The 57,671-nt window shown below is 48.9% G+C and carries 52 protein-coding genes (2 of these 52 cut by a window edge); 48 read left to right on the top strand and 4 right to left on the bottom strand.

Features of this window, described 5'->3' with window-relative positions; translation table 11 throughout:
- From DXD92_RS04930 to DXD92_RS04970, 9 genes are all read left to right on the top strand, one after another.
- On the top strand, positions 1-1,306 hold the 3' portion of the coding sequence (locus DXD92_RS04930) for an ATP-binding protein (protein ID WP_118640215.1). Its footprint begins 134 nt before the window's first position; only the last 1,306 of its 1,440 coding nucleotides appear in the window; its start codon lies beyond the left edge, outside the window; it ends in the stop codon at positions 1,304-1,306.
- Positions 1,307-1,335: 29 nt separating this feature from the next.
- Positions 1,336-2,073 (top strand): tRNA pseudouridine(38-40) synthase TruA, encoded by a 738-nt coding sequence (truA, locus tag DXD92_RS04935; RefSeq protein ID WP_118640262.1) that lies wholly within the window; start codon positions 1,336-1,338, stop codon positions 2,071-2,073.
- Positions 2,074-2,179: 106 nt separating this feature from the next.
- A complete protein-coding gene (gene rsxC, locus DXD92_RS04940) occupies positions 2,180-3,508 on the top strand; it encodes an electron transport complex subunit RsxC (RefSeq protein WP_118640216.1) in 1,329 nt (442 codons plus the stop codon).
- A 13-nt stretch (positions 3,509-3,521) separates the two neighbouring features.
- Positions 3,522-4,478 carry an RnfABCDGE type electron transport complex subunit D gene (locus DXD92_RS04945; protein ID WP_117804362.1) on the top strand — a complete coding sequence of 319 codons (957 nt, stop codon included), beginning with the start codon at positions 3,522-3,524 and terminating at the stop codon, positions 4,476-4,478.
- On the top strand, positions 4,475-5,113 hold the full coding sequence (locus DXD92_RS04950; RefSeq protein ID WP_118640217.1) for an FMN-binding protein: 639 nt from the start codon (positions 4,475-4,477) through the stop codon (positions 5,111-5,113). Before DXD92_RS04945 ends, DXD92_RS04950 begins: the two co-directional genes overlap by 4 nt.
- Entirely contained in the window at positions 5,110-5,814 is a 705-nt protein-coding gene (gene rsxE / locus DXD92_RS04955; RefSeq protein ID WP_022461369.1) for an electron transport complex subunit RsxE, read from the top strand. Before DXD92_RS04950 ends, rsxE begins: the two co-directional genes overlap by 4 nt.
- Positions 5,811-6,386, top strand: a complete 576-nt coding sequence (rsxA, locus tag DXD92_RS04960; protein ID WP_022461368.1) for an electron transport complex subunit RsxA — start codon at positions 5,811-5,813, stop codon at positions 6,384-6,386. The genes rsxE and rsxA overlap by 4 nt, the downstream gene beginning before the upstream one ends.
- A gap of 13 nt (positions 6,387-6,399) precedes the next feature.
- Positions 6,400-7,194, top strand: coding sequence for an RnfABCDGE type electron transport complex subunit B (locus DXD92_RS04965; RefSeq protein WP_118640218.1), 795 nt, complete (start codon positions 6,400-6,402; stop codon positions 7,192-7,194).
- Between the two features lie 191 nt (positions 7,195-7,385).
- Positions 7,386-7,886: a heme-degrading domain-containing protein gene (locus DXD92_RS04970; protein ID WP_022461366.1), complete on the top strand. Its 501-nt coding sequence runs from the start codon at positions 7,386-7,388 to the stop codon at positions 7,884-7,886.
- Between the two features lie 113 nt (positions 7,887-7,999).
- Here DXD92_RS04970 and DXD92_RS04975 read toward each other — a convergent pair whose 3' ends face one another.
- A complete protein-coding gene (locus DXD92_RS04975) occupies positions 8,000-8,890 on the bottom strand; it encodes an RluA family pseudouridine synthase (protein WP_117760801.1) in 891 nt (296 codons plus the stop codon).
- 257 nt (positions 8,891-9,147) lie between these two features.
- On the opposite strand from DXD92_RS04975, the gene ftsH reads away from it, so the two are divergent.
- From ftsH to tsf, 26 genes are all read left to right on the top strand, one after another.
- Positions 9,148-11,007, top strand: coding sequence for an ATP-dependent zinc metalloprotease FtsH (gene ftsH, locus DXD92_RS04980; RefSeq protein ID WP_117509257.1), 1,860 nt, complete (start codon positions 9,148-9,150; stop codon positions 11,005-11,007).
- A 152-nt stretch (positions 11,008-11,159) separates the two neighbouring features.
- Positions 11,160-12,857 (top strand): hypothetical protein, encoded by a 1,698-nt coding sequence (locus tag DXD92_RS18495; protein ID WP_158565830.1) that lies wholly within the window; start codon positions 11,160-11,162, stop codon positions 12,855-12,857.
- A gap of 61 nt (positions 12,858-12,918) precedes the next feature.
- Complete coding sequence (locus tag DXD92_RS18500) at positions 12,919-13,311, top strand: TIGR04086 family membrane protein (protein WP_022461130.1); 393 nt, start codon at positions 12,919-12,921, stop codon at positions 13,309-13,311.
- Between the two features lie 133 nt (positions 13,312-13,444).
- Positions 13,445-13,585, top strand: coding sequence for a six-cysteine ranthipeptide SCIFF (scfA, locus tag DXD92_RS04990; protein ID WP_022461131.1), 141 nt, complete (start codon positions 13,445-13,447; stop codon positions 13,583-13,585).
- A gap of 116 nt (positions 13,586-13,701) precedes the next feature.
- Positions 13,702-15,060, top strand: a complete 1,359-nt coding sequence (gene scfB / locus DXD92_RS04995; RefSeq protein WP_117509255.1) for a thioether cross-link-forming SCIFF peptide maturase — start codon at positions 13,702-13,704, stop codon at positions 15,058-15,060.
- 24 nt (positions 15,061-15,084) lie between these two features.
- Positions 15,085-17,364 carry a protein translocase subunit SecD gene (secD, locus tag DXD92_RS05000; RefSeq protein ID WP_118640263.1) on the top strand — a complete coding sequence of 760 codons (2,280 nt, stop codon included), beginning with the start codon at positions 15,085-15,087 and terminating at the stop codon, positions 17,362-17,364.
- Positions 17,365-17,443: 79 nt separating this feature from the next.
- Complete coding sequence (gene recJ / locus DXD92_RS05005; RefSeq protein WP_117509254.1) at positions 17,444-19,168, top strand: single-stranded-DNA-specific exonuclease RecJ; 1,725 nt, start codon at positions 17,444-17,446, stop codon at positions 19,166-19,168.
- Between the two features lie 131 nt (positions 19,169-19,299).
- Positions 19,300-19,824: an adenine phosphoribosyltransferase gene (locus DXD92_RS05010; RefSeq protein WP_117509253.1), complete on the top strand. Its 525-nt coding sequence runs from the start codon at positions 19,300-19,302 to the stop codon at positions 19,822-19,824.
- Positions 19,825-19,871: 47 nt separating this feature from the next.
- A complete protein-coding gene (locus DXD92_RS05015) occupies positions 19,872-22,169 on the top strand; it encodes a RelA/SpoT family protein (protein ID WP_118640220.1) in 2,298 nt (765 codons plus the stop codon).
- A 15-nt stretch (positions 22,170-22,184) separates the two neighbouring features.
- Positions 22,185-22,808, top strand: a complete 624-nt coding sequence (locus DXD92_RS05020) for an MBL fold metallo-hydrolase (protein WP_055227612.1) — start codon at positions 22,185-22,187, stop codon at positions 22,806-22,808.
- Entirely contained in the window at positions 22,780-24,279 is a 1,500-nt protein-coding gene (hemZ, locus tag DXD92_RS05025) for a coproporphyrinogen dehydrogenase HemZ (RefSeq protein WP_055227610.1), read from the top strand. Before DXD92_RS05020 ends, hemZ begins: the two co-directional genes overlap by 29 nt.
- Positions 24,276-24,956 carry an HD-GYP domain-containing protein gene (locus tag DXD92_RS05030; RefSeq protein WP_070103204.1) on the top strand — a complete coding sequence of 227 codons (681 nt, stop codon included), beginning with the start codon at positions 24,276-24,278 and terminating at the stop codon, positions 24,954-24,956. The genes hemZ and DXD92_RS05030 overlap by 4 nt, the downstream gene beginning before the upstream one ends.
- On the top strand, positions 24,889-26,145 hold the full coding sequence (gene hisS / locus DXD92_RS05035; RefSeq protein WP_055227609.1) for a histidine--tRNA ligase: 1,257 nt from the start codon (positions 24,889-24,891) through the stop codon (positions 26,143-26,145). The genes DXD92_RS05030 and hisS overlap by 68 nt, the downstream gene beginning before the upstream one ends.
- A 92-nt stretch (positions 26,146-26,237) precedes the next feature.
- Positions 26,238-28,046 carry an aspartate--tRNA ligase gene (aspS, locus tag DXD92_RS05040; protein WP_118640221.1) on the top strand — a complete coding sequence of 603 codons (1,809 nt, stop codon included), beginning with the start codon at positions 26,238-26,240 and terminating at the stop codon, positions 28,044-28,046.
- A 223-nt stretch (positions 28,047-28,269) separates the two neighbouring features.
- Positions 28,270-28,533 (top strand): hypothetical protein, encoded by a 264-nt coding sequence (locus DXD92_RS05045; protein ID WP_022461142.1) that lies wholly within the window; start codon positions 28,270-28,272, stop codon positions 28,531-28,533.
- Between the two features lie 222 nt (positions 28,534-28,755).
- Positions 28,756-30,201: an efflux RND transporter periplasmic adaptor subunit gene (locus DXD92_RS05050; RefSeq protein ID WP_118640222.1), complete on the top strand. Its 1,446-nt coding sequence runs from the start codon at positions 28,756-28,758 to the stop codon at positions 30,199-30,201.
- Positions 30,198-30,881, top strand: coding sequence for an ABC transporter ATP-binding protein (locus tag DXD92_RS05055; RefSeq protein ID WP_117801729.1), 684 nt, complete (start codon positions 30,198-30,200; stop codon positions 30,879-30,881). The genes DXD92_RS05050 and DXD92_RS05055 overlap by 4 nt, the downstream gene beginning before the upstream one ends.
- Positions 30,878-33,274 carry an efflux RND transporter periplasmic adaptor subunit gene (locus DXD92_RS05060; RefSeq protein ID WP_118640223.1) on the top strand — a complete coding sequence of 799 codons (2,397 nt, stop codon included), beginning with the start codon at positions 30,878-30,880 and terminating at the stop codon, positions 33,272-33,274. The genes DXD92_RS05055 and DXD92_RS05060 overlap by 4 nt, the downstream gene beginning before the upstream one ends.
- Before the next feature lie 11 nt (positions 33,275-33,285).
- Positions 33,286-34,536, top strand: a complete 1,251-nt coding sequence (locus DXD92_RS05065) for an ABC transporter permease (protein WP_055219448.1) — start codon at positions 33,286-33,288, stop codon at positions 34,534-34,536.
- Between the two features lie 275 nt (positions 34,537-34,811).
- Complete coding sequence (locus DXD92_RS05070) at positions 34,812-35,279, top strand: CBS domain-containing protein (RefSeq protein ID WP_022461147.1); 468 nt, start codon at positions 34,812-34,814, stop codon at positions 35,277-35,279.
- A 22-nt stretch (positions 35,280-35,301) separates the two neighbouring features.
- Positions 35,302-37,068 (top strand): arginine--tRNA ligase, encoded by a 1,767-nt coding sequence (gene argS / locus DXD92_RS05075; RefSeq protein ID WP_117509243.1) that lies wholly within the window; start codon positions 35,302-35,304, stop codon positions 37,066-37,068.
- A gap of 292 nt (positions 37,069-37,360) precedes the next feature.
- A complete protein-coding gene (locus DXD92_RS05080) occupies positions 37,361-38,818 on the top strand; it encodes a serine/threonine-protein kinase (protein WP_243856003.1) in 1,458 nt (485 codons plus the stop codon).
- The gene (locus DXD92_RS05085; protein ID WP_022461150.1) at positions 38,815-40,260 is read left to right on the top strand and encodes a hypothetical protein; all 1,446 of its coding nucleotides are present in this window, start codon (positions 38,815-38,817) and stop codon (positions 40,258-40,260) included. The genes DXD92_RS05080 and DXD92_RS05085 overlap by 4 nt, the downstream gene beginning before the upstream one ends.
- 90 nt (positions 40,261-40,350) lie before the next feature.
- Complete coding sequence (locus tag DXD92_RS19290) at positions 40,351-41,970, top strand: HAD hydrolase-like protein (protein WP_117801725.1); 1,620 nt, start codon at positions 40,351-40,353, stop codon at positions 41,968-41,970.
- Positions 41,971-42,148: 178 nt separating this feature from the next.
- Positions 42,149-42,880, top strand: a complete 732-nt coding sequence (rpsB, locus tag DXD92_RS05095; protein ID WP_022461152.1) for a 30S ribosomal protein S2 — start codon at positions 42,149-42,151, stop codon at positions 42,878-42,880.
- A gap of 120 nt (positions 42,881-43,000) precedes the next feature.
- Entirely contained in the window at positions 43,001-43,939 is a 939-nt protein-coding gene (gene tsf / locus DXD92_RS05100) for a translation elongation factor Ts (protein WP_118640224.1), read from the top strand.
- 74 nt (positions 43,940-44,013) lie between these two features.
- On the opposite strand, the gene DXD92_RS19635 is transcribed toward tsf, so the two are convergent.
- Entirely contained in the window at positions 44,014-44,178 is a 165-nt protein-coding gene (locus DXD92_RS19635) for a group II intron maturase-specific domain-containing protein (RefSeq protein WP_154253351.1), read from the bottom strand.
- Between the two features lie 92 nt (positions 44,179-44,270).
- Here DXD92_RS19635 and DXD92_RS05110 point away from each other — a divergent pair, with 92 nt between their 5' ends.
- The gene (locus DXD92_RS05110; protein WP_015554185.1) at positions 44,271-44,741 is read left to right on the top strand and encodes a GNAT family N-acetyltransferase; all 471 of its coding nucleotides are present in this window, start codon (positions 44,271-44,273) and stop codon (positions 44,739-44,741) included.
- Positions 44,742-44,790: 49 nt separating this feature from the next.
- On the top strand, positions 44,791-45,042 hold the full coding sequence (locus tag DXD92_RS05115) for a hypothetical protein (RefSeq protein WP_005335687.1): 252 nt from the start codon (positions 44,791-44,793) through the stop codon (positions 45,040-45,042).
- A gap of 50 nt (positions 45,043-45,092) precedes the next feature.
- Here the strand turns inward: DXD92_RS05115 and DXD92_RS05120 are convergent, their stop codons facing one another.
- Positions 45,093-45,401 (bottom strand): hypothetical protein, encoded by a 309-nt coding sequence (locus tag DXD92_RS05120; RefSeq protein ID WP_006426016.1) that lies wholly within the window; start codon positions 45,399-45,401, stop codon positions 45,093-45,095.
- Between the two features lie 113 nt (positions 45,402-45,514).
- On the opposite strand from DXD92_RS05120, the gene DXD92_RS05125 reads away from it, so the two are divergent.
- Complete coding sequence (locus DXD92_RS05125) at positions 45,515-45,730, top strand: helix-turn-helix domain-containing protein (RefSeq protein ID WP_005335690.1); 216 nt, start codon at positions 45,515-45,517, stop codon at positions 45,728-45,730.
- Between the two features lie 192 nt (positions 45,731-45,922).
- On the opposite strand, the gene DXD92_RS05130 is transcribed toward DXD92_RS05125, so the two are convergent.
- On the bottom strand, positions 45,923-46,606 hold the full coding sequence (locus tag DXD92_RS05130) for a helix-turn-helix domain-containing protein (protein ID WP_015554186.1): 684 nt from the start codon (positions 46,604-46,606) through the stop codon (positions 45,923-45,925).
- Between the two features lie 249 nt (positions 46,607-46,855).
- Between DXD92_RS05130 and DXD92_RS05135 the strand changes: the two genes are divergently transcribed.
- The 10 genes from DXD92_RS05135 to DXD92_RS05190 all read left to right on the top strand — a co-directional run.
- Positions 46,856-47,185 (top strand): hypothetical protein, encoded by a 330-nt coding sequence (locus tag DXD92_RS05135; protein ID WP_005335695.1) that lies wholly within the window; start codon positions 46,856-46,858, stop codon positions 47,183-47,185.
- 58 nt (positions 47,186-47,243) lie between these two features.
- Positions 47,244-48,353 (top strand): replication initiation factor domain-containing protein, encoded by a 1,110-nt coding sequence (locus DXD92_RS05140; RefSeq protein WP_006857463.1) that lies wholly within the window; start codon positions 47,244-47,246, stop codon positions 48,351-48,353.
- A 4-nt stretch (positions 48,354-48,357) separates the two neighbouring features.
- The gene (locus DXD92_RS19480; RefSeq protein ID WP_080543107.1) at positions 48,358-48,537 is read left to right on the top strand and encodes an excisionase; all 180 of its coding nucleotides are present in this window, start codon (positions 48,358-48,360) and stop codon (positions 48,535-48,537) included.
- A gap of 105 nt (positions 48,538-48,642) precedes the next feature.
- The gene (locus DXD92_RS05150) at positions 48,643-49,881 is read left to right on the top strand and encodes a tyrosine-type recombinase/integrase (RefSeq protein WP_005330087.1); all 1,239 of its coding nucleotides are present in this window, start codon (positions 48,643-48,645) and stop codon (positions 49,879-49,881) included.
- 432 nt (positions 49,882-50,313) lie between these two features.
- Positions 50,314-51,993 carry an FMN-binding protein gene (locus tag DXD92_RS05160; protein WP_022461155.1) on the top strand — a complete coding sequence of 560 codons (1,680 nt, stop codon included), beginning with the start codon at positions 50,314-50,316 and terminating at the stop codon, positions 51,991-51,993.
- A 175-nt stretch (positions 51,994-52,168) separates the two neighbouring features.
- Positions 52,169-52,576, top strand: a complete 408-nt coding sequence (locus DXD92_RS18945) for a hypothetical protein (RefSeq protein ID WP_226906371.1) — start codon at positions 52,169-52,171, stop codon at positions 52,574-52,576.
- Positions 52,577-52,733: 157 nt separating this feature from the next.
- On the top strand, positions 52,734-55,472 hold the full coding sequence (locus DXD92_RS05175; protein WP_118640225.1) for a translation factor GTPase family protein: 2,739 nt from the start codon (positions 52,734-52,736) through the stop codon (positions 55,470-55,472).
- Between the two features lies 1 nt (position 55,473).
- Positions 55,474-56,178, top strand: coding sequence for an IspD/TarI family cytidylyltransferase (locus tag DXD92_RS05180; protein ID WP_118640226.1), 705 nt, complete (start codon positions 55,474-55,476; stop codon positions 56,176-56,178).
- Positions 56,175-57,188 (top strand): galactitol-1-phosphate 5-dehydrogenase, encoded by a 1,014-nt coding sequence (locus DXD92_RS05185; RefSeq protein WP_118595170.1) that lies wholly within the window; start codon positions 56,175-56,177, stop codon positions 57,186-57,188. The genes DXD92_RS05180 and DXD92_RS05185 overlap by 4 nt, the downstream gene beginning before the upstream one ends.
- A gap of 6 nt (positions 57,189-57,194) precedes the next feature.
- Positions 57,195-57,671, top strand: the 5' portion of a protein-coding gene (locus DXD92_RS05190) for a ribulose-phosphate 3-epimerase (protein ID WP_118595171.1). The gene runs 195 nt beyond the window's last position; the window shows 477 of its 672 coding nt (coding positions 1-477); the start codon lies at positions 57,195-57,197; its stop codon lies off the right edge, out of view.

Here is a 57,671-nt window from a genome sequence, read left to right on the forward strand (position 1 = left end):
AAAAACGGCAATTATGGAGCAGATCGCAGAAGAGTGCGGTGTGGGGCTTGTCGCCTACACGATGACACACCATACGCGTCAGAGTGCCATGGGCCTTCCGGAGATCTGCAAACGTGAAATCGAAGGGAAAACGGTACATACAACGGAATACACGATGAGCGAGATCATCGCCTCGATCTATGACTGCATGGAGCAGACCGGAAAGAAGCGGGGTATCCTCTTTCTCGATGAAATTAACTGCGTCTCCGAGACCCTCGCTCCGGTAATGCTGCAGCTTTTGCAGGACAAAAAATTCGGCAATCAGCACATCCCGGATGACTGGCTGATTGTGGCCGCCGGAAATCCGCCGGAATATAATAAATCTGTGCGGGAATTTGATGTGGCAACGCTTGACCGTGTGCGGAAGATCGAGGTGCTTCCCGAGCTTTCCGTGTGGCTTTCCTATGCAGAGAAAAATCAGATCCACAGCGCCGTGACAACGTACCTTATGGCACACAGTGACCATTTTTATTCTGTTTCGCAGGAAGCGGATGAGAAGCGTTTTGTGACAGCACGCGGCTGGGAGGATTTGTCGGCAGTGCTGAAAAGTTATGAAATCCTGCATTTTCCGGTCGACGAAGCACTGATCGGACAATATTTGCAGGAAGAAAAGACGACGGAGGAATTCAGCTCGTACTACAGGATTTACGAAAAATATGGACAGGATTACGGTGTAGAGGAGATTCTGACCGGTGCATTTTCCGGAAAAATCATGGCAGAAAAACAGAAGATGGCGGCAAATGGTTCCGCAGAAGAGCGATCTGTACTGCTGTCTTTGTTTCATGCGGCACTTCAGAAAGAGGCATCCGGCTGCCAGAAGCAGGAGCACACGGCAAAGGAGCTCTCCGAGTGCTTTCGCCAGTTTACCGGGCTTTGCAGGCAGAAAAAAGATGAGACATACGCATCCTGGCTACAACAGAAAGAGCAGGGATTTGCAGTGTGCAAACAGCAGGGACTGCTGAAAAAGGGCGAGGAAGAAACGAATGCGCGGGTCTTGAAAAAGTTAAAAAAACTCGAGGAGACCGCTAAAAAATGTCGCAAAACCGATTCAGATCAGATGAAAGAGCTTTTTGAAACGGTATGTGAACTGGAACAGGAAAAAGTGGAGAAGGAAGTAAAGGATGTGAAACTGCAGATCCGCCGTGCCGCTGAATTTTTACAGAACAGCTTTCCGGGCGGGGCAGAAGTGGTGCTGTTTGAAGCAAATCTGGCGCGAAGTCCAGCGTTACGGAGCTTTTTGATTGAGAAAAGCATGGATGCCGAATGATAAGCGGCCACTTTGGAAAGGAGAAAAAGATGAATTATAAAATGATCCTGCAGTACGATGGCACGCGCTATAACGGCTGGCAGAAGCAGGGAAATACGGACAACACGATTCAGGGCAAGCTCGAAACGCTGTTGTCCAGGATCGCAGGAGAGCCGGTGGAGATCCACGGCGCGGGCAGAACCGATGCCGGCGTCCATGCGGCGGGACAGGTCGCAAATGCAAAGTTCCATACGGATCTATCCGATGAAGAACTTCTGCAGACAATCAACCATTATCTGCCGGAAGACATCGAAGTTACCAGCCTCGCGCGGATGCCGGAGCGCTTCCACAGCCGTCTGAATGCGGTGGACAAAACATACGAATACCGTATCGTGATCGATGGCAGAAAGCATGTTTTCGAGCGGAAATACGTGTATTTTCCGGAAGCACCGCTCGATGTGGAAAAAATGAAAGAAGCATCGAAAGCGTTTATCGGAACGTATGATTTCAGAAGCTTATGTGCCAACAAACGTATGAAAAAATCGACAGTACGGACGATTACCGGAATTGATTTCTGCGAGAAAGACGGGATTCTTATCATTTCCTATACCGGAACCGGTTTTCTGTACCACATGGTGCGGATCCTGACCGGAACACTTGTGGAGGCCGGGATGGGAAAACGGGATATCGCATCAATGACGGAGCTTCTCAAAGCAAAAAACCGCGAAAGTGCGGGTTTTCTTGCACCGGCATGCGGACTCCTGTTAAAAGAAGTCCGATATGAATAACCGAAATAATCAGGGCAATGCACCAGCCTTTTTTGCATAAAAAACCGAAAAAAGGCTGTGAATTGATAAATGCAGCATAGAAAAGAGAAAGGATGAGGTGAAAAGCATGTTTCAGAAGAAAAGAAATACTTTTCATGGCGGCGTTCACCCGTACGAGGGAAAAGAGCTCTCCAAGGACAAACCGATTGTCAAAGCGCAGCCGGGCAACTTATTGTATTACGCAGTGTCACAGCACATCGGAGCGCCTGCTGTGCCGATCGTACAAAAAGGCGACTATGTAAAAGCGGGACAGAAAATCGCAGAAGCGGGAGGATTTGTTTCGGCTCCTGTTTACGCATCGGTTTCCGGCACGGTAAAAGGAATTGAGAAAAAAGTTTCCGCAGCCGGTTCCCCGGTAGACTGTATCGTTGTGGAGAACGACGGGCTGTATGAAAAAGAAGCATTTGAGGAGTGCCCTCATTGGGAAAAACTCGACGCAGATACGATCCGGAACAAGATCAAAGAGGCCGGAATCGTGGGAATGGGAGGTGCAGGCTTCCCGACACACGTCAAAGTATCCCCGAAAGATCCGTCAGCGATTGACCACATTCTCGTCAATGGAGCAGAGTGTGAGCCGTATCTGACGAGCGACTATCGCAGAATGCTCGAAGAGCCGGAAAAGGTGATCGGAGGCTTAAAAATCATGCTGCATATGTTCCCGAAAGCAAAGGGAATCATCTGCATTGAGGACAACAAACCGGACTGTATCACAAAATTCCGTGAGCTGGTACTTCCGGAGGACAACATTGAGGTTCTGGAGCTCAAAACGAAATACCCGCAGGGTGCCGAGCGTATGCTGATCTATGCAGCAACAGGACGAAAGGTAAATTCTTCCATGCTGCCGGCGGACGCGGGCTGTATCGTGGATAACATCGATACCGTGACTGCTATTTACCAGGCAGTCCGCTTCGGCGAACCGCTGATGAGCCGTATCGTTACCGTGACGGGAGATGCTGTACAGAATCCGTGCAACTTTGAAGTGCCGGTCGGCATGCTCTTGTCCGAACTTTTAGAGCAGGCAGGCGGTCTGAAAAACGAGGCGGTTAAGATCATCTGCGGCGGCCCGATGATGGGAAGAGCCATGTTTACAATGGATGTTCCTGTTACTAAGACAACATCTGCACTGACCTGCCTTACGGAGGATGAAGTATCTGCGCTGGCACCATCTGCCTGCATCAACTGCGGACGCTGTGTTTCCGTCTGTCCGGGTCAGATTCTTCCGGCCCGCCTTTCTGTTTTTGCGGAGCACGGTGAGGAAGAGAAGTTCCTGAAATATGGCGGAATGGAGTGCTGTGAATGTGGCTGTTGTTCCTTTATCTGCCCGGCAAGACGTCCGCTGACGCAGGAAATCAGCTCGATGCGTAAAGTGCTTCTGGCAAAGAGAAAGAAGAAATAGGGGGATCTTACATATGAATGGATTATTACACGTATCATCTTCCCCACACGCGCGGTCCAAGGTGACGACAGACAAAATCATGTTTGCCGTCCTGCTTGCCCTTGCCCCGGCAGCCTGCGTGGGAATCTGGAATTTCGGCCTTCGGGCACTGCTTTTGATTGTGATTTCGATGGCAGTCTGTCCCCTGACGGAATATCTGTATGAAAAAGGAATGAAGAAACCGGTGACGATTGCCGACGGCAGTGCACTGGTAACTGGTCTTCTGCTGGCCATGAACATGCCGGTGCAGGCACCTCTTTGGATGCCGGTGATCGGTGGTGTGTTTGCAATTCTCGTTGTAAAACAGCTTTTCGGCGGTCTTGGCCAGAACATCATGAACCCGGCGCTTGCAGGAAGATGTTTCCTTTTGATTTCCTTCCCGGGTCATATGACAAACTTCGCTGCCCCGGCAGCCGCACACCTCGTGGATACTGTATCCGGTGCGACACCGCTCGCCGCAGCAAAAGCAGGAGAGCAGGTGAATCTGCTGTCCATGTTCCTTGGGAATACGGCCGGAACGATCGGTGAGACTTCCGCACTGGCCCTTCTGATTGGCGGCATTTTCCTTGTCTGCATTCATGTGATTGACCTCAATATTCCGCTCATCTACATCGGAACAGAGCTTTTATTTGCCCTGATTTTCGGCGGCCACGGTTTTGATATCAACTTCCTTGGCGCGCATCTTTTTGGCGGTGGTCTGATGCTCGGCGCATGGTTCATGGCAACCGATTACGTTACCCGCCCGATCACAAAGAAGGGACAGTATATCTACGCGGTCATTTTAGGACTTCTGACTGGCGTATTCCGTATCTTTGGAAATTCGGCAGAGGGCGTTTCCTATGCCATCATCTTTACCAACCTTCTGGTTCCGCTCATTGAGCGCGTGACCGTGCCGGTTGGATTCGGAAGAGGAGGCAAGAAAAAAGCATGAACAAAATTATAAAAAACGCACTGATTCTTGCGGCGATTACGCTGATTGCCGGCCTGCTTCTCGGTGCGGCCCACCAGGTAACCTTAGAGCCGATCCAGAAACAGCAGGAAAAAGAAAAACAGGAATCCTGTCAGAACGTATTCCCGGAGGCAGCTTCCTTTGAAGAAGTAACAATGAGCGATGCACAACAGGCAGAGCTTACGGCAGCACTGATCGGCCACGGTTTTGAAGCACAGACGATTGACGAACTGCTGCTTGCAAAAGACGCATCCGGCGCGACGATCGGCCTGGTTGAGATCATCTCCACAACCGAAGGCTATGGCGGCGGCATGCAGTTCTCGATGGGAATTGCATCGGACGGAACGACAAAAGGAATCTCTTTCCTGTCACTTTCCGAGACGGCCGGCCTTGGTATGCGTGCCGACACAGACGATTTCAAGAATCAGTTCAAGGATAAAAACGTAGAAGCATTCTCCTACACAAAATCCGGCGCATCCGCGGATGATGAAATCGATGCGCTGAGCGGAGCAACTCTGACAACGAACGCTGTAACAAACGGTGTCAATGCAGGAATCTGCTGTTTTAACTACTGCAACGAATCCGGTCTGCTTTCCGGAGAGGGAGGGAACTCATGAGAAAAGATACGCCGCTGGAACGGCTTTATAATGGTATCATAAAAGAAAACCCGACCTTCGTCATGATGCTGGGTATGTGTCCGACGCTTGCGGTTACCACTTCTGCAAAGAACGGTATCGGCATGGGCCTTGCGACGATGGTCATCCTGACCGCCTCCAACCTGATGATTTCCCTGCTTCGGAAAATCATCCCGGACGGCGTGCGTATGCCAGCATACATCGTTGTTGTGGCATCGTTTGTAACCATCGTGGAATTTTTGATGGAAGGTTTTATTCCGGCACTCTATTCCGCCCTTGGCATCTACATCCCGCTGATCGTTGTAAACTGTATCATCCTGGGACGCGCCGAGGCATATGCTGGAAAACATGGTCCGATCCCGTCTTTATTTGATGGTATCGGCATGGGCCTTGGATTTACCGTCGGCCTGACCCTGATCGGTATGTTTCGTGAGCTGATCGGAGCCGGAACCCTGTTCGGTATCCAGGTAATGCCGAGTGCTTACGAGCCGGTCAACATCTTCATCATGGCGCCGGGTGCATTCCTTGTGCTGGCAATGCTCGTTGCGGTGCAGAACCGCATCAAACGCCAGAAGTCAGAGAAAACCGGAAAACCGGCAGTCCCGGCAGAAGAGACCGGCTGTATGGCATGCGCCAATAAGGCATACTGCCAGGCTGTGAAAGGAAAGGAGGAAGCGAAATGAAAGAACTGATTTTAATTGCGATCGGTGCGGCGCTGGTCAATAACGTTGTCTTAAGCCAGTTCCTCGGCATCTGTGCTTTCCTCGGTGTTTCCAAAAAGATGGATACGGCGGCCGGCATGGGCGGAGCGGTTATTTTTGTCCTCACGATTTCTTCATTTGTGACAAGTCTGATTTACAAATTTATCCTGGCACCGGCAGAACTTGATTATCTGAAAACGATCGTTTTCATTCTTGTCATCGCGGCGCTGGTACAGCTCGTTGAGATGTTCCTGAAAAAGACGATTCCGTCTCTGTACCGAGCGCTCGGCGTTTACCTTCCGCTGATTACAACAAACTGCGCGGTACTCGGTGTGGCACTCATCAACGTACAGAAGGATTACACGATTCTGCAGGGTACGGTTTACGGTCTGGCAACCGCAATCGGCTTTACAATTGCCATGGTGCTGATGGCCGGCCTGCGGGAAAAGATGGAGTACAACGATATCCCGGAGTCATTCAAAGGAATGCCGATCGTTCTTCTTACGGCTATGCTGATGTCAATGGCATTTATGGGATTTTCCGGAATGATCTAGGAGGGATGAAGAGATGAATGGTATTTTAGCAGCCACCCTGATGGTGGGTGGAACCGGCCTTTTGATTGGTATTCTCCTTGGAATTGCCGGAAAGAAGTTTTATGTGGAAGTGGACGAGCGCGAGACGAAGGTCCGTGAAGCGCTGCCGGGCAACAACTGCGGCGGCTGCGGTTACCCGGGCTGTGACGGAGCGGCGGCTGCAGTGGTAAAGGGTGAAGCCCCGATTTCGGTCTGTCCAGTCGGCGGAGCGCCGGTTGCGGCAGCGATCGGTGCCATTATGGGACAGGAAGCCGGAGCACAGGAGCGCAGAAAAGCAGTGGTACGGTGCGCCGGTACGTGTGATGTGGCAAAGAACAAGTATGAATACACGGGTGCAAGGGACTGCTCCTACGCTGGTTTTGTACCGGGCGGCGGTCCGAAGAGCTGCGGAAACGGATGTCTTGGTTTTGGAAACTGCGTGAAGGCATGTAAGTTTGATGCGATCCATATTGAAAACGGCATTGCCGTTGTGGACGGCGAAGCGTGCAAGGCATGCGGTGCCTGCGTGAAGGCCTGTCCGAGAAATCTGATCGACCTGATTCCGTATGAGCAGAAGATCACGGTGAAATGCCGCTCAACCGAGAAGGGCAAGGCGGTGATGGCAGCGTGTGAGATCGGCTGTATCGGATGTAAGAAGTGCGAGAAGAACTGCCCGTCGGATGCAATTCACGTTGTGGACCAGCGCGCGGAGATCGACCCGGCAAAATGTACGGGCTGCGGCCTCTGCGCGGAGAACTGCCCGCGGAAGTGTATTATGGTAGAAAAATAAAAATGAGAAATTCCATGCTGTGGGAGGGAACTTCTGCGGCGTGGAATTTTTGCTTTTCGGTGATATCGTGTTAGCCAATGCCGGGGGTGGCTGGCTTGACTTGAATTTGGGAAAATGATAAACTGAAAGTCAGAAAACGAGGGGCAAAAAGCTAAAAAAATATAAAATGGCAGAAAGGACGGGGCAAAAGTATGACAATGACAATGGATGAACTGATGAAAGTGCTCGATATGCAGGAGGATATTCTGCAGTTTACGCATTTTACAAATGCAGACGCATGGGAACTGGGAACGATGATCCTGATGGAGGCAAGACGGCGCGGAGCACAGGTTGGCATCATGATCCGCAGAAGCAACGGGGAAGTTGTATTCCAGTATTGTGATAACGGCATTACGCCGCACAATGTGGAGCTGATGAGACGGAAGAGCAATTCGGTGCTTCTGACGGAGCGGAGTTCGCTGCAGCTCTACATGGCAGCGACGAATGCGCCGGAGAGCGTAAAACAGATGGTACTGGACCCGAAGGAATACGCAATGCTGGGCGGAGGTTTTCCGATCTGCGTGGAAGAAGTCGGCGTTGTGGCGACCGTAGCAGTGTCCGGCATGGGACAGGTTTCGGATCATGATGTGATTGTGAAATGCATCAGCAAATATTTGCATATCGATGAAGTACCAAGAATCAGAACTGTATGAAAATGATGATTGAAACTAAATTTTGTGTATGATATAATATCACCGGCAAAAAGACATGATAGTTCCATCAGGGACAACAAAACCCCCGTGAGCGGCAACTCACGGGGGTTGGTTTATGTCAGCAGGTTTTGCATATCTTCCGGCAGTGGAGCGTGGAAGTTTAAGGGTTCTCCGGTGATCGGATGGACAAAGGAGAGCGATGCAGAGTGAAGTGCCTGGCGGGGGAAAGTGCCGGGAGTTTTGTTGTAGAGGGTATCGCCGAGCAGCGGATGGCCGATGTAAGCCATGTGGACGCGGATCTGGTGGGTGCGGCCGGTTTCGAGGTTGAGTTCGAGGTGGGAGAAAACGGAGCAGTGCGCGAGGGTGCGGTAATGGGTTACGGAGCGCTCGCCGGAGGCAAAGTCGACGGTGCGCTGGATGAGGGAGCCGTCGAGGCGGGCGATCGGGGCGTCGATGGTGCCGGATGCAGCGGTTTCGCCGAGGGCGAAGGCCTGATACGTGCGGTGGATTTCGCGGGAGCGCATGGCCTGGGAGAGGACGGCGGCGCTTAAGGCGTGCTTGGCGAGTACGATAAGGCCGGTGGTATCGCGGTCGAGGCGGTTGATGCAGCGGTAGACGAAGGGTTCACCTTTCTGTTCAAAATACCATGCAATGCCGTTTGCCAGCGTATTTTCATAATTTCCAATCGACGGATGAATCGGCGTATCAGCGGGTTTATCCACAACGAGGATGTCGTCATCCTCATACACAACCGAAAACGGAACCGGCCGCGGCAGAATTCCGTCGGAGGGTTCTGTTTCGACAAGGTGCGTTTCGATCACATCCCCGGCGTGCACGGCCTGGCTCGTCCAGGCGCGGACGCCGTTTCGGAAAATGCCGTCCTCTGTGCGTTTTAAGCCCGTAATAATATGGCGCGAATATCCATGCCGGCGGAGAAACCATTCCACAGTCAGATTTTCCCGTTCCTCCTCCGGCGAAACCACATATGTAAACCTGTGTCCCATACACAAAACCTCCGTTTCTATAGCTTTTTTATCGAATGAACCCTGTCATTTCGGGGCAAAATTTCAAAAAGAGACTTTCCCAGTCTTTCGCAAGTATAGCCGAAAACAGATGGAAAAGCAAGAAACTTACCTTTCTATAGCGAAAATATAAAAAAGTATAAAAGTTTCATGAAATGTCAGAATTTGATTGATTTTAGCGAAAGAAAAGTTTATGCTACTAAAAAAGAAAGAAAATCAAGAAACAGGAGGGGATACAGATGAAACAGGTGCAAAAACCGAAAAAACCCATAATTTTTTATTATGTGATTGCGCTGATCGTCATTCTGCTGTTAAATCTTCTGCTTTTCCCGAGACTTCTCGAGCCAAAAGTAACAGAAGTTGATTACGGAAAATTTTTGCAGATGGTAGATAACAACGAAATCAGCGAAGTCCAGATCCAGTCAAATGAGATTATTTTCAGCGACAAATCAAGCCCGGCGAATTATTATAAGACGGGTGTGATGAATGATTACAAGCTGGTAGATCGTTTATATGAGGCAGGTATTACCGAATTCGGAACGCCGATCATAGAGCAGATGTCGCCACTCATGGAATTTCTTTTAACATGGGTAATACCGATCGTTGTGATGGTTGCGCTCGGACAGTGGCTGATGAAACGCATGACGAGCAAGATGATGGGCGGCATGGGAAATGCGATGAGCTTTGGAAAGAGCAACGCCAAGGTTTATGTACAGTCCGAAACCGGCATTAAATTTGCAGATGTTGCCGGAGAGGATGAGGCAAAAGAAATTTTACAGGAGATTGTTGACTTCCTGCATAATCCCAAAAAATATGAAGAAATTGGTGCAAAAATGCCGAAAGGAGCACTGCTTGTCGGCCCTCCAGGAACCGGTAAAACGCTGCTTGCAAAGGCAGTAGCCGGAGAGGCAAATGTTCCGTTCTTCTCCATTTCCGGTTCTGAGTTTGTCGAGATGTTCGTCGGCATGGGAGCTGCGAAGGTGCGTGACCTGTTCCAGCAGGCAAATGAGAAAGCACCGTGTATCGTCTTTATCGATGAGATCGATACCGTCGGCAAAAAACGTGACGGCGGCGGATTCTCCGGAAACGACGAGCGTGAGCAGACCCTGAACCAGCTGCTTGCCGAGATGGATGGATTCGATGGAAAGAAAGGCGTTGTCATTCTGGCAGCGACGAACCGTCCGGATTCCCTGGACCCGGCACTTCTTCGTCCGGGCCGTTTCGACCGCCGTGTGCCGGTTGAACTGCCTGACTTAAAAGGCCGTGAGGAAATCCTGAAAGTCCATGCGAAAAACATCCGCGTGGGCGACAATGTCGATTACAATGCGATCGCACGTATGGCATCCGGTGCTTCTGGTGCAGAACTTGCCAATATGATCAACGAGGCAGCACTCCGTGCCGTCCGTGATGGAAGAAAATTCGTCACCCAGGCGGATCTGGAGGAGAGCGTTGAGGTTGTCATCGCCGGATACCAGAAGAAGAATAAGATCATGACCGACAAAGAGAAACTGATCGTTTCCTACCACGAGGTCGGCCATGCACTCGTCGCAGCACTGCAGAGCCATTCCGCTCCGGTTACGAAGATCACCATTATCCCGCGTACGTCCGGCGCCCTCGGCTATACGATGCAGGTGGATGAAGATGAGCATAATCTGATGAGCCGTGAAGAGCTGGAAAATAAAATTGCAACCCTGACCGGCGGCCGTGTGGCAGAGGATCTGGTGTTCCATTCCATCACGACAGGTGCTTCGAACGATATCGAGCAGGCAACGAAGGTGGCAAGAGCCATGATCACCCGCTTCGGTATGAACGAGGAATTTGGTATGGTTGCATTTGAGACGGTAACGAACCAGTACCTCGGCGGTGACACTTCCCTGGCATGCTCCGAATCGACAGCAGCACAGATTGATGAGAAGGTTGTTGCAGCAGTCAGAAAACAGTACGACAAAGCAGAGCAGCTCTTAAAAGATAACATGCCGAAACTCCACGAGCTGGCAAAATATCTGTATGAGAAAGAGACGATCACAGGTGATGAGTTTATGGAAATCCTGAATTTATCCCCGGATCAGCTCACGACAACGAGAATGGAAACAAACTAAAAAGCGATAAAAGCAGATGAGAATCCCGCGTTTCAAGGCGACTTCAGCCTTGCGCGGGATTCTTTCTTGTGCTATAATGCTGTAATGCGAAATTATGACACAAAAAGACAGATTTTTTTAAGATAGACCAAGAGAACATAAGGAGAAACGCAATGAAGAAAAAACAGGCATGGAAAGTGATGGGTGCTGTCCTTGCGGGCACACTGGTATTTTCCGATGCAGTTCCGCTCCGTGCCAGCGCATCGGCAGGAACGGAAAAAAGCGCAGTACAGAACGAAACTGTCTCCGGAACGGAGAACGGTACAGAGACAAAACGGGCAGCCGTTTATGTGAATCTGAAAACCGGCGATGATACGGCAGACGGTACAACGGCAGAGACAGCAGTAAAAACCGTGGAAAAAGCACAGGAGCTTCTTGCAGTTGCAGCGGCAGAACTGCAGGCGGACGGGAAAACAACCGAAAAAAACACTGCTGCAGATACCAGCAAAACGGCAGCGGAGGAAGCAGCAGAAAAATATCTGGTATTCGTCGGAATGGATGAAAAAGAGCTGGAAACGTATCGAAAGAAACAGCAGAAAACAGACTTCAGGGGAAGAGTAACAGATACCGTTTTTGCGGCAGATGAAATCGTGGTGACAGAAGCCGGATATGAGGCTGTTCTGGCAGCAGAAAAAGCAAAAGAAACGGTTTCGGAAACACCAACGCTTGCGCCAGGCGAGTCTCCGGCACCGGATGCGGCAGAAGATACCGTAACACCAACTCCGGGTCCGACGGAAACGCCGGATGCAGAGCCAACCGCAGAACCAACGGTGACCCCGGACGCAGAACCGACGGAAACGCCGGACGCAGAGCCGACCGTAACGCCGGCGGAGGAACCAACGGCAACTCCGACACCGGATGCGGACAACGGAGAAGATACAGGGGATACACCAACGGCAGCGCCGACACCGGATGCGGAACCGACCGTAACGCCGGAAGTAACTCCGACGACAGCACCGGGCGAGAATACTGATGACAGTGAAAATCCGGAGAATCCGGAAACTCCGGCAGAAGATCCAACCGTGACACCTGCCCCGGATGATACAGCAAAAGACGATCCTGCAGCAGATGATACAAACCAGGACGATACAAACCAGGATAACCAGAACGGAACGGGAAATGATGCATCATCGGACCAGTGGAAACAGGATGAAAATCTGGATGACCTTGTAAAAGATGAAATTCAGAAAGAAAACGAAACCGTAAAAAATTTCGATGAAATTTCCAATCCATCCGGTACGGACAGCACAGAAGACGGCTATCTGATCTCCAATGTCTCTCTTTTGATCCAGCCGGTGGCAGTAAGTCTGTCCAGAAGCCTTGTATCAGAGGAGCAGACGGAAACAGCAGAAGCTGAGACGGCGGACGAAGGCGAGCATGAACTGCTTGCAGCTGCAGAGCAGAAATCCAACCTGAGTGCAGGTGAAATGACAGCAAGTGCAGCCGATGACGTAAGTACGCTGCGTGCCGCAGGAACGATCCTTGTAGGACCGGACAACTACGGAACGAATAAGACATCCACTCCGACTCCGACAGCCACACCGTCGAAGAGCAGCAGTAACAACAGCTCTTCCAATTCCAATACCGGAAGCACAAAGATTCCGCAGAAGAAGACACAGACCACTGTAAGCATCCGCAGCATCCCGGTCAACACCGGCGATGAGACGATGGTGCTTCCGCTGGCGATCAGCTCCGCACTTTCTGCAGCCGTTATGTTCTGCATGGCATTCCTTCAGATGCAGGCGAAACGCGCAAAGAGCATGGCCGCATGGCTGGAATTCAAAAAGAATCATCCGTTTGACGAAAAATAAAGAAACAGGCATATCCGGAAAAGCCATTCCATACATTTACAGTATGGGAGGGCTTTTTCTTATGGAAGAAAAGAAAACATGGGCGGTGGGTGCGGGCAGCGGGATTGGCTGGCTGAAGGCTCTTCTCGTTTCCTATCTGATCTCGGTGCTTCTTCTTTTGCTGCTGTCTTTCCTGCTCTGGAAATTTTCCTGGAAGGAAAGCTGGGTGCAGGCGGGCATTGTGGTGATCTATCTGGCATCAAGCTTTTCCGGCGGAAGAATGGCAGGAAACATGGCGGGAAAACGGCGGTTTCTCTGGGGCATCTGCTTTGGAATCGTGTATTTTGCCATTCTGATCATCGTCTCCGCAGTCTTCCTGCCGGGCGGATTTGCCGGAGCCGGAAGACTTCTGTGGGCAGCAGCAGTCTGTGCCGTCGGCGGAATGGCAGGCGGAATGACGGCACACGGCAGATAAAAGCGGACAAAACAGAACATTTTTTCAAAAAACAGACTTTTAAATTTGAAAAACCTATGCTATAATGGGAAGAGCTAATGGCCGAAGACTATAAAAAAGTCGCGCGTCAACTACAATGAAGGAGGAATGTGCCATGAAACACATCAAAACTTTAAATACAAAAAGCTTACAGAACACTGTAAAAAAAGGTGGATGCGGTGAGTGCCAGACATCCTGCCAGTCCGCATGTAAGACTTCTTGCACCGTAGGCAACCAGAGCTGCGAGCATAAGTAAAAGTAATCCATAAGGACGAGTAAAAGGTGTTCCCAGAACCGGTTTCGCCGGATTTGGGAACATTCTTTTTGCCAGGCACATCAAAAAAAGAGAGAGTTATAGAAAGGAATACCACAGTGATACATTTATATAAAAGCAATGGCTTCAACATGGTGCTGGACGTCAACAGCGGCTCCGTCCATGTTGTGGATGACTGCGTATACGATGTCCTTTCCTGCATGAACGAAGGAAAAAATGCAGAAGAGGCAGCAGAGGCGCTTAGCAGTAAATATGCCGAGCAGGACATCACCGAAGCCAGAGAAGAAATTCAGGAACTTACAGACAACGGCATGCTCTTTACAAAAGACATTTACGAAAACGCAATTGATCAGTTTTCCAACCGTCCGACCGTCGTAAAAGCACTCTGCCTCCACATTGCACACGACTGCAACCTTGCCTGTCGTTACTGCTTCGCAGAAGAGGGCGAGTATCACGGAAGACGTGCACTGATGTCCCTGGAAGTCGGCAAAAAAGCGCTTGATTTCCTGATCGCAAACTCCGGCAGCAGAAGAAACCTCGAGGTAGATTTCTTCGGCGGTGAACCGCTGATGAACTGGGATGTTGTAAAACAGCTCGTAGCCTACGGAAGGGAACAGGAGAAGTTACATAACAAGAACTTCCGTTTCACCCTGACCACCAACGGTGTTCTCTTAAACGACGAGGTCATGGAGTTCTGCAATAAAGAGATGGGCAACGTCGTATTAAGTATCGACGGAAGAAAAGAAGTTCACGATCACATGCGTCCGTTCCGCAAAGGTGCCGGAAGCTACGATCTGATCGTGCCGAAATTCCAGAAATTCGCTGAGCTTCGTCATCAGGATAAATACTATGTGCGCGGAACCTTCACGCATTACAACACAGACTTTGCAGCTGATGTTCTCCATCTGGCAGACCTCGGCTTCAAGCAGATCTCGGTTGAGCCTGTTGTAGCGCCTCCGACCGAGGACTATGCGATCCGTGAGGAAGACCTTCCGGTGATCTTCGAACAGTACGACATTCTGGCAAGAGAGATGATCAAGAGAGAAAAAGAAGGAAGAGGCTTCAATTTCTTCCACTTTATGATCGATCTGACCGGCGGACCATGTGTTTATAAACGTCTTTCCGGCTGCGGTTCCGGAACCGAGTACCTTGCGGTAACACCGTGGGGCGATTTCTATCCGTGCCACCAGTTCGTAGGACAGGAAGATTTCTGCCTCGGAAATGTTTACGAAGGCGTGAAAAAGACAGAAACGGTCAACGAATTCAAAAAATGCAACGTTTATTCCAAAAAGGAGTGCAGCCAGTGCTTTGCACGGTTCTACTGCAGCGGCGGATGCGCGGCAAACTCCTACAACTTCACAGGTAAGATCAACGATGTTTACGAGATCGGCTGTAAGATGCAGCAGAAGCGGATCGAGTGCGCATTGATGATAAAGGCAGCTCTGGCCGAAGATTAAAGAAAAGAGGAAAATCGCGACATGATGAAAAAGAAACAGAGTATCATCGCGCTCGTCCTGGCAGCCATTGTAACAGTGCTTCTTGGATGGACGATGATCAAAGGATGGGGTCCTACCGGAACCGGTTCGATGAAAAACATCAACCTGGGTCTGGATCTGTCCGGCGGTGTCAGCATTACCTACCAGGCCGTAAAGGACAACCCGACAGACGAAGAAATGTCAGATACCCGCTACAAGCTGGAACAGCGTGCGCAGCAGTACAGCGAAGAGGCACAGGTATATCTGCAGGGCGACAACCGTATCACCATTGAAATCCCGGGTGCAACCGATGCAACCACCATTCTGGAAGAGATGGGTAAACCGGGAAGCCTGTATTTTATCAAACAGACGAATGATGATGGTACTGAAAACTATGTCAGAGACAGCTCTACAGGAGAATATGTCCTGAACGGAAAAACCATCGAAGAACTCGAAGCAGACGGTTCTGTTGTTCTGACCGGTAAAGATGTAGCATCTGCAGAGGCACTGCATCAGCAGAACTCTACGACAAAAGCAACCGAGAGCGTCGTTCAGCTGAAAATGACAGACGAAGGAAAAGAAAAGTTTGCCACAGCGACACAGGAAGCTTACAGTGCAGGAAAAAGCATTGGTATCTATTATGATGAAAGATTCGTCAGCGTACCGGGCGTTAATGCTGTTATCTCTGATGGTACGGCAGTGATCTCCGGCGGAAACATGGACTGGGATGAGGCAGTCAGCCTGGCATCCACCCTCCGTATCGGTTCCCTTTCCCTGAAACTTGAGGAGATCAACTCCAGCGTCGTTGGAGCACAGCTTGGATCTGCAGCTGTTTCCACCAGCGTGAAAGCGGGAGCGATCGGCATTATCCTGATCATCATCTTCCTTGCAGTTGTATACCGCCTGCCTGGTATTGCAGCCGGATGGGCACTGCTCATTTACGTTGAGCTGAACCTGATTTCTTTAAATGCATTTGACCTGACCCTGACTCTGCCTGGTATCGCCGGTGTTATCCTGTCGATCGGTATGGCAGTCGATGCGAACGTTATCATCTACGCCCGTATCGAGGAGGAGATCGGTGCCGGAAAGACGGTTCATGCAGCAATCCGCGACGGATTCAAGAAGGCAGCTTCTGCCATCCTGGACGGAAACGTGACGACCCTGATTGCAGCAGCTGTTCTGTATGCGCTTGCGAGCGGAAGTGTCCGCGGATTCGCCATGACACTTGCTCTTGGTATTGTTCTTTCCATGTTCAGCGCCATGGTTGTTTCCAGACTGCTGGTCAACAGCCTGTACGGTATGGGACTGAAGGATGCGAAATACTACGGAACCAAGAAAGAGCGCAAGGGATTTCCATTTGTGGAAAAGAGAAAGATCTTCTTCACGATCTCCTGCATTCTGCTGCTTGCCGTTCCGGCCAGCATGATTTTCATGCATCAGACAAAGGGAAGCGCACTGAACTTCGGCCTTGACTTCAAGGGCGGTACTTCCATCAACGTTCCGTTCAACGAGGATTACTCCATCGAAGAGCTGGACAAAGAGGTAGAGCCGGTTGTGGAAGGCGTGACAAAAGATTCCAATATTCAGATGACAAAGGTTGTCGGAGGCAACAATGTCATCATCAAAACACGTTCTCTGACTCTGGAAGAGCGTGAGCAGGTTTACCAGGCAATGGCAGACAATTTCGGTGTCGATACTTCTGAAATCACTTTCGACAACATTTCTTCTACTGTAAGTAAAGAAATGAGCCAGAATGCGATGAAAGCAGTTATCATCGCTGTAGTCTGCATGCTGTTGTACATCTGGATCCGTTTCCGCGACATCCGTTTCGCATCGAGTGCCATCCTTGCACTGATGCACGATATCGCCATTGTATTCGGATTCTATGTGGTATCCCGTATTTCGGTCGGCAGCACCTTTATCGCGTGTATGCTGACGATCCTCGGCTATTCCATCAACAGTACGATCGTCATCTTTGACCGTATCCGTGAGAATCTGCCGGAGTTAAAGAGAGAGCCGATCGAGTCCCTGGTTGACCGCTGCATCACGGACACCCTGACCCGAAGCATTTACAGTTCCCTCACCACCTTTATCACCATCTTTGTTCTGTTCGTGATGGGAGTTTCTTCCATCCGCGACTTTGCAGCACCTTTGATGGTTGGTATCGTATGCGGAGCTTACACTTCTGTCTGCATCACAGGTGCCCTGTGGTATGTGATGAAGCACGTTGGAAAAAACAAATATGTGCCGTCCAAAGCAGTACAGAATAAGACAAAAAATAAATAAAAGCAGCAAAAACCATAAAAAGAGAAACGCCGGACCGGAAAAGTCCGGCGTTTCCTGCTAACAGGAAAGAGGAGAACATATGAAGAAAGAACGCTGGGTAGTTTCGGCAAAACGCGCCGATTTCCAGGCAATTGCGGACCGGTTCGGCATCGATCCCGTCATCGCCCGCCTGATCCGGAACCGGGATGTGACCGGGGAGAAAGAGATCGAAGAGTATCTCTTCGGTGATCTGGAGCAGCTCCACGATCCGCTGCTGATGAAGGATATGGAGCGCGCGGCAGATCTGATCGCAGAAAAAATCCGGGAGAAAAAGCCGATCCGCATCATCGGGGACTACGACATCGACGGTGTTACGGCAACGTATATTCTGCTGACCGGATTAAAAGATCTCGGTGCCGATGCGGATGTGCGTATCCCGGACCGGATTGCAGACGGATACGGCTTAAATGAGCATCTTGTGCAGTTTGCCGCGGATGAGGGGCGGGACACGATCGTCACCTGTGACAACGGCATCGCGGCGGGCAGTCAGATCCGTCTGGCAAAAGAGCTTGGCATGACGGTTGTTGTGACGGACCACCACGAGGTTCCGTTTGAGGAGGATGAAAACGGAGAACGCCGCTACATCCTGCCGCCGGCGGACGCGGTTGTCAATCCGAAACAGAAAGACTGTTCCTATCCGTTTCCGGGCCTCTGCGGTGCGGCCGTCGCATGGAAACTGATCCAGACGATGGAGGCAAAAGCAGGTATTCCAAAGGAGCACAGCTTCCGCTTTCTGGAATTTGTCGCCATTGCGACGATCGGTGATGTGATGGATCTGCAGGGAGAAAACCGGATTTTTGTAAAAGCCGGCCTTCGGGCGCTCCATAAAACGCAGAACCTCGGCCTGCAGGAGCTGATCCGTGTGCAGGGCATCGAGGCGGAAAACGTGACACCGTATCACATCGGCTTCGTTCTCGGCCCGTGCATCAACGCATCGGGACGGCTTGACACGGCGGAGCATTCGTTAAAACTGCTCTGCGCAAAGACACGTGAGGAGGCCGCAAAGCTTGCCGGGGACTTGAAAGACCTGAATGAAAGCCGCAAAGAGCTGACGCGCCAGGGTGAGGCGAAAGCAATCGAGCTCGTGGAAACCTCCCCGCTGCAGAACGACAAAGTCCTCGTCGTCTATCTGCCGGACTGCCACGAGAGCCTTGCCGGAATCATCGCAGGTCGCCTGCGGGAGCACTTCCACAAACCATCCTTCGTACTCACCAGAAGTGAGGAGGGCGTCAAGGGCTCCGGCCGCTCGATCGAAGCGTATTCGATGTATGAGGAGCTCTGCAAATGCAAAGAACTGATGACGAAATTCGGCGGCCACCCGATGGCTGCGGGCCTTTCCCTCGCAGGAGAGGAGATGATCGAACCGTTCCGCCGGGCACTGAACGATAATTCCACGCTGACGGAAGAGGATTTCGTCGAAAAAGTTGTGATCGATGTGCCGATGCCGATCACCTACATCACCAAAAATCTGATCCGCCAGTTAAGTCTCTTGGAGCCGTTCGGAAAAGGCAACACGAAACCGCTGTTCGCACAGAAAGGACTGACTGTATTAAATTACCGCATTTTTGGAAAGAATAGAAACGTGGTGAAAGTACAGCTTGCCGATGCGGGCGGATACCAGATGGATGGTGTCTATTTCGGCGAGGGAGAAGCGTTCGCCGCATACGTGGATGCACATCCGACCCTCTCGGTAGCGTACTATCCGTCGATCGATACGTGGAACGGACGCGACAAATTACAGATCAATATCCAGAGTTATTTTTAAAGATGCAGAAAAGCCGCAAATACCTGATTTTTCTGCCCTGTTTTCTATCGGAAACAAAATTGACGCAGAAGAATATTGATGCTATACTGTAAGGTGAATTGTCAAACCTTGACGAAACGGAGGAATATTTTATGAAAAAAGTAGAGGATTACGTAAGAAGTATTCCGGATTTCCCGGAACCGGGTATTATTTTCAGAGATGTAACGAGTATCCTGCAGGACGCAGACGGACTGCAGCTTGCCATAGATGAGATGCAGCATTTTGTAGAAGAAGTAGACTGTGACGTAATCTGCGGAACCGAGTCCCGCGGCTTCATTTTCGGTATGCCGATTGCTTACAATCTGCACAAACCGTTCGTGCCGATCCGTAAAAAAGGAAAACTTCCTCTGGAGACCATCGAGGAGAGCTATGACCTGGAGTACGGCAGCGCAACGATCGAGATGCACAAAGACTCCATCAAACCGGGCCAGAAGGTAGTCATCATCGACGACCTGATTGCAACCGGCGGTACCGTGGAGGCTTGTGCAAAAATGATCGAGCGCCTCGGCGGCGAAGTAACCAGAATCGTGTTCCTGATGGAGCTTGCCGGCTTAAAAGGACGCGAAAAACTGGCAAAATATGATGTAAAATCTGTCATCCGTTACGATGGCAAATAACGTATCCAACGAAACGCAGGGGTTAATCATGAGAGCGGAGGATACATATGGAAGAAGAGAAAAGAATCAGTGAAGAAGAATTAAAGAAGGATGTGGCGGCGGCAGAAGCCAGAATCCGCAAGACGGACGATTTTACAAGTCCGGAGGAATTATACGGGGAATTGATCGCTTCTGTGAAAAAATATCATCCATCGGACGATATTTCCCTGATCGAAAAAGCATACCGCGTGGCAGCGGATGCACATAAGGACCAGAAAAGAAAGAGCGGGGAACCGTACATCATCCATCCGCTCTGTGTGGCAATTATCCTGGCAGATCTGGAGCTCGACAAGGAGTCGATCGCGGCAGGCCTTCTGCACGACGTTGTCGAAGATACCGTCATGACCGAAGAAGAGCTGACCGAGGAGTTCGGCCCGGAGGTGTCCCTGATTGTAAGCGGTGTCACGAAGCTGGCACAGCTGAAATATTCTGCGGATAAGGTCGAGGAGCAGGCAGAAAACCTGAGAAAGATGTTCCTTGCGATGGCAAAGGATATCCGTGTTATTCTGGTAAAACTGGCGGACCGTCTGCACAACATGCGGACCGCACAGTACTGGTCGCCGGAGACGCAGAAGAAAAAAGCGCGTGAGACGATGGATATTTATGCCCCGATCGCACAGCGCCTCGGTATTTCCAAGATCAAGGTCGAACTCGATGACCTTTCTCTGAAATATCTGGAGCCGGATGCGTACTATGAACTGGTGCAGAAGGTCAGCATGAAGCGGGAGCAGCGGCAGGAGTTTGTCGATGCGATCGTAAAAGAGGTGACCCGTCATATCCACCAGGCCGGCATTGAGGCAGATGTCAACGGACGAATCAAGCACTTTTTCAGCATCTACAAAAAGATGGTCAACCAGCATAAGACGCTGGATCAGATCTATGACCTCTTTGCGGTCCGCATCATCGTGGAATCCGTCAAAGACTGCTATGCAGCGCTCGGTGTCATCCATGAAATGTACACGCCGATCCCGGGCCGTTTCAAAGATTACATTGCGATGCCGAAGCCAAACCGTTACCAGTCCCTGCATACAACCCTGATCGGACCGAACGGACAGCCGTTTGAGATTCAGATCCGTACTTATGAGATGCACCGGATTGCAGAATACGGTATCGCTGCACACTGGAAATACAAAGAGGCCTCCGACGGCAAGAAACCGGGACCGGAGCAGGAAGAGGAAAAACTGACCTGGCTGCGCCAGATTCTGGAGTGGCAGCAGGACATGGCGGACAACCATGAGTTCATGAACCTCTTAAAGAGCGATCTCGACCTGTTTGCCGACAATGTTTACTGTTTCAGCCCGGCGGGCGATGTCAAAACGCTTCCGGTCGGCTCCTGTGCCATCGACTTTGCTTATTCCGTCCACAGTGCGGTCGGCAACAAGATGGTCGGAGCGAGGGTCAACGGAAAACTCGTGCCGATCGAGACGGAACTTCACAACGGAGACCGCGTCGAGATCATCACCTCGCAGAACTCCAAGGGACCGAGCCGCGACTGGCTGAAAATTGCGAAGAGTTCCCAGGCAAAGAGCCGCATCAACCAGTGGTTCCGCCAGCAGAACAAGACGGACAACATCGTCAAAGGCAAGGAAATGCTCACCAGCTATGCAAAGCTGAAGGGCAAAAACCTTGGAATCTATACGAAACCGATGTACGAAGAGGCTGTCATGAGAAAGTACGGCTTCCGCGACTGGGATTCCGTTCTTGCGGCCATCGGCCACGGCGGCTTAAAAGAGGGCCAGGTCCTCAACAAGCTGATTGAGACGTACGAAAAGCAACATAAAAAAGAGATCACCGACGAGCAGGTGCTCGAGGCGGCATCTGGAGAGAAAGTTCTGCCGGTTGGAAAGAGCAAGGGCGGCATCGTCGTGCGCGGTATCCACGATGTGGCAGTTCGCTTCTCAAAATGCTGCAATCCGATCCCGGGCGATGAGATCGTGGGCTTTGTCACAAGAGGACGCGGCGTGACCATTCACCGCACCGACTGTGTCAATGTCCTGAATCTGCCGGAATCTGAGCGGGCGCGCCTCATTGATGCTGAATGGCAGGCAGAGGACAACGGCGGCTCTCTCTATACCGTGGAGATCAGCGTTTACGCAAACAACCGTACCGGTCTTCTGGTGGATATCTCCAAGATCTTTACCGAGCGGAAGATCGACCTTGCGGCGATGAACGTGAGAACGAGCAAGCAGGGAACGGCTTCCATCGATGTGACGTTCGACGTGCACAACAACGAAGAGCTGAACAGCATCATCGAGAAGGTACGCCAGGTGGAGAGCGTGATCAATATTCAGAGATCGAGAGGATAAAAAGGAGAAAAGCGTATGATAAAGGTAAATTACCGGGCACTTGGAATGCTCTCGACAAACTGCTACGTTGTGGAAAATCCGGACAGCCAGAAGGTGCTGATCGTGGACCCGGGCGATTCGCCGCTGGAGATTGAACGCCAGATCGACGAGATCGACGGCGACCCGGAGGCCATTCTGCTGACCCATGGCCATTTCGACCATATGCTGGCAGCGGATGCACTGCGGAAAAAGTACCATATCCCGGTCTATGTCCATGAAAAAGAGCAGCACCTGCTGGGGGATCCAAAGAAAAATCTTTCCGGGCTCTGGAGCAAACCGTACACGATGCAGGCGGACAAAACCGTAAAAGAGGGCGATGTGCTGCATCTCGCAGACTTTGAAATCCACGTTCTTGCGACACCGGGGCACACGGCAGGCGGTGTCTGCTACTATATTCCGGCAGAGAAAGCACTTTTTTCCGGTGATACGCTGTTCTGCGAGTCCTACGGAAGATACGACTTCCCGACATCCTCCGGCAGAGAGCTGATCGCGTCGGCCAAGCGCCTGTTAAAAGAGCTTCCCGGGGATGTGACCGTGTATCCGGGCCACAACGATGAAACTACGATTGAACATGAAAAGAGGTACAATCCCCTTGCTTAATATCAGCCTTTGTTTTAACAGAAAAGATTTTGAATACGATGTGTATTCCCTGATCAAGGCATTCTATCCGGGCTGTGAGATTACCTCATGGTACGAAGAGGATGGGGCGCCGGACGGGGAATTTGCATATTATGATAAGATCCTGTACGCGGCAGACCAGATCTGCTTTTCCATAGAAAATGAGAAGCACGAAGAGCTTTCTGCCGCGTGTGAGGCGGTGGAATATGAAAAAGACCGCCACGAAACGAAAAATGTCCTGAAACGGATGGTCTATCGCACGCTCTCGAAAGTGAGCGGAAAAGAACTTCCGTGGGGCGACCTTACCGGCATCCGTCCGACGAAAATTCCGATGAAGATGCTGGAAGAGGGCAAAACAAATGTAGAGATTGCGAAATACATGCGCGAGACCTACTACACCAGCCCGGAAAAGACGGCACTTGCAATCACGATTGCCAACCGGGAAAAGGACATTTTAAAGACGATCGACTACGAACACGGTTACAGCCTGTACATCGGCATCCCGTTCTGTCCGAGCATCTGCCTGTACTGTTCCTTCGGCTCCCATGTGTTAAGCCGCTGGGAGCATATGGTAGATCCGTATCTCGATGCACTGATCAAAGAACTGATCTTTATCAGTGAGAACATGAAGGATTACACCCTTGATACGATCTACATCGGAGGCGGTACGCCGACCACGCTGAATGCGGCACAGATGGAGCGCCTGCTCACGAAAGTGACAGAGCTCTTCCCGATGGAGCAGGTGCAGGAGTTCACCGTGGAGGCAGGACGGCCGGATACGATCAATGAGGAGGTCTTAAAAGCCATCCGCAAATTCCCGGTCACCCGTATTTCGATCAATCCACAGACCATGAACCAGGAAACGCTGGATCTGATCGGACGCCACCATACCGTGGAGGAGATCGAGGAGAAGTTCCGTATGGCGCGTTCCCTTGGATTTGACAACATCAACATGGATCTGATCGTCGGTCTGCCGGGCGAGGACAAGGAAAAAGTGGCGCATACGTTGGAAAAAGTGGAAGCGCTGAATCCGGATTCCCTGACCGTCCATTCCCTTGCGTTAAAGCGTGCAACGAGACTCAACCTGTTCAAAGACAAATATCAGGAAATCTCGTTTGAAAACTCTGCCGAGATCATGAAAATGACGATGGACAGCGCACACCGCATGGAGATGGGACCGTATTACATGTACCGCCAGAAAAATATGGCGGGTAACTTTGAGAATGTCGGCTACTCCCGCGAAGGAAAAGCAGGTATCTACAACATCCTCATTATGGAGGAAAAACAGTCCATTCTGGCCGCGGGAGCCGGAGCGTCCACGAAATTCGTGTTTGAACACGGAGAGCGCATTGAGCGGGTGGAGAACGTGAAGGATCTGAAAAACTACGTGGAGCGTATCGATGAAATGATCGAGAGAAAACGTATCGGAATGGAGAAGTATCTGCCAAAATGAAAGAAAATTCCAGTCAGCAGCTTCACATGCTGCGCTATACCCTGACCGAGCAGCTCATCCATGGCATGGAAGTGAGCAATTTAGCTTACGATCTTGCGCGGGAACTTGGGTATGAGAAAGAAATCTGCTATGAGCTTGCAAAAGCGGGCGTTCTCCACGATATCGGAAAGATTGTACTGGAGAATTACGTAGAAGAACAGGATACACTCGTCGTCGAGGAGATGCGCTTTGTGCGGACCCATTCCACACTGGGCTATGAACTCCTGCAGGGACGCGGCTACTCCGATTTTGTGCTGGAGAGTATTCTGTATCACCATGAAAATTATGACGGAACCGGGTATCCGGCCAATCTGGCGGGAGAAAAGATTCCGTTTGGGGCGCGTATCTTACGCATCTGTGATGTGTACTGCGCGCTGACCTCCGACCGCCCGTACCGGAGTGCGTTTACGCGGAAACAGGCGATGGAGCTTATGACAGAAGAAGTCAAAAATTTCGATCTGAAAATGTTCCTGGCATTTCAGAGAGTGATCCACAGCGGCAGCCGGAAAGCGATCGAGCTTTCTGATGTCGATGAATTGATCCGGGAAATCATAAAGGAGAAAACAGAAAATGGCATTAAAAAAGAAACCGGTTACCGGAATGAAAGATATTTTACCGAAAGAAATGGCAATCCGTGACTATGTGATCCGTCTGATCAAGGAAACTTACGGAACCTTCGGCTTTACCTCCATGGAGACCCCATGCGTGGAGCACATCGAAAACCTGAACAGCAAACAGGGCGGCGAGAATGAGAAACTGATTTTCAAGATCTTAAAAAGAGGAGAGAAGCTGAAACTCGAGACCGCTGAGAAAGAAAACGATCTCGTAGACAGCGGCCTGCGTTATGACCTGACCGTTCCGCTCTGCCGTTACTATTCCAACAACGCAAACGAGCTTCCGTCCCCGTTCAAAGCACTTCAGATGGGAAATGTATGGCGTGCAGACCGTCCGCAGAGAGGAAGATACCGCCAGTTCATGCAGTGCGATATCGATATCCTCGGCGAGCCGACCAACCTCGCAGAGATTGAGCTGATCCTTGCTACCACCACACTGCTTGGAAAACTGGACTTCAAGAACTTTACGATCCGTATCAATGACCGCCGCATCTTAAAAGCAATGGCAGCCTACAGCGGATTCCCGGAGGAGTCCTATGACACCGTATTTATTATCCTCGATAAGATGGATAAAATCGGTTTTGAGGGCGTTGCCAAAGAGCTCGAGGAAGCCGGCTTTGCAAAAGAGTCCGTAGAGAAATACCTGAAAATGTTCGAGGAGATCACCCCGGATACCGCAGGCGTAGAGTACTGCCGTGAGAAACTCGAGGGATTCCTTGACAAAGAGTACGCAGACGGCCTGAAGACCATCATCGACAGTGTTAATGCCGTGAAGACCGCAGAATTCAAGATCGCTTTCGATCCGACTCTGGTGCGCGGAATGTCCTACTATACCGGACCGATCTTCGAGATCGCTATGGATGAGTACGGCGGATCTGTCGGAGGCGGCGGACGCTACGATGAAATGATCGGAAAATTCACCGGAAACCAGACCTGCGCATGCGGATTCTCCATCGGATTTGAGCGTATCGTTATGCTTCTGCTTGAGAGAGATTACCAGATCCCGGGCGCGCAGAAGAAAAAAGCGTACCTGATCGAGAAAAACATGCCGGCAGAGGGAATGCAGAAGATCATTCAGCAGGCGACAAAAGAGAGAAGTGAAGGCACGGCCATCAACATCGCCGTGATGAAAAAGAACAAGAAATTCCAGAAAGAGCAGCTTGCCAGCGAGGGCTACACTGAGATCGAAGAATTTTTTGTTGACAAAATGTAAGGAATATCCAATAATAGTAATCGCATGAAAAAACGATGTGCTGCGGATGCAGATTCTTTGTGTCCGCAGTTCCAAATAGGAGGAACAAGAAAATGGCTGAATCCATGAAAGGCCTGAAGAGAACCTGCCGCTGTGCGGAAGTCACAAAAGCAGATATCGGAAAAAAAGTAACCCTGATGGGCTGGGTACAGAAGAGCCGTAATAAAGGCGGAATTATTTTCGTCGATCTGCGTGACAGAAGCGGTATTATGCAGATTATCTTTGAGAACGGCCCGATCAGTGAGGAAGGTTTTGAGAAAGCAGCAAAACTGCGCAGCGAGTTCGTCATTGCCGTAGAAGGTGAAGTTATGGCCCGCTCCGGTGCTATCAATGAAAATCTGGCAACAGGAGAGCTCGAAGTAAAGGCTGAGTCCTTACGCATTCTTTCCGAGGCAGAAACCCCGCCGTTCCCGATCGAGGAGGATTCCAAGACGAGAGAAGAGCTCCGTCTGAAATACCGTTACCTGGATCTGCGCCGACCGGATATCCAGAGAAACCTGATTATGAGAAGCAAGGTGGCAATGCTCACCCGTGAGTTCATGTCAAAAGAAGGTTTTCTTGAGATCGAAACCCCGATGCTGACCAAATCCACACCGGAAGGCGCCAGAGACTATCTGGTACCGAGCCGTGTTCATCCGGGCAGCTTCTATGCACTGCCGCAGTCTCCGCAGCTGTTCAAACAGCTTCTGATGTGCTCCGGCTATGACCGCTATATCCAGATTGTAAAATGTTTCCGTGACGAGGACCTGCGTGCTGACCGTCAGCCGGAGTTCACCCAGATCGATATGGAGCTTGCTTTCGTTGATGTAGATGATGTTATCGATGTCAATGAGAGACTGCTGGCACACCTGTTCAAAGAGGTGCTCGGCGTTGAGGTACAGCTCCCGATCCAGAGAATGACCTGGAAAGAGGCTATGAACCGTTTCGGTTCCGACAAACCGGACCTGCGTTTCGGTATGGAGCTGGTTGATGTTTCCGAGACCGTAAAAGATACCGAGTTCGTTGTATTTAAGGGCGCACTTGAAAACGGCGGTTCTGTCCGCGGTATTAACGCAAAGGGACAGGGCGCAATGCCGAGAAAGAAAATCGACAAGCTCGTTGAGTTTGCGAAAGGTTACGGTGCAAAAGGTCTTGCATACATTGCAATCCATGAGGATGGAAGCTGGAAATCTTCCTTCTCCAAATTTATGACAGAGGAGCAGATGGAAGCCCTCATCAAAGCCATGGACGGACAGGCTGGAGACCTTCTTCTCTTCGCAGCAGACCGCAACAAGATTGTTTGGAACGTTCTTGGCGCACTTCGTCTGGAACTGGCAGAGCAGATGGGACTTCTCGACAAGAACGAATACCGTTTCGTATGGATTACCGAGTTCCCGCTTCTGGAGTGGTCCGATGAGGAGAACCGTTTCACCGCAATGCATCACCCGTTCACCATGCCGATGGACGAGGATCTGCCGCTTCTGGATACCGATCCGGGCGCAGTTCGTGCAAAAGCTTACGATATCGTCCTGAACGGCACTGAGATCGGAGGAGGAAGCGTTCGTATTCACCAGAACGATGTGCAGGAGAAGATGTTTGAGATGCTTGGTTTCACAAAGGAACAGGCACATGAGCGATTTGGTTTCCTTCTGGATGCTTTCAAATACGGAGTTCCGCCTCACGCCGGACTGGCTTACGGACTGGACCGTCTCGTTATGCTGATGGCAAAAGAGGACAGCATCCGCGACGTCATCGCATTCCCGAAGGTAAAAGATGCTTCCTGTCTGATGACCGAGGCTCCGTCACCGGTTGACGCAGCACAGCTGGAAGAGCTTGGTCTTGAGGTTGAGCCGCAGGCTGAGGAAGAGACAACAGAAGAGTAAAGAAAATTTTGTAATTTACAGGACAGACAATTTTGCAGAAGTGCAGCGTTGTCTGTCCTTTTTTAGGTTTCACTCGATCGGTGTAAAGAAAAACTTAAGAAATTCTTCCACGTCTTCCCCGTTGTTTTGCTGGAAAAAAGTGCTACAATATGGTTTGTAAGAAAGATACGGAAACATCCACAGCAAGTGGAACACATAGAGAAAAAGACAAGGAGGGATCACGATGTTAGTTACATTAGTCATGCTGGCAACCTGTTTTGGTCTGCTCTGCGGAATTGGAATTTTATTTGGGATCGTCGGACTGCTGCTGAAATTTGGAGGAAAAGTCCTCGGCGCATGCGCCACTATTCTTCTCCCGATCGGCGTGATCTGGCTTGGATTTAAAATCGTGTTCGCCGTCGTTCCGCTTCTGTTCAAACTGGTCTGTGCAGCGCTGATCTGTTATCTCGTATACCGCATTCTGCGGGAGATGAAACTTGTAGCATAAAAAATAAAATCTAACAGATTCGAAAGAAAACCTGCTTTCCGTCATAAACACGGAGGCAGGTTTTTAATGACAAAAACAAAAATCTATTTTCAGAAAAAGCCAGTATTTGCTAAAAAAAGAGTAAGGAAAAAGTAAGAAAACAAAAAACAAAATGTGATACGATAGAACTAACTTGGGAAAGCAGAAAATTAATTTGTAAAATAGAAAAGTGGGAGGAAGCGTATGAAGAAAAAAGTAATCGCGATTGTGTGTGCAGTCGCAGTGCTGGCGGCAGCCGGAGGGGGAGTGACATGGCATTTCCTTGGAAACAGTACAAAAGAGGACGATAACGTCGTCTATGTCAATACTGTAAAAGCCCTGACCAATCTGGGAACCGGAAATGGAATGGAAAACCGCTATGCCGGTGTTGTGGAGTCGGAAAATACCTGGAAGGTAGAGAAAAACAGCGAGAAAAAGGTAAAGGAAGTTTATGTGGAAGTCGGTCAGGAGGTTCAGGTCGGAACACCGCTGTTCTCCTACGATACCGAGAAATTCCAGAGTGACCTCGAGCAGGCGCAGCTGGATCTGGAACGTATAAACAATGAACTTTCAAGTATGAATACCAATATCGACCAGCTTTACAAAGACAAAAAGCAGGCATCAAAAGACCAGCAGGCAAGCATCACACTGGAAATTCAGGAAGCGGAGCTGGATTTAAAGAAAAAAGAATATGAAGGAAAATCAAAACAGGCGGAGATTGATAAATTAAACGATAACATCACCAATGCGACCGTGATCAGCGAAATCGCCGGTGTTGTAAAATCAATCAACAACGATGACAGCAGCGCCGGCGCTTACTCCGGTGACAACTCCGACAATTCCTTCCTGACCGTTCTTGCAACGGGAGATTTCCGTGTAAAAGGCCAGATCAATGAACAGAATATGAGCGACGGTTCGATTACCGAAGGAAGCCAGGTGATCGTGCATTCTCGTGTAGATGAGAATCAGACCTGGACCGGAACCGTGACAAAGATTGATCGGGAAAATGCACGGACAGGAAGCAATAACGTTTACAGCAGTTCGGGAGACGGTATGACGCAGTCAAGCAACTATCCGTTTTATGTACAGCTCGATGGAACAAATGGCCTGATGCTCGGTCAGCACGTTTACGTAGAGCCGGATGTCGGCCAGCAGGAAGTCAAAACAGGAATCTGGCTGTCTGACTCCTTTATCAACGATGTCGACAGCAATCCTTACGTCTGGGCCGATAATGGAAAAGGCAAACTGGAAAAACGAAGCGTAACCCTTGGAACACACGATGAAAATATGATGGAATATCAGATCACCGACGGCCTTGCAGAAGATGATGCAATCACCTTCCCGGAGGACGGTCTGGAAGAAGGGATGAAGACCGTAGTCAGCACCGACGGATCACTGGGACAGAGCAATCCGGCCGGCGGCGAGGATGACGGAATGGTGGATGACGGTATGCTTGACAACGACGATGGAATGGTCGACGACGGTATGACGCAGGATGAAAACGGCATGGTTGACAATACCATGGACGGCGCAGAGTACAGCGGTGAGGAAGATACAACGAACGTGATCGGCGGCGCCGACAATGGTAAGGCAGAACCGGCAGACACACAGGAAGCCGGATCAGCAGATGACGGGGAGGTGCAGCCGTGATTCTGGAATTAGAGAATATCTGTAAAGAATATATGCAGGGCAAAATCCCGGTTCCGGTTCTGAAAAACATCAACTTCTCCATGGAAGAAGGCGAGTACGTTGCGATCATGGGTCCTTCCGGTTCCGGAAAAACAACACTGATGAATATTGTCGGCTGCCTCGACCAGGCGACGAGCGGACGGCTGATCCTCGACGGACAGGACATCAGCAAATGCAGTGACAATCAGATGTCGGACATCCGCCTGCAGAAAATCGGCTTTGTCTTCCAGAACTTCCAACTCCTTGCAAGACAGAGCGCAATGGAAAATGTATGCCTGCCGTTGACGTACGCGGGCGTGCCGAAAAAAGAGAGAAGAGAGCGGGCAGCGATTGCCCTCGAGCGGGTGGGGCTCGGCGACCGTATGAGTTTCAAACCGACCCAGCTCTCCGGCGGACAGAAACAGCGTGTGGCGATTGCAAGAGCGATCGTCAACCATCCGAAAATTCTGCTGGCTGATGAGCCGACCGGAGCGCTCGACTCCCATTCCGGCGAGCAGGTCATGGAGCTGTTCCAGAGCCTGAACGATGAGGGCGTCAGCATCTTGATGATTACGCATGACGCGGAGATCGCATCGATGGCACAGCGCACCGTGGAGATCCGCGACGGAATGATGAAATCGAAGGAGGTGGCCGAAGCATGAAAAAAGGAAAAGCCGCAAAGAAAGCAGCGATTGCAGTCGTGACAGCGGTTGCCGTGGGTGGCGTAAGTGTCGGCGGCTATTATGGGATTCGCCAGGCGCAGAAGACAACCGTAAAAGTGTATCCGGTCAGTGACTTTACGAGTGGATACTGGGGAGACAGCATGAACATGGAAGGCCAGATCACCTCGACGGCTTCCCAGAACATCTATCTTTCCGACAGCCAGACCATTTCCCAGGTTCTCGTCAAAGAGGGCGATGTGGTAAATGCCGGAGACACGCTGATGACATACGATACCAGCATGATCGAGCTGGATCTGGAAACGCAGCAGTTACAGCTTGCACAGACAAAGCTGAAAATCCAGCAGAGTGAAAAAGAACTGGAAAAGCTGAAAAAGACAAAACCGGTATCGGATACGCCGCTGAATCCGGTGGAGCCGGATTTCCCGGATTTCCCGGATTTTCCAGATGAACCCATCGATCCGGATTTCCCGGACGAACCGATTCCGACCCCAGAACCGGAGCCGACGTACGAGGATGCTGTTCTGTACAGCAGTACGAATAAGCTTGTATTTGGTTCCAAACCATACAAAGGAGAAGGAACGCAGGAAGACCCATACACCTATCTCTGCGCACCGGGAACAGTCCTAACAGGCGGATTCCTGAATCAGATGGCAGGATACGCGGATGAAAAGGGAACGAAAAAAGAAGAGGACAGCGAAGGATACTGGTTTCGCCTGGAGATTCATGAGGAAAACAAAGCCGCAGAGGCGCTGGAAACCGTGTGGGAGCAGGATGGAACGAAGATTGCGAAAGTATACGAGACTTCGTATGAAGCAGTCCTGAGTCTGAAAGAATCCGAATCGGCGGATGCACCGGAAATAAAAATCACCACGCCGCTTGCCAACACAGAGGTGGCAGAGGGCGGCGAGCTGAAGCTGAAAATCGGAATCAATGAGAAGAAAGATACCGAAGAGAAGCCGGATGAGAAAGCAGACGATAAAACGGATGATAGAACCGAGAGTCCGTCCGAGGACGATGTGACACAGCCGGGTGAAGCCGGAAATGGAAGCGGTGAGGCAGACGATTCCACAGAAAACACCGAAACGGATGGCACTTACACATACGTCTGGAAACACAACGGAAAGACAATCGACGGAGATTTTAAGGATACTTACACAAAAGAAAACATCACAAAAGAGGATGCCGGAATCTATACAGTAGAAGTGACAGCGAAAAATGACAAGGGTACTTCCATGGCAGTCAGCACTGCAAATGTGGCGGTAAAAGAAGGAACGATTACCCCGACACCAAGTGTAACTCCGACCCCGAGCGTTACGCCGGGACCGAGTGTAACTCCAGAGCCGACCGTCAGCCCGGAACCAAGTACAACACCGATTCCGACCACAGAGCCGGTTCCAACAGAAACTCCGGTGCCGAGCGAGACCCCAGTTCCGACGGAAACGCCGACGCCGACTGAAGCCCCGGCAGAACCGGAAGCGGAACCGCAGAGCGAAGATGCGCCGGAAGCAGTGCAGACGACAGCAAAAACCGTATTCTACGGTGAAAAAGCATCGGTACAGTCCCTCTTTACATCATCCACAGGAAGCAGCGCAAATAACAATACTTCTTCCGGTGATGATACCCAGATGACCTACACAAAAGATGAGTTGAAAAAAGCCATCAGCGAAAAAGAAAGCCAGATCCGTAATCTGAAGCTTGATCAGAAGGAAGAGGAACTCAAAGTCAAAAATACGCAGAAATCCCTGGATTCCCAGACCGTAAAAGCGACGATCAGCGGTGTGGTAAAGAAGGTTGGAAATGCAGAAAACCCGTCCAACGACGGAAGCGCCTTTATCCAGGTCAGTGGAAACGAAGGTCTGTACGTGCGCGGCTACTTAAGCGAGACGTATCTCGATCAGGTAAAAGTCGGCGATGAACTTAACGTGACTTCCTGGTCTTCGGGTGCTTTTGCAGCGGCAACCGTAACCGAGATTTCTCCGTACCCGACAACAAGCTACATGTCGTACAGCGAGACACCAGCCTCCTTCTATCCGTTCACAGCCGTTATCCCGGAAGGCGGAGAAGGTTTTGAAAACGGTGACTGGATCGAGATTGCAATCACTGTCGGAAACGATGTAGAAAACGGCAACGGCCTGTACGTCAGCAAAGAATTCATCCGCGAGGAAAACGGACAGAAATTCGTTTATATCCGGGATGAAAATGATAAATTAAAGAAACAGAATGTGGTAACCGGAAAACTTCTGTGGGGCAGTTATTACGAAGTGAAGAGCGGTCTTTCCGAAGAGGATTACATTGCATTTCCGTACGGCAAAACCGTGGTGGAAGGCGCAGACACGAAGGAATCCAGTTCATCGGATTATTACAACAGTTAAGGAGGCGCATTATGTTAGAAAATGTAAGACTTTCCTTTCAGGGAATCTGGTCACACAAAATGCGTTCCTTCCTGACGATGCTGGGTATTATCATCGGAATTGCGTCGATCATCTCAATTGTCTCCACGATCAAGGGAACGAATGAGCAGATCAAACAGAACCTGATCGGAGCTGGAAACAACAACGTGACCGTCAGCTTAAAGCAGGGCGACGGCGATTACTGGATGGACAACGGACTGCCAAGCGGCGTGTCGAAACTGTCCGATGATCAGAAAAAGCGGATCCGCGAGCAGGATCAGGTGGAAAATGCATCGTTTTACACCGAAAGAACGTATGTGAGCGGCATCGCAAAAGGAAACACAACACTGGACAGTGCGAAGGCGCTTGGCGTGGATGAAAATTATCTGTCGACGTGCGGATATCAGATTTATCAGGGACGCGGCTTTGTGGAGAGCGATTTCTCGAAGACCCACAAAGTTGTCCTCCTCGACGATACCGCAGTGCTGACACTCTTCCCGGATGAGTCGCCGGTCGGCAAAACGATCGAGATCATGGGAGAGCCGTTCACGGTGATCGGCGTGATCAAAAAAGCCGATTCGTTCCAGCCGGTCATCAATTCCAGAGATGACTACTATACGTACAATCAGGAATCTTATCCGCTGGTGCTGATGCCGGATGTCTGCTGGCCGATCGTATTCCAGTATGATGAACCGGAAAATGCCGTTGTGATGGCAAAAACGACCGAGGATATGAGCACGGTGGGAAAGACAACAGCGGATATCATGAACGAATCCGTGACCAATACAACTGATTCTCTTTCCTATCAGGCAGAGGATCTGCTGGAGAAAGCAAAGAGTCTGCAGGAGTTAGGCCAGAGCACGAACCAGCAGCTGATCTGGATCGCGAGCATTTCGCTTCTGGTCGGCGGTATCGGTGTTATGAATATTATGCTGGTATCTGTAACGGAACGTACAAGCGAGATCGGCCTGAAAAAGGCGATCGGAGCAAGAAAACGCAGAATTCTGTTCCAGTTCCTGACCGAGGCGGCGGTGCTCACCAGCATCGGCGGACTGCTCGGCGTGCTGGGCGGCATTATCATGGCACAGGTGATTTCGAGGGTATCGCAGACGCCTGTGGCGATCAGTATTCCGGCAATCATTTTCTCCGTGGTCTTCTCCATGGTGATCGGTATCGTATTCGGACTGCTGCCGTCGGTAAAAGCAGCGAACCTGAATCCGATCGATGCGCTGCGAAGAGAATAGAACAAAAAAGAGTTGAAAAATCCGTGCGGGTACAGCGTAGGTGCTGGATCCGTGCGGATTTTTTGTGCGGCGTGTGCGGATGAAACTTAAGATCTTTACTTTTTGCGGAAAGTCGGTTATACTGGAAAATAAGCGCAATTTGCGGCGCAGCAAAGAGGCATTCGAGTTTCGGATTCGGTATGTTTATGAAAATATAAGAAAGATTCAAAGACATTTCACATTCGTTTATGGTATAATCAAACAAGAGTATGACCAACGAAAAGGAGTATACGCGAATGAATATTTTGTTTTTTATCACACCGAAAAGTGAAACGGCTTATCTGTATGACGACTGCTCACTTCGGCAGGCCATCGAGAAGATCGAATATCATAAATACACGGCGGTTCCGGTACTGAACAAAAAGGGCTGCTATGTGGGAACACTGACGGAAGGAGATCTGCTCCGCATCATAAAAGAACGGTATCTGCTGAATTACCATGAAGCAGAGGATATCCCGCTCTGGCAGGTTCCGAAACGGTGGAATTATGAGTCCGTCAACATCAACAGCAACATCGAGGACCTGATCGAGATGTCCATGCGGCAGAATTTCGTTCCAGTTGTGGATGACGAGGGAATCTTCATCGGCATCATCCGAAGAAGAGATATCATCCAGTACTGTTATCAGAAAAGCGGCATCAAAGAAGAGGAAGAAGCCCGGCGCAGCGCGCGGAAACAAAACGCAGAACAGATGATTCTGCAGTAAAGAAGAAAATGAGGGAAACATTATGAAAAAACTGATCGATCTTATCCAGGAAGAGCTGGTAAAAGCCTTTACCGCTGCGGAGATGGACCCGTCCTATGCAAGGGTTTCCGTTTCCAACCGCCCGGATCTGTGCGAATACCAGTGCAACGGCGCAATGGCAGCTGCAAAAGCATACCACAAAGCACCGATCCAGCTGGCTGAAGCAGTTGTAGAAAAAGTGACCGATCACAGCGTGATCGGTGAAATTGAAGCCGTAAAACCGGGATTCATCAACCTGAAAATCAACCCGGAATTTCTGGCAGATTATCTTTCCAAAATGCAGAACGATGAAGAGCTTTCTGTAGAGAAAGCAAAAAATCCGAAAACCATCATCGTAGATTACGGCGGAGCAAACGTGGCAAAACCGCTTCACGTCGGCCATCTCCGTTCCGCGATCATCGGCGAGAGCATCAAGCGTATGGGACGCTTCATGGGCCACAACATGATCGGTGACGTTCATCTTGGAGACTGGGGTCTGCAGATGGGACTGATCATCACCGAGCTGCAGGAGCGCCATCCGGAGCTTGTTTATTTTGATGAGTCTTTTACGGGAGAGTACCCGGAGGAAGCACCGTTTACGATCAGCGAGCTCGAGGAGATTTATCCTTGCGCAAGCGGCAAATCGAAAGAGGACGAGGACTATAAGAAACGTGCACTCGAGGCAACGAGAGAGCTGCAGCAGGGCAGAAGAGGATATCGTGCGATCTGGAAACACATTATGAACGTTTCTGTTGCCGATCTGAAAAAGAACTATGGAAACCTCGACGTTCATTTCGATCTGTGGATGGGTGAGTCCGATGCACAGGAGTACATTCCGGACATGGTAGATTACCTGAAAGACAATGGTTATGCACATTATGACCAGGGCGCACTCGTTGTTGATGTCAAAGAAGAGACAGACACAAAAGAGATCCCGCCGTGCATGATCTTAAAATCCGATGGAGCAGCTCTGTATGATACGACAGACCTGGCAACCATCATCCAGCGTATGAAACTGTACAAGCCGGACGAGATCTGCTATCTGGCAGACAAACGTCAGGAGCTTCACTTCGTACAGTGTTTCCGCTGTGCAAGAAAAGCAAAACTGGTGAATGATGATACCGTTCTTTCCTTTATCGGCTTTGGTACCATGAACGGAAAAGACGGAAAACCGTTCAAGACCCGTGAGGGCGGCGTTATGCGTCTGGAGCGTCTGATCGGCGAGATCAACGATGAGATGTATCAGAAGATCGTGGAGAACCGCAGCGTAAAAGATACGGATGCAAGAGGAACGGCACAGATTGTCGGACTGTCTGCTATTAAATACGGTGACCTGTCCAACCAGGCATCGAAAGATTATGTATTCGATGTTGAGAGATTTACTTCCTTCGAGGGAAACACCGGTCCGTACATCCTGTACACGATCGTTCGTACAAAATCCATCCTCGGAAAATATAAAGAAGAGGGAAATGAACTGAAGAAAGGCGCACTTCTGGCACCGAAGAGCGACAGCGAGAAAGCTCTGATGCTTTCCGTATCCCGTTTCAACGGCGTTGTGGAGAACGCATTCGAGGAGAAAGCACCGCATAAGATCTGTGCTTATATCTACGAGCTTGCAAACGAGTTCAACCATTTCTACCACGAGACCAAGATCTTAAGTGAGCAGGATGAGGCAAGAAAAGCATCTTACCTGGCACTGCTGGATCTTGTCCGCGAGGTACTTGAGACCTGCATCGACCTGCTGGGATTCTCGGCACCGGAACGGATGTAAGATTCGTCAAGAGGGAAAAAATAGATAAAAAACAGGCGATTTTTTTGGCAGCCGTCGGCTTCTGTAGTTCTTGCGGAAACGGCGGCTGTTGTGTTATACTTACATCACGATTTTTCATCCGCTTGGACATTCGTCCTGAAAAATCGATTCTATATTACTCTATCGAAGAGCCATTCGGCTCAATTTATATCCATGTACAAAAACAGAATATCGGACTGACAAACACTTTGACGTAAAAAGAGGAGGCGGGATCATTGGAAAAGTAGAACTTCCGGGAGGGAAGTATCGCCTGCTGTCAGTGCTCGGAAGAGGGGCAACGTCTGTCGTTTATCTTGCAGAGAAAACTGGATCCGGAAAGCGGTATGCAGTCAAGGTAAGTATATGTGACAGGGAAAAACTGCGCCGGGAAGCGTTTCTTTTACAGAAGTTTTCATATCCCGGGATTCCCTGTGCGGTGGAACTTCTGGAAAGTGGGACAAAAAGCTTTCTGGTGATGGAAGCTGTAAACGGAAAATCTATCGGACAGCGTATGCGTAAGGGAGAACGGTTTTCCAGCCGGGAAATTCTGAAAACGGGAATTGCCCTGAGCGGGATTCTCTGTTATCTCCATGCACAGAACCCGCCGGTTTTCTACCGGGATCTGAAGCCGGACAACGTGATGATAACAGAGCGTGGTGAAATATACCTTGTGGATTTCGGTGCAGCCGGAACAGAAGAAACGGGTGTGGAAGTCCGTTATGGAACCCGCGGTTATGCAGCGCCGGAGCAGTATGACGGGAAGTGTGACGCCCGTTCCGATCTTTATGCACTCGGCGCACTGCTTGCGGCAATGGCGAAGCATGCGAAAAAGCGGCAGAAAAGAGGACTCTGGCGGGTGATGGAAAAGTGTATGCAGAAAAAGCCGGAGGAGCGGTATGCGTCTGCCGGAGAAGTCAAAAAGGCACTGCGGCGGCTGGAAAGAAAGCAAAAAGGCAGGAAGACTCTGCGGATCTTTGCAGTTTTTGCTTTTCTGACAGGAGGAGCGGCTGCGGTTGCCAGCAGGATGCCATGGGGGCAGTTTCCGGCGGCAGACGAATGGGAGGAGCAGGGAGATCTCTGGTTCTGCGGAAATCCGGTGGAAGAAGGCAGTCTGCCGAACTACCAGAAAGCGCGGGAAGCGTTCTTAAAGGCAGACCATCTCAGTCAGGCGGGGCGTGTGGAGCAGGAACTTGTGGAATACTGTCTGGCGGATGATGCGGCAAGGGAAAAAATGCAGATGGAGCCATTGCTGGCTGAATTTTATGATGACACGCAGCAGGAGCCGGAAAAGGAAAAACGCTGCCGCAGATATCTTGCTGTTGCAGGAATGTATTTCAGTTTTTCCGAAGAACTGGCGCGTGAAAATGACACAGACGCCATGCGGAAAGGAATCGAAGTGCTGGAAAAGGCCGCAGGCGAGAATATGGAGGGGCAGTGGGAGGCGGTTATCTGGCAGAGACTGGCGGATGCGTGCTATCTTGGCGGAAAATCCGGGGATGGGGAAAGAGAACAGGACTGGTGCCAGGAGAGTTTTCTCTATTACGAACGGCTTCTGTGCAGCAGACAGGATGGAAACCGGCGGAAAAATCTGCTCAGGGCCGCAGAGCTGGCACTTCAGTTCGACATGCAGGAAAAAGCAGAACAGTACCTCAACGAGGCCGCAGAAATTCCGGGAATGGAGGAGGATATTTTTTATCAGCAGATCAGAAAAAGATGGGAGGAAGCAGGATGAGAAAAAAGACCATATGCGCAATGATGACAGGATTCCTGGCAGTCCAGGGAATCGAAGTCCACGCGGAGACACAGCAGACGACAGGCGAGGCCGCAAGTGCGGTGGAAAGCGTGGAATTAGAAGCTGAAATCATCGAGAACAGTGATGTGACAGATGCAGACGGGAAAGCCGGACCGGAGGAACTGCTGCCGGACGAAAAGTCAGAAGAAGAACCGCCTATAGAAGAGAAACCAGAGCAGGAACCAGAGCCGCCGGAAGAGAAAACAGATCCGGCAGAGACCGGAAAGAAAGAGAAAGAAGGAGAAGAAAAAATGCTTCCCCCGACGGTAATTCCGGATCCGGAGAAAGAACCAGCGGAAAGGTGGGAAGAAGAGGAGAAAGAAATTTCGGAAGATTCAGAATCGGGGAAGCCAGGAGAATTGCCGGAGGCAGGAGATATGGGTTCCGGGGAATCGGAATCAGAGGAAGGATGTGAAGAAACAGATACAAAAGAATCAGAGACAGAAGAGTCAGATTCGGAGAGAACGGATTTTGGAGAAATGGACACAGAAAAACCAGATTATGAAGATACAGGTTCAGAAAAATCCGGAACGGAAAATTTGATGCCAGAAGATCCGGAACCGGAAAAGCCTGATATGGAAGAAACGAAGCAGGAATCTCCGTCAACCGAAAAAGAGTCAGAAAATCAAACCTCGGAAACAAAAGCACCAGAAAAAGAGGAGCCTACCGTAATGCCAGATGCCGGAAAGTCAAACACAGAAAAGCAGGAACAAACGGGGCCCGGGCAATCGTCTCCGGAGAAAGAAGAACTCAAAACAGACGAACAGCTGCCCGTTGCTGCAGCCACGCCCGAGGAGGTGACCCAAGATCCAGATGATATTCCGCTACAAACAGAAGAAAGCAGTCCTCCGCCTGCCGAAACTCCATCTAAGAGTGCCGGGGAGGAGCCATCTCAAATACGGCCGCAGATCATCGCCGATTTCGTATTATCACAGATAGCAGACGAAGATTTCGAAGCGCCGAACCCCCTGATTATCCGCCCGGCCGACACCAGCGTCGAAATAGATCCCGGTTATACCCCGGAAATTCTGCTCGAGGGAGCCGCCGACACGGCTGAAATTCTTTCCTGCATGGTAAATGGCTCCGAAGCCGAATACGAATGGAAAGAAAACAAAATCTGTCTGAAAGCCGAGAGCCTTTCCGAAGGCTACAACCGCATCACTGTAAAAGTGCGTGGCGCAGACGGCATTGTACGAACCATGAAACCGTGGGAAGTCAACGTGAAACCAAAAACTTCCACACTTGTCAGCCAAAGAACCAGCCAGAAACCAAAAGGAACCCGCCTCTTGCAGTCCTTAAGGCGCCTCTGGAACCTGATTCGTGCCATTGCCGAAATTCAGAATCAGACCACCCGCTATCTGCGTGCACTCTGCAGAAAATAGCCTGATCCGGTTTTGTTTGTATTTCTAATTTCGATATGCTAGAATAAAAGACATGTCATACGATAAAAAAGTAAAAGAGGAAATAAGAGTATGTCAGATATGATATTATTTGATCTGGACGGAACCCTGACCGATTCCGGTCCTGGAATTACAAGATGCGTACAGTATGCGCTGGCATCCTTTGGCATCGAAGAGCCGGATCTGGAAAAACTGAACTGTTACGTGGGGCCGCCGCTTCTGGAATCTTTCATGAATTTTGCAGGCCTTGGCTGCGAAGAAGCACAGCAGGCCATCACAAAATACCGGGAGCGGTACGAGGCAGAGGGCATTTTTGAAAATGAAGTATACGAGGGAATCCCGGAGGTTCTGGCGTATCTGAAAGAGAAGGGAAAAATTCTGGCGGTAGCATCGTCCAAACCGGAAAAATACGTGGAGCAGATCCTGGAGCATTTCGAAATCAGAAAGTATTTTACCGTAGTAACCGGTTCAGAAATGAACGAAACCAGAACCGATAAAGGAGAAGTCATCGCAGAGACGCTGCGCCGACTCGGAGCAGAAGACAGCCGTTCCGACGTGGTGATGGTTGGTGACAGAAGCTATGACGTAATCGGGGCAAGAGAAAACGGACTGCTCTGTGTCGGCGTATCGTATGGGTACGGCGGAAGAGAGGAACTCGAGGCAGCAGGTGCCGCAAAGGTATGTGATACACCGGAAGAACTGAAACTGCTGGCGGAGGATCCGAAAGAAGAGAAGAAAAGACGCGACCGCATCAAAAAAATGAAGCCGGAGCGTATCCCGTGGCTGACAAGAGGAGAAAGTGGAACAGGAATCTTTGCGCCGAAAGAGAAAAAAGCAGAGAATATAAAAGAAAAAAGGACAGCGAAAACAGAGCCAAAAACGGAGGAAATCGTAATTCCTATCCAGCGGAAGCTATGGCGTCTTTTAAAACCGCTTCTGACGTACGAACTGTTTCTGATCGGAGCAACCGTACTTCTGGCGCTGATCCTGATGACGTTTACGACCGGCGGTTATCTGGAAGAGCGTATGCACGCGACATCCGTTCTTGCATCAGCAATCGGCAGTCTGGCGGCGATCCCGGTTCTCTGGAAACAGTACAAAAAAGATGAAGGCATGTTCCCGAAACCGGAAAAACGGTGGAGTGCGGCAGAGGCAGCCGCCTGTATTCTGCTGGTTATGACCTTCGGCCATCTCCTGAATACTGTAATGAACGTGACCGGCTTTACCAGAATCTTTTCCGGCTATCAGGACATGGCATCAAAGATTTATGAAGGACAGAACCCGCTGCTTCTGATCCTGTCCGTCGGTGTGCTGAGCGCGGCCGCAGAGGAAATTGTTTTCCGCGGCATGATTTACCGCAGGGCAAAAGATTTCTGGGGAACCGGCTGGGGCATCGCAGCATCATGTCTGCTGTTCGGTGCATATCACGGCAATGTGACGCAGTTTGTCTATGCAGCCGTGGTAAGTGTGCTTCTGATCCTTATTTATGAGCGGTGCGGAACACTCCTTGCCCCGGTTCTTGCGCACATGGCAGAAAATATCTGGGGACTTTACCGGAGCCAGTTCGTATCCTGGATGACCCAAAAAGCGCCGGCAGGTGCATGGATGTTCATCTTTTTGGAAGCGGTAATCTGCGCCGGAACATTCTGGTATCTGTTTTTAAAGGATAAACAGGGAAAAACACAAAAATAACAGAAAAAAACCGCAGAATCCGCGAAAAAAATGCTTGTCATGAAAAAAACTCTGTGATACAATCTTACTGTTGCACAATAAGCACCCATGCGGTACCAAGGATGGTGCCTGTTTTTTGAAAAACAGGTTCCAAGGTGAAAAAACATGGGGAAGAATAAAACCATAAGGAGATAAAACAATGAGCGTAATTTCAATGAAACAGTTACTGGAAGCCGGTGTTCATTTCGGACATCAGACAAGAAGATGGAATCCTAAAATGGCTCCGTACATCTACACAGAGCGTAATGGTATCTACATCATCGACCTGCAGAAATCTGTAGGAATGGTAGATGACGCATACAAAGCTGTTGCAGACATCGCAGCAGACGGCGGCACAATCCTTTTCGTAGGAACCAAAAAACAGGCTCAGGACGCTATCGCTGTTGAGGCAGAGCGCTGCGGAATGTACTATGTAAACGAGAGATGGCTCGGCGGTATGCTGACCAACTTCAAAACCATCCAGAGCCGTATTGCAAGACTGAAAGCAATCGAGACCATGGAGCAGGATGGCACCTTCGAAGTTCTTCCGAAAAAAGAAGTCATTGAGTTAAAGAAAGAGCTTGCAAAACTGCAGAAAAACCTTGGCGGTATCAAAGAAATGAAGAGACTGCCGGACGCTATCTTCGTAGTAGATCCGAAAAAAGAGAGAATCTGCGTACAGGAAGCTCATACACTGGGAATTCCGCTGATCGGTATCTGCGATACCAACTGCGATCCGGAAGAGCTTGACTATGTAATTCCGGGTAATGACGACGCTATCCGTGCCGTAAAACTGATCGTTTCCAAAATGGCAGACGCAGTGATCGAGGCAAAACAGGGCGAGGCTGAGGAAGCTGCATACGAAGAAGCAGCAGAGACAGACGCTGAATAATTTACGCGAAGTAATGAACTGGGGGGAACTTGAAATTCAGGTTCCCTTCGGCGAATCTCACAATAGCAGACCGGCATGAAGATGCAGTCTGCTGAATCACGTATACGGAGGAATAAAACAATGGCTATTACAGCAGCAATGGTAAAAGAGTTAAGAGAAGTAAGCGGTGCTGGTATGATGGACTGCAAGAAAGCTCTTACAGCTACCGAAGGTGATATGGACAAAGCAATGGAGTTCCTGAGAGAAAAAGGACTTGCTACTGCTCAGAAAAAAGCTGGCAGAATCGCAGCTGAGGGTATCGTTATGCTGAACGTATCCGAGGATGGAAAGAAAGCTGTCGCTGTAGAAGTAAACGCTGAGACAGACTTCGTTGCAAAGAACGAGAAATTCCGTGGCTATGTAGCACAGGTTGCAGAGCAGGCTATGGATACAACTGCAGCAGACGTAGAAGGATTCCTGGCAGAGCCTTGGAAATTCGATACCAACGAGACCGTTGGCGAAGAGCTGGCTCATCAGATCGCTACCATCGGCGAGAACATGAACATCCGTCGTTTCCAGCAGGTAAAAGAGGAGAACGGTTTCGTTGCTTCTTATACTCATATGGGCGGTAAAATCGGTGTTCTGGTTGACGTTGAGACAGATGTTGTAAACGATGACCTCAAAGAGATGGCTAAAAACGTTGCAATGCAGATTGCAGCTCTTCGTCCGCAGTACACAAACCGCGACGAAGTAAGCGCTGATTACATCGCACATGAGAAAGAAATCCTCATGGCTCAGATTCAGAACGACCCGAAAGAGTCCCAGAAACCGGAAAAAGTTATCCAGGGAATGATCCAGGGCCGTATCAACAAAGAGCTCAAAGAGATCTGCCTGCTTGACCAGGTATACGTAAAAGCAGAAGACGGAAAACAGTCCGTAGCTCAGTACGTAGCACAGGTTGCTAAAGCAAACAACGCAACCGTAGCAGTAAAAGGCTTCGTTCGTTTCGAGACCGGTGAAGGAATCGAGAAGAAAGAAGAGAACTTTGCTGAGGAAGTTGCAAAACAGATGGGAAACTAATTTATCAATCGCAAGACTGGTAAAAAGCAAATTAAATAGCGTATTTAAGCGGTTTCTGCCTATTTTGACAAGTGTTATGAACTACTGTAAAATCTCACAAAATATCGTGCTATTTTGGGTACAGATTGGGTAGGGTATTGGGTAAAGAAATTTACCCAACCTCTTAACGAGGAATTTACTTGTTGTTTAAAAATAGAAAGGGAACGCTGTGAGTGTTGAGGGTGTATTGCATTTTGCAATATGCCCTCAAATTTTTTAAAAAAATAATGTTAAAGATTGGGGAATATGCTAGAATAAGAGAAATAAACAAATTAGAATTTGAGGTGGAGATATGTATGAAATACGAAAAATACATAGCAATGAAGTAATGGAAGCCCTTGCTTTAGCATTAGAAGTGTTTTTACAATTTGAAGCACCGGACTATAAACCGGAGGGAATTGAAACATTCAAGCGAGATATAGTTGAAAATGATGAATTTATTTCAAAATGTCAACAAGGTATCTGCCCTATATATGCGGCGTTTGACAAGGGTAAAATGATTGGAATTATCGGTATGTATTCAAACAGGAAGCATATCAACTTAGCATTCACAAAGAAAGAATATCATCGTCAAGGTGTAGCTACTTCAATTTTTCAGTATCTTTTAGCAGATATTTTGAAAGATGCTCCAAAGTTGCACGAGATTACTTTAAATTCGTCACCATACGGTAAGCCATTTTATCTTCATATCGGATTTAAGCCACAATCAGACGAGCAAGAAATAGACGGGATTAGGTTTACCCCTATGAAGTACACAATCTGATAAACTTCAGTTTGTAAAATTGAAAAATGTGAATTTGGAGGATAATAGGATGTTAGAATTTAGATATGATACTCAACTTTTGATTGAAGGCGAAAATCTTGATGAAGATAAAATAAATGAATATTTCACAAATAATTTTAAAGGAGATTGCTTATTGGCGGTTGGAGATGAAGAATTGATTAAAATTCATTTTCATACAAATGAGCCATGGAAAGTGTTAGAATATTGTTCTCAAATCGGAGAAATCTATGATATTGTTATTGAAGATATGGATAGACAGGCGAGAGGGTTAAAGGGGTAAATTCCATATTATTGCAGACAGTTTTTTTATTGACTGTCTGCTTTTTCTTTTTAATTATAATTGATAGTGGTACTATAAAATGGTTCATATCCATTGCGAAAAGACCATTTAGAGTGATACAGATTGATTGTAAGAATAGTAGGAGTTCCGTTGATTTGATTATGTTCTGCTTCGATTTCCGCTATTACTTCATCTGTATTCCAGTATTGATATACAATAACTTGTAGTTCGGTATCACGATTAGCCCCATTGCTGAATGACATACTGTTAAATACAAGATAATCGGGCAAGCTAATGTAATAGAGAATGCCTGCAAGCAAGACTAGAATAATAGTGGCAAATAACAATTTCTTTTTCATTTTGATATACCTCTGTTTCTGTATAGTTATAGGGATAAGTATATAGTACCTCACTATATAGTGAATTACTACATAAAGATTTATTGAATATACTTTTATGTAGAGGTGAGGCAATGAAGTATGGACATTTGGAACTTCACATAGAGGAACTGCTGAAAGAAAAAGGAATTAGTAAGAATACCATTTGTAAGGAATTGGATATACCGAGGTCTAATTTTAATCGTTATTGCAGAAATGAATTTCAGAGATTAGACGCACAACTAATCTGTAAACTGTGCAGTTACTTGGAGTGTGGAATAGAAGAACTGATAGAGTATGTGAAAGAATGAGAGCCTGTCGGATTGAAGAAAATTCGTGCAGGCTTTTGTTGTGTCAAGAAAAAGAGAAAATGTAGTGAGGTCAAGGAACAAGGCGTAGCCGATACGCCGTAGGGCAGTCCTTGACGGAACGGACACAGCCAACAGCACCATGATACAGCAGAGGACTTGAAAGGTCGGAAACCTTGCAAGTCCTCTTGTCTGTTACTGGGCGTTATGCTTTAAGTAAAGTGCTTCTTTCTCCAGTTCCTTTTCAAATGCTTTTATGTGACCGTCTTGTATTCCGTTGTCGATATGAAAGCAGTCGTCAGTCTGTGAGTAGGAGAGCATGGTAACTTTCGGTTCATAGGTTGCTGTATCAATTCCATAATAGTAAATCGTGGCGGTTGTTAATACCATGTGAATGCTTTCAAAATCTCTTGTAAAAATTGTATGCCTGTCGGAATAAAAGAAATCAGACGGGCATTCATAGAATTGGGAACTATCCTCTTTCAAAAATAGTGGCAGTATGTGCATTGCATTTCCAGCACGATTGACAAGGACATAAAAGCGTGGAATGAGGGCGGCATATTGTGTCATCATGGCGATATATATATCATCTAAATCATCAAGAAGATACTCAGAGCAGGAGTTGTTATAAAAGACATATTGCAGGGCGTTATCGTTTTGACTTGTATGTTCCATAGGCACATTTTGTCCGTAAAGCCAACGCAAATCTACATCTAAGGAGTCGGCGATCAGTTCCATTTTATCGGCTTTGGGGTTGTATTGTCCCGAAAGATAGGAACTAAACGCCCCTTTGCTGATACCTGTATCTTTGACTATATCTACTTGTTTTTTATTTTTTGCTTTCATGGCAAATTTAATCCGTTCTGCGATTGTATTCATCTGAAAACCCTCTCTTTCCATATCTCGTTATAACTTTTCATATCTTATCGTCTAAGGACACTATACCACAAGTTCAGAAAAAAGAAAATAAAAAGTTTATAAAAAACTAAACTTCCTATTGCAAAACAAATATGTCTGTGCTAATATACAATTAAGTTCAGAAATAACTGAACCACAAACGACGTCGTAATAAGAAATTGAAAATATGAGAAACTGACCTATCGGTTCAACGGGGAGAAAGGAACGTGTATGCAGATTACATTGACAAAAGAACAGGTAAAAGAAGCATTTGGAGAACTTCGTTTCATGGGTGCGGATAACTGTTACCGCTATGATAAAGACAGTAAGAAGAAAACAGAGGAAGTGGAAGCCTTAAAACTTCATCTTGGAAGCATGAAGCTTGGGAACAGCGTGGATATTCGCTTGGAAGCAACGGAACTTCCGAAGATTGAGCCTTATGCGGTGGTGGAACTGGAAGAACCAGTATATGCCCCTTATGTGCAGAGAGGAAACTTTCCTGTATTAGTGGAGAAGATTACCTGTAAGGGTATCCGCCCTGTTGCAAACAAAAATATGTAGGCGGTCAAAGTTCCTGTCCTCGTTCTGACGTACCAAACGGCAGGTTGAGGGCAGGGCAATGGCAACGCCATTGCAGATAGGAGGTATGGTAAATTTGGAAGAAAGAAGCGGAAGTTTTCTTCCAGAACTCCCCTACACTAACAGGGGAGTAATACGACAGAAAGAAGCATTAAGTGCCTTGATAGACTGGTGTCAGATAACGATTAAGGAAGTTCCGTTAGAAGCAGTTATAGAAGATGTACTGAGAATACCTTTGGAACTTATGACCGTAACGGGTTATGAAAAGGGGATTGCAGGACATGAGGTTGTGGCAATCTTCGATAATATCAAGGTGCTAAAGCCGACAGGAAATGCACAGTATCAAGGCTTTCAGATTTTAATGAGTGGGAAAGGCTGTCGCAACTATGAGAATTTTTTACAACTCAATGAGGAAACATGGTTTGATTTCTTGAACAGAGTTTGCCAGTATCATATCAATGTTCCTCGGATTGATTTGGCGATAGATGATAGAAAACCTTATTTGAGTATTCCTGATTTGATTGTACGGACAAAAGAGGGATTGCTTTCCACAAAACTAAGGGAGATAGATTTTCACGACTCGGGAGAACTGAAAGAAGAAGTGTTTCAGAGTAAAGGTGGTAGTCTTTATCTCGGCAGTTCAGCCAGCAATTTGAGATTGGTATTTTATGAAAAAGGATATGAACAGAATAAAAAATATGGAACAGAATTAGACGAAAATTGGAATAGATATGAGTTGAGATTTCGGCAGGAAATGGCAGTTAGCGTAGTACAGGAATTATTGAGATATAGAGATGTGGCAGGACTGGCAATGGAAGTATTGAACAGCAAAATACGATTTTTAGAAAAGCCGACAGACAGCATGACAACACGAAAAAGGCTTTACCCAACCTATCAAGCGTGGGCGGAACTGATGAAAGATATAGGTAAGGTTAAACTTACCATGCAACCACAGAAGAAAAGTTTACAAAAGGTGTGGGAATGGTTAGAAAAGTATGTTGCTCCGTCTTTGAAACTGTTTGCAGAGGTTGGAAAGATAGAGAAAAGGGATTATATCGGTAATCTTGTAGCAAATGGAGAAATGAATATCACACAGAAACAGTTGTATGATGATTACATAAAAGCAAGAAGATTAGAGGAAAGGGGATAATCGTATAGAAAAAGCATTATTAAATTTAAAGGAAGTAAGTGAGTATCTTGGACTTGGAGAAACAAAGACAAGAGAACTCTTGAAAAGTAGAAACTGTCCGTTTTCCATGAAGATTGGGTATCGGTGGTATGCGAACAGAAGATTATTAGACACATGGCTAGAGCAACAAGCAAAAAGTTATTGAAGTTCTGATTGAAAAGGAGGCGAACTTATAGTAGTATATGGTTAAAATCACAGAAGTTCCCTTTTTATTTATCAAAATATTTGATTGATAGAAAGGGTAGAGATTATGGGTAAAGATTTAAAAGGAAAAGAATTAGGAACAGGTTTACGTCAAAGAAAGGACGGTAGATACGAAGCAAGAGCAAAGATAAACGGAATAGACATTAACTTGTATGATGTTGATTTGAAGAAATTAAAAATATTGTTTGAAAAGGCAAAAGAAGAAGCAAGAAATAATATTGATATGAAACGTCAGAAAATAACGCTGAATGAATGGTTTGAGGAATGGTTTGCAAATTATAAAATTCCTAATATCAAGGAAACAAGCGTGTTTCCTATGCGTAGCAAATATTATAATACATTTGGAAAAGCAATAGGGAATATGAAAGTGACAGATATACGGAACTTGGATATTCAACGTGTCATTAACGATATGAATAAGCAGGGGAGAGCGTCTTCCAGTATGCGAGATGCTTTAGGCAGAGTTCGGGAGTGTTTGGAGTCTGCAAAGAATAATCGTATTATAGACATCAATCCATGTTTTGAAATCAATGTACCTTGGGAAAATAAAACAGCAGAAAGACGTTTCTTATCAATGGCAGAGCAAACAAGGTTTTTGCAGGAAGTAGAGCATAACTGGTATAAAGAGATGTTTTACATTATGTTTCTGACGGGTATGCGAATTGGGGAAGTCGGTGGTCTGAAATGGGAAGATATAGACTGGAATAAGAAATGTATTAACATTCAAAGGTCTTTATCCTGTCAATATGAAAATGGAGTAAAGACTATGCGACTAACAAAGCCTAAAACACATAATTCATACAGAAGTATTCCGTTTATGGCAGAAACAGAAGAAATTCTGTTATCTCAAAAAGAAAAACAGAACAGGCAGAAAAAAGCCTATGGAAATCGTTGGCGTTCAAGTGGAGAATTTGATAACTTGGTGTTTACCACTTCTTTAGGAAGTCCAGTTATTCGGAATGTAGCAGAAAAAGAAATTAAGAAAGTAGTAAAAGCAATCAATTTTCAAGAAGCAATAGAAGCGGTAAAGGAAAACAGAGAGCCGATAGAATTTAAAGACCTTTATCCTCATGCAATCCGACATACATTTTGTAGCAGGTGCTTTGAAAAAGGAATGGACGCTAAAGTAGTGCAAATGCTAATGGGACATCAGCATTACAGTACAACGATTGACATATATACTCATGTGACAGAAACAAAATTTGAAGAAGAAATAGCAAAGTTTGGTAGCGTGAGTGAAAAACAGAAAGTTCAGAAAAATAAAAACTCTACCCAGTGTGCATAAAAGAGTACCCAACATAGCAAAATAAGAGAAATTTGCTTTCAACGGGAATGAAAAGTTTCTACCCAAAGGGAAATTGGGTAAAATGGAAGAGCAGAATTGAGGAAAGCGTAGAAAGCCTTATAAAATGGGCATTTGAGAAAACAGTAAATAAAAGTTGGCAAAACAGATGAACGCATAATTCAACTGTGAATTTGTAAAAATAACGCAAAAATATAAAACCCTCATAAATGTGCAGAAAATACACGATTTATGAGGGTTTTTTACTGTCACAGGCAGTATCCATCGGAAATGCAGTAAGTGCCCTGAAGGATACCGTCCCCGGAGATTTCCCGGCAATGAATCTTTCGGAGATTTGTGAATTAATCCAGGAACATAAATCGAATGGTCCGGTAATGGAGATGAAACGTTAAACATAAGAAAAGAGGAACAAATTTGAAAAAACAAGACAAAAGAAACTGGCCGAAAGCAGTGATTCAGATCCTTTCTTTCCTGCTGATCCCGGGCTTGTTTGAGGCGCAGTTTTCTGCGGTTGGGACGATTATTTCCGCAGTTTATCAGGGGACGGTTTCGTGGGAACGGATCAGGTATTCGGTATGGATGGTGCTGGCGACGGTTCCGGCGGTGATTATTGTGGGACGGTTTTTCTGCGGATATTTCTGCAGCTTCGGGGCTGTGCAGGATTTTCTGTGGTTTGCAGGAAATAAGCTGAAAAAGCGGTTTCGAAAAGCAGGTGCGAAAAACCTGCATTCAAATTCAAAGAAGAGTGGAAGAAATGTTCCAACAGGCTGGATCAAATATGGTGTGCTCCTGTTCTGGGCAGTCTTCGTATGGAGCGGTATGATAAAATGGAACATCGCAGGGCCGTGGCAGGTGTTTGGACAGTACAGTTCCATCGGACACTGGCCGGGTGTGAAGCCGATGTTTTCGATTGGCGGTGCGCTGATTCTGGTGATTTTCGTCGGATCCGTCTTAATCCAGCGCTTTTTCTGCCGGTATCTCTGTCCCATGGGAGCCATCTACAGCCTGATTTCCAGATGTACGCTGTTAAAAATTGTAAAACCGCGGAGCAAATGCGGAAGCTGCCGTCTCTGTACTGCAAAATGTACCATGGGAATTGATCTGACAGAAAAAGAGCAGACGGCAGGCGGCGAGTGTATTGGATGCGGGGTATGTATAAACGGATGTCTGAAGAACAATGCACACTGGAAGTACCGATACAGCGTGTGGATCGGTGTCGGGGTGACCTGCCTTACGATTGCAGCGTCACAGTTCCTGATCCGGAGCGAGAGCGGTTCCGTTGGTAAGACAGCAGGTGATGCGGCCATTGATACGGCAGAACAGAATCTGGACAGCAGATTCCAGGACGGCACTTATTCCGGAAGTGGAGAAGGCTACCGCGGAACCGTGACCGTTTCCGTAAAAGTGGAACAGGGAACGATAACCGGACTGACGATAGAGAACGCCGAGGATGATCAGACATATCTGGACAGAGCAAAGTCAGGAATCTTTTCGGAAATCATGAAAAAACAGAGTGCCGAGGAGATAGATACCGTTTCCGGCGCCACCTACAGCAGTAAAGGGTTGATTGAGGCCACTCAAAATGCGTTAAAAGAAGCCGCCGGAGATGAGAATACTGTACAGGAAAATACAGCATCTGAATCGACGGATACAACGGAAGAAAAACAGGCATTCCTGGACGCCGGCCGTTTCCACGACCTGAAAGACGGCATCTGCACGGGTACCGCCGATGCCTTCCGCGGGGATGTCGAAGTGCAGGTAACGGTAGAAAACCAGAAAGTGACCGACATCTCCATCCTTTCCTACTGCGACACCGAGGAATACTTTTTCCGTGCAGCGCCTTACGTGATAGGGCAGATGAAAGAAGAACAGAGCCTTAACATCGACGCCTTGAGCGGTGCCACCTACAGCAGCAACGGTATCATTCACGCCACCGCCAATGCACTCGAAATCCCGGAAGACGAATATGCACCGCGTCCTGGCCGGGATCTGGCACATAAGCAGAAAGAGCACGGTCATATTGTAAAACATACGATCGAGAGCCAGGAGCAGTATGAAGAAAAAGTAAAAGAATACGAAGACGCACAGAATTAAAAAACAAAAATAATCTCAAAATAAGCACTGTAAATACATTCATCTGTATTTGCAGTGCTTTTCTGCTGTAACAGAACCCCGCCCGACTGCATCAAAAATATAAAAAATTTAACAATCATTTGATATAGACCTTATAGGAACAGGATAGCAGTTAAAATACAAATGTGCTACGATCGTGATTGTAGTAAAAAATATTCTGAAAGAAATGGCAGGAACAGTAAAAATACAGCGGTTAGGCTGGAGTCTGGAATGGATGCAGCGCATATCTGAAAAAGGAAACGAAAACCTGGGACAGCTGGGATATACGGATCATTCGCAGAAACACTGTATGCAGGTTGCCCATCATGCAGAGTACGGTACACTTCTTGCAAATGAACTTTTAAAAGAAACGGATATGACGTTGGAAGACAGAGTAACCATCGTTCCTCGGTTCTGCAGTTATTGCAGCTGTAAAACTGGCAGGCGGAACGATCAACGTGGCGGTTGCATGCCTGGCGATTTTATTTGCACTGGGATTTGTTTTCCTGAAAATTGCAGATCGGCAGCCGATGGCGGGGGAGAGATAAAACAGAACATAGCATAAAAAATCTCAAAGCAGGAGAGAAATCCGCTTTGAGATTTTTTGCGTTTCACTCCGGGGTTCCGCAATGAGAGGTTTTGTGGTACAATAAGCAGTGAGTCGGGCCGCAGGGGATGAGGGGGCCTGAAAAATATGAATCATACAGACAGGATGAAACAAAATGGAAAAAACCAAAAAACTGGCGGTAGGCATTTTAGCGCATGTCGATGCGGGAAAGACGACGCTGGCAGAGGGAATTTTATATAAAACAGGCCAGATCCGGAAAGCCGGAAGAGTGGATCACAAGGACGCCTTTCTGGACACGGAGGAACTGGAAAAAGCAAGGGGTATCACGATCTTTTCCAAACAGGCCGTGCTGAAGCTGAACGAGACGGAGGTCACACTCCTTGACACGCCGGGCCATGTGGATTTCTCGGCGGAGATGGAGCGCACTTTACAGGTCATGGACTATGCGGTTCTTCTGATCAGCGGTGCGAACGGCGTGCAGGGTCATGTGGAAACCCTGTGGCGGCTGCTCGCGCGGTATGAGATCCCGGTCTTTCTCTTTATCAACAAGATGGATCAGCCGGGCACGGATGCGGAAAAACTGCTGGAAGAACTGCAGAGCCGTCTCTCAGAGCACTGCCTGAATTTCTCGCAGGATCTCCAGAACGCAGAATTGCTGGAAGAACTCGCCATGTGTGATGAGGACGTGCTGGAGCAGTATCTGGAAACGGGAAGCGTGGAAGAAGACCAGATCCGCACGATGATCGCAGAGCGGAAGGTTTTTCCGTGCTGCTTTGGCTCTGCACTCAAGATGGAGGGCGTGACGGAATTTCTGAAAATTCTGGACCGGTTTACAAAAACGCCGGAGTACGGCGGGGATTTTGGTGCGCGCGTTTTTAAGATTTCAAGGGACACGGCAGGAAACCGTCTGACGCATCTGAAAATCACGGGCGGCGTGCTGAAGGTGAAGCAGATGCTCGGCGAAGAAAAGGCAGACCAGATCCGTATTTATTCCGGTGCGGGCTATACGATGGTACAGGAAGCACCGGCGGGGACGATCTGTGCCGTAACGGGACTGAACAGCACTTTCTCCGGTCAGGGCATCGGCAACGAAACCGAGGCGGAAAAACCGGTGCTGGAGCCGGTGCTGACGTACCGCATCGAGCTTCCGCCGGACTGCGATGTCCATCAGATGCTTGGAAAACTGCGCCAGTTAGAAGAAGAAATCCCGGAGCTCCACATTGTCTGGAATGAGCGCCTCGCGGAAATCCATGCGCAGGTCATGGGTGAGGTGCAGATCGAGATCTTAAAGAGTCTGATCCACGAGCGTTTCGGCGAATGGGTGGAATTCGGAGCCGGAAATATTGTATACAAAGAGACGATCCGCAGTACCGTGGAGGGTGTCGGCCATTTCGAGCCGCTGCGCCATTATGCGGAAGTTCATTTGCTGCTGGAGCCGGCAGAACCGGGCAGCGGACTGCAGATTGGAACCGTCTGCAGCGAGGACACCCTGGACCGCAACTGGCAGCGTCTGATCCTCACACATCTGCTGGAGCGGAAGCATCCCGGCGTGCTGACCGGGTCGGAGATTACCGATATGAAAATCACGCTGGTCAAGGGCCGTGCGCACATTAAGCACACCGAGGGCGGCGACTTCCGCCAGGCGACGTATCGTGCGGTGCGGCAGGGGCTGAAAAAAGCAGAATCCGTTCTGCTGGAGCCGGTCTATGCGTTCCGTCTGGAAATTCCGTCGGAATCGACGGGACGGGCGCTGAACGATATCCAGCGGATGTACGGCAGCTTTGAACCGCCGGAAATGGAAGGCGATATGACAGTGATCACCGGAACCGCACCGGTTGTGACGATGCAGGATTATCAGAAAGAAGTGACTGCTTACAGCCGGGGACGCGGAAGAGTGTTCTGTACCTTAAAAGGATATGAGCCGTGTCACAACGCGGAGGAAGTGATTGCCTCCATCGGCTACGATTCCGAGGCGGATGTGGAAAATCCGACGGGTTCTGTGTTCTGTGCCCACGGGGCAGGCTTTGTCGTTCCATGGAATGAAGTGGAAGACCATATGCATCTGGAATACACGCTGGAAAATCCGGAAGAAGAAAGCGATTCAGCCGAATCTGCGGCAGACCGGAGCGGCGGAGCATCCTCTGTGCAGAAAGCAAAAAAAGCATCTGACCGCGTGCCGATGGCAGCTTCCCTGCAGGAGGCAGAGGAGCTGGAAGAAATCTTTACGAGGACATACGGCAAAGTGGAGCGGAAGCGCGCCGGTTTCGAGCGGCGGACACGTCCGGTCACCTCGTCATCCGGCATCGGGGATCCCAAATATGCAAAATCAAACCGCCCGAAGGAGCCGCAGGAGGAATATCTGCTGGTGGACGGCTATAACGTTATTTTTGCATGGGATGATTTAAATGAGCTGGCGAAGTATAATATTGAGAGCGCCAGAGGAAAACTGATGGACATCCTGTCAAATTATCAGGGATATAAAAAAATGACGCTGATTCTTGTCTTTGATGCCTACAAAGTAAAAGGCAACCAGGGTGAGGTCGGCATGTACCATAATATTCATGTCGTTTATACGAAAGAGGCGGAGACGGCTGACCAGTACATCGAGAAAACGGTTCACAGGATCGGCCACAACGGCAACGTAACGGTGGCTTCCTCGGACGGTCTCGAGCAGATCATCATTATGGGAGCGGGCGCGCATCGTCTCTCCGCACGGGATCTGCGCACAGAGATTGAACATACAAACGGCCAGATCCGGGAAAACTATCTGGAGAAAGAACAGAAAACGAAGTCGTACCTGCTGGAGAACGCCTCCGGAGAACTGGGAGACTTTTTAAAAGAGCTGGAAGAAGAGCGAAAAAAAGAGAGTAAAAAGAGCAAAGGAAAGGCTTAAGATGAATTACGCAATCATACTATCGGGGGGAATCGGAACGAGAATGCAGATGGGGGATTTTCCGAAGCAGTATCTGGAAGTGGAAAAGAAACCGATTCTGCTGTATACGCTGGAGCAGTTTCAGAAAAGCAGTGCCGTTGAGAAAATCGTCATCGTGGCGGCAGATGCCTGGAGAGAGAAGATCCGCGGATGGATGGAAGAAGACGGGATTACGAAATTTCTCGCCTTTGCGGATGCCGGGGATACGCGGCAGGAATCCATTCATAATGGCCTTACCGTCTGCATGGAGGATTCCGTATCGGAGAACGACGGTGTGATCATCCACGACGGCGTGCGGCCTCTGGTGAGCGGACAGCTGATTGGCGACTGCCTTGCGGCGCTTGCCGATCATGAGGGCTGTATGCCGGTGCTGCCGATGAAGGACACGATCTATCAGAGCAGCGACGGAACGAAAATTGACCATCTGCTGGAGCGCAGCACGCTGTTTGCCGGTCAGGCGCCGGAAGCCTTCCGGCTGCATCCGTACGCGAAGATCAACCGGGAAGCATCGAAAGAGGAGCTGTCCCTCACAAGGGGAACGAGTGAAATTGCCTACCGCCATGGAATGGATGTGGCGATGATCCCAGGGGATGAGCGGAACTTTAAGATTACAACAAGGAGCGACCTGGAGCGTTTCTGTACGATTGTGGAAGGAGAAACGAAATGAGAGCATACGAGCTGCATGGAGTCAATGATTTAAGAAGGGAAGACATCGAAAAACCGGAAATCCCATCCGGCTGGGTTCTGGTGCAGGTAAAGGCATCAGGAATCTGCAGCTCCGATATTCCGCGGATTTTCACAAACGGAACATACCATTTTCCAACGATTCCGGGTCACGAGTTTTCAGGCGTGGTTGCCGCATACGGCGAGGGTGTGCCGGAAGAGCGAGTTGGAAAACGGGTCGGCATTTTCCCGCTGATCCCATGCCGCACCTGCCCGCAGTGCCGGCAGAAAAAATATGAGATGTGCGAACACTACGATTACCTCGGCTCGCGCCGGGACGGCGGCTTTGCGGAATACGTGGCCGTGCCGGACTGGAACCTGATGGAGCTGCCGGAAAACGTCAGCTTCCGCGAGGCAGCAATGCTGGAGCCGCTCTCTGTGGCGCTTCATGCGGTGAAACGAAGCGGTGTGAAGCCGGGCGATACCGCAGCAGTGATCGGAACGGGCATGATCGGTTTTGCAGCGGCAGCGTGGGCGAAAGCGCTCGGCGCCGAAACCGTTTTTGTGATTGGACGGGGCGAAGCAAAACGTGCGATCGCAGAACAGATCCCGGGCATCTCATATGTGACGGAAGAGGAGAGTAAAGCGATTCAGGCGGATGTTGTAGTAGAAGCGGTCGGAACGCCGCAGGCCGTTTCCGGTGCAGTTCTTCTTGCAAGACCGGGCGGAAGCATCGTGCTGATGGGAAATCCATCGGGCGATCTTGCGATGGAAAAGAACGTGTACTGGCGCATCCTGCGCAAACAGCTGAACCTGATGGGAACGTGGAATTCTTCTTATGAAAAAGATGAAGCCTGCGACTGGACGGAGGCACTCGATGCGCTTTCGAAGAAGAAAATCCCGGCACAGGCGCTGATCACGCACTGTTTCCCGTCCGAAAAGCTGATGGACGGACTGGAACTGATGAAAAATCATAAAGAGCCATACTGCAAAGTAATGGTTTCATGGGAGTAGAAAAATATGAGAAAAAGTCAGATATCGGCATCCATGATGTGCTCAAACCTTGTGGATCTGCAGGCGACGATCGATGTATTTGAAAAAGAAAAAGTCGAATATCTCCATATTGATGTGATGGACGGCGAGTTCGTTCCGAACTTCGGCCTTGGCGTCGACTACATCCGCGGACTGCGGGAACTGACGAGTATTCCGCTCGATCTTCATCTGATGATTAAAGACCCGGAGTACAAGCTGCCGTGGATCGGCATTTACAAAGAGGACATCGTGACAATTCATTATGAGAGCACTTTCCAGGTGCAGCGCGCGCTCGATTACCTCGTGCCGTACGGCTGCAAGCGGTTCCTCGCGATCAACCCGGCGACACCGATCGGGCAGATCGAGGAAGTGCTTGATTATATCGACGGCGTCAATCTTCTGATGGTGAATCCGGGCTTTGCCGGACAGAAAATTGTGCCGAGTACGCTGCGCAAGGCGGAAAAG

Source organism: Blautia sp. TM10-2 (assembly GCF_003480845.1).
Classification (GTDB): Bacteria; Bacillota; Clostridia; order Lachnospirales; family Lachnospiraceae; genus Fusicatenibacter; species Fusicatenibacter saccharivorans.

Coding starts and splice junctions, on each gene's coding strand:
- DXD92_RS05180 (WP_118640226.1), top strand. CDS start 55,474: ATGAATTACGCAATCATACTATCGGGGGGAATCGGAACGAGAATGCAG.
- DXD92_RS04970 (WP_022461366.1), top strand. CDS start 7,386: ATGACAATGACAATGGATGAACTGATGAAAGTGCTCGATATGCAGGAG.
- DXD92_RS18495 (WP_158565830.1), top strand. CDS start 11,160: ATGAAGAAAAAACAGGCATGGAAAGTGATGGGTGCTGTCCTTGCGGGC.
- hisS (WP_055227609.1), top strand. CDS start 24,889: ATGGCATTAAAAAAGAAACCGGTTACCGGAATGAAAGATATTTTACCG.
- DXD92_RS05030 (WP_070103204.1), top strand. CDS start 24,276: ATGAAAGAAAATTCCAGTCAGCAGCTTCACATGCTGCGCTATACCCTG.
- rsxC (WP_118640216.1), top strand. CDS start 2,180: ATGTTTCAGAAGAAAAGAAATACTTTTCATGGCGGCGTTCACCCGTAC.
- DXD92_RS04945 (WP_117804362.1), top strand. CDS start 3,522: ATGAATGGATTATTACACGTATCATCTTCCCCACACGCGCGGTCCAAG.
- DXD92_RS05125 (WP_005335690.1), top strand. CDS start 45,515: ATGAAGTATGGACATTTGGAACTTCACATAGAGGAACTGCTGAAAGAA.
- rsxE (WP_022461369.1), top strand. CDS start 5,110: ATGAGAAAAGATACGCCGCTGGAACGGCTTTATAATGGTATCATAAAA.
- DXD92_RS05150 (WP_005330087.1), top strand. CDS start 48,643: ATGGGTAAAGATTTAAAAGGAAAAGAATTAGGAACAGGTTTACGTCAA.
- DXD92_RS18500 (WP_022461130.1), top strand. CDS start 12,919: ATGGAAGAAAAGAAAACATGGGCGGTGGGTGCGGGCAGCGGGATTGGC.
- rpsB (WP_022461152.1), top strand. CDS start 42,149: ATGAGCGTAATTTCAATGAAACAGTTACTGGAAGCCGGTGTTCATTTC.
- DXD92_RS05010 (WP_117509253.1), top strand. CDS start 19,300: ATGAAAAAAGTAGAGGATTACGTAAGAAGTATTCCGGATTTCCCGGAA.
- DXD92_RS05175 (WP_118640225.1), top strand. CDS start 52,734: ATGGAAAAAACCAAAAAACTGGCGGTAGGCATTTTAGCGCATGTCGAT.
- DXD92_RS05185 (WP_118595170.1), top strand. CDS start 56,175: ATGAGAGCATACGAGCTGCATGGAGTCAATGATTTAAGAAGGGAAGAC.
- DXD92_RS05120 (WP_006426016.1), bottom strand. CDS start 45,401: ATGAAAAAGAAATTGTTATTTGCCACTATTATTCTAGTCTTGCTTGCA.
- scfA (WP_022461131.1), top strand. CDS start 13,445: ATGAAACACATCAAAACTTTAAATACAAAAAGCTTACAGAACACTGTA.
- DXD92_RS05050 (WP_118640222.1), top strand. CDS start 28,756: ATGAAGAAAAAAGTAATCGCGATTGTGTGTGCAGTCGCAGTGCTGGCG.
- DXD92_RS05140 (WP_006857463.1), top strand. CDS start 47,244: ATGGCAACGCCATTGCAGATAGGAGGTATGGTAAATTTGGAAGAAAGA.
- rsxA (WP_022461368.1), top strand. CDS start 5,811: ATGAAAGAACTGATTTTAATTGCGATCGGTGCGGCGCTGGTCAATAAC.
- aspS (WP_118640221.1), top strand. CDS start 26,238: ATGGCTGAATCCATGAAAGGCCTGAAGAGAACCTGCCGCTGTGCGGAA.
- ftsH (WP_117509257.1), top strand. CDS start 9,148: ATGAAACAGGTGCAAAAACCGAAAAAACCCATAATTTTTTATTATGTG.
- DXD92_RS05070 (WP_022461147.1), top strand. CDS start 34,812: ATGAATATTTTGTTTTTTATCACACCGAAAAGTGAAACGGCTTATCTG.
- recJ (WP_117509254.1), top strand. CDS start 17,444: ATGAAGAAAGAACGCTGGGTAGTTTCGGCAAAACGCGCCGATTTCCAG.
- hemZ (WP_055227610.1), top strand. CDS start 22,780: ATGAAAAGAGGTACAATCCCCTTGCTTAATATCAGCCTTTGTTTTAAC.
- DXD92_RS05085 (WP_022461150.1), top strand. CDS start 38,815: ATGAGAAAAAAGACCATATGCGCAATGATGACAGGATTCCTGGCAGTC.
- DXD92_RS04975 (WP_117760801.1), bottom strand. CDS start 8,890: ATGGGACACAGGTTTACATATGTGGTTTCGCCGGAGGAGGAACGGGAA.
- DXD92_RS05045 (WP_022461142.1), top strand. CDS start 28,270: ATGTTAGTTACATTAGTCATGCTGGCAACCTGTTTTGGTCTGCTCTGC.
- truA (WP_118640262.1), top strand. CDS start 1,336: ATGAATTATAAAATGATCCTGCAGTACGATGGCACGCGCTATAACGGC.
- DXD92_RS05110 (WP_015554185.1), top strand. CDS start 44,271: ATGTATGAAATACGAAAAATACATAGCAATGAAGTAATGGAAGCCCTT.
- DXD92_RS05015 (WP_118640220.1), top strand. CDS start 19,872: ATGGAAGAAGAGAAAAGAATCAGTGAAGAAGAATTAAAGAAGGATGTG.
- DXD92_RS04965 (WP_118640218.1), top strand. CDS start 6,400: ATGAATGGTATTTTAGCAGCCACCCTGATGGTGGGTGGAACCGGCCTT.
- DXD92_RS05135 (WP_005335695.1), top strand. CDS start 46,856: ATGCAGATTACATTGACAAAAGAACAGGTAAAAGAAGCATTTGGAGAA.
- argS (WP_117509243.1), top strand. CDS start 35,302: ATGAAAAAACTGATCGATCTTATCCAGGAAGAGCTGGTAAAAGCCTTT.
- DXD92_RS04950 (WP_118640217.1), top strand. CDS start 4,475: ATGAACAAAATTATAAAAAACGCACTGATTCTTGCGGCGATTACGCTG.
- tsf (WP_118640224.1), top strand. CDS start 43,001: ATGGCTATTACAGCAGCAATGGTAAAAGAGTTAAGAGAAGTAAGCGGT.
- DXD92_RS05115 (WP_005335687.1), top strand. CDS start 44,791: ATGTTAGAATTTAGATATGATACTCAACTTTTGATTGAAGGCGAAAAT.
- secD (WP_118640263.1), top strand. CDS start 15,085: ATGAAAAAGAAACAGAGTATCATCGCGCTCGTCCTGGCAGCCATTGTA.
- DXD92_RS05130 (WP_015554186.1), bottom strand. CDS start 46,606: ATGAATACAATCGCAGAACGGATTAAATTTGCCATGAAAGCAAAAAAT.
- DXD92_RS05065 (WP_055219448.1), top strand. CDS start 33,286: ATGTTAGAAAATGTAAGACTTTCCTTTCAGGGAATCTGGTCACACAAA.
- DXD92_RS19290 (WP_117801725.1), top strand. CDS start 40,351: ATGTCAGATATGATATTATTTGATCTGGACGGAACCCTGACCGATTCC.
- DXD92_RS05020 (WP_055227612.1), top strand. CDS start 22,185: ATGATAAAGGTAAATTACCGGGCACTTGGAATGCTCTCGACAAACTGC.
- DXD92_RS05060 (WP_118640223.1), top strand. CDS start 30,878: ATGAAAAAAGGAAAAGCCGCAAAGAAAGCAGCGATTGCAGTCGTGACA.